This window comes from Enterococcus bulliens, from assembly GCF_053761865.1.
This window is the reverse complement of the sequence record NZ_JBSMXK010000008.1, coordinates 56,278-96,720: the sequence shown is the minus strand read 5'-3', so window position 1 is coordinate 96,720 and position 40,443 is coordinate 56,278. Positions and strand designations below refer to the sequence as shown.

Sequence of the window (40,443 nt, the reverse complement as noted above, 5' to 3'; positions counted from 1 at the left end):
TCGACTTGCATGTATTAGGCACGCCGCCAGCGTTCGTCCTGAGCCAGGATCAAACTCTCATAAAAAAATTTGAAACGATCAACGATCGTTAAGCTCTTAATTGACTTCGCTCGCATTACTGCTTGCTGTTTTGTTTTTGCTTCTATCTAAATAGAAACACCTTACACTATTGGTTCGTTTGCTTGCTTTGTTCAGTTTTCAAAGGTCTACTTGTACGATTTTCTGTTATTTTCTAAATCGACAACTACATAAGTATATACCATGTTTTGTTATTTGTCAAACATTTTTTAATTAAATCATTTGTTAAATCAACGTTTTTCAAATACGTTTTGCAAAACACTTTGTTATAATATCATCAGCTATCGTATAAGTCAACAACTTTATTTCGTGTAATTAAATCGCGTTTCTTCAAAAGAAACAACTTAGCTATCATAGCATCTTATATTCAATAATGCAACTATTTTCTATTCTTTTTCTGAAATAACTTTTAAATCCATTTATAACTAAAAAAGAGTGATCAAATCAATGATCACTCTTTTTATTCTTCTCTTAGCGAGCGATGCGGATCTTGAATCCGTTTGAATAGTTTTTCCATGTCTGCATTGCTAAAATGAATCAACACTGGCCGGCCGTGCGGACAATTAAATGGATTGCTGCATTGAGCCAATTCTTTCAATAAAATACGCGCTTGCTTTTCATCTAGATAATGATTGGCCTTAATTGATTGTTTACAGCTCATCATAATTGCTGTTGCCTCTCGAAACTCTTTGATTGAAATATATCCTAGTTCTAAAAACATTTCTACCAATTCGCGGATCGTTTGCTCTTCTTTCCCTTTTAAAAACCAAGCAGGATGTTCACGTATAACAAAACTGTATCCTCCAAACGGCTCTAGCATTAATCCAATTTGTTCAAAAACGGCTTTCGCTTCTACTATCTTAAGGTATTCATTTGAAGGATATTCGATAACGATTGGAACTAAAAGTGCTTGCCGATCTGTTGTCACATCTCCGATTTGTTCACGGAAGAGTTCATATTTGATTCGTTCTTGCGCTGCATGTTGATCGATAATATATAATCCTTCTTGGCTTTGTGCAAACAAATATGTTCCATGCATCTGACCAAAATATTCTAATACTGGAAACCGCTCTTTAGTGATCGGTTCATCTACTACTCGCTTGATCATTTGCGTTGTCACTTGTGGTGTTTTGTGCAACGAAGAAGACTCTTTATCGTCTGTATCGGCTACTTGATCGTTTATAGACATTGGTTTTTCTGATAGTATCTCACGATTTTTTTCTAATTGAAATTCATTTTCTTCTATTATAGTAGAAAAATCAGCCTTTTGATCTTCTTTGATTGAATTTGGTACATAAAACTCACCAGACCGTGTGTCGTAAGCTAAACGATCTGACATCGGTTTTTGCGGCATTTCTAATTCGATTTGTTCTGTTTCTGGTAGTTTGGGTTTAGCAAATAATTTATTCTCATAAGCGTTAGGAATCAAATTCTCTTCTTTTAACGCGTCGCCAATGCTTTTTTTGAGTAATGTCACCAATTCTGCTTCTTTTGATAAACGTACTTCTTGCTTAGTTGGATGTACATTGACATCAACTAATAAAGGATCCATCTCAATTTCAATAATCGCGATTGGAAAACGCCCTACCATCAATTTCGAACCGTATGCTTGCGTGATCGCTTTATTGAGCACAAAATTTTTAATGTATCGACCATTGATAATCGCTGAAATATAATTGCGGCTAGCTCGAGTCACCTCAGGTAGAGAAATGTACCCATGAATATTAAAATCCAAATCCTTGCCTTGAATTGGGCGCATTTTTTTCGTCGTCTGTAAACCATAAACACCTGCGATCGCCTGTTTTAAGTCTCCATTACCACTAGTACGCAACATTTGATTGCCTTCATGAAATAAACGAAAGGCGATGTTTGGATGACTTAGTGCTAGACGATTGACGATGTCGCCAACATTGGAAAGTTCTGTCTGAATCGTTTTTACATATTTCAAGCGTGCTGGTGTATTAAAAAATAAATGTTCGACCGTAATTTTAGTCCCTTGGCGCATCGCAGCTTTCTCAAATGTTTCTTCTTTTCCACCAACTAATACGAGATAGCTTCCAGATTCTTCACTTGAGAAACTCGTTTCGATCGTGACTTTTGCTACTGAAGCAATACTTGGCAAAGCTTCTCCACGAAACCCAAGTGTCCGAATACGAAATAGGTCTGCTTGATGATAGATCTTACTCGTCGCATGACGTTTAAATGCTTGTTTGACGTCTTCTTGTGCAATCCCTTCACCATTGTCGACAATCTGAATCTTTTTTAACCCTGCTTCTTCTAGATAAATATCAATTTGAGTACTCGCTGCATCGATGGCATTTTCGACTAGTTCTTTCACCACCGAGGCAGGACGTTCAACCACCTCACCAGCCGCAATCTGATTGGCTAACTGTTCGGAAAGTTCTAAAATTTTTGCCATACTTGCCTCTTTTCTTCATGCTATGATTTCTTTAATTGTTGTTGCCATTTCACAACTTGCATCATCACGTCGATCGGTGTCATCATCGATACATTCAGTTGATTTAATTCACTTAACACCGGATTATCTTCTGCAAATAAATCCAATTGCTCAACAGGTTTTATCTCCGTTACAGCAGCTGGTTTCGTAACTGGTTTAGCAACTGGTGTCGTTGTTTCTAAATCAGATAAGATCGTCGTCGCACGTTTTAAAAGTACTTCAGGTAGTCCAGCGATTTTTGCAACGTGGATACCATAACTTTTATCAGCAGGCCCTTCCATCATTTTATGCAAGAACACCACTTCACCATTTTCTTCTAAAGTACCTACATGTTGATTGACGACTTGTGGCAAGGTTTCTGCCAATGCAGTCAATTCATGGTAATGGGTTGAAAACAATGTTTTTGCTTGTACATGTTCGTGAATATACTCAATGATCGCTTGCGCTAGCGCAATTCCGTCATACGTAGCCGTCCCTCGTCCTAATTCGTCAAATAAAATCAGACTATTTTTGGTTGCATATTGTAATGCTTGATTGGCTTCCATCATTTCAACCATAAAGGTACTTTGGCCTGCAATCAAATCATCGCTTGCACCGATTCGAGTGAAGATACGATCAAATATCGGCATCGTAGCCGATTGGGCTGGTACAAAGCACCCGATTTGCGCCAAAATCACCGTTAACGCCAGCTGACGCATGTATGTACTTTTCCCAGACATATTTGGACCGGTAATCAGCGAAATCATCGTATCTTCTTTCATGATCAAATCATTGGGGACATATTCTTGTTTGCCCAGTACTTTTTCAACTACAGGATGGCGCCCATTTCTGATCTCTAATTGATGGGCGTGAGTCAATGTCGGTTTTACGTATTGGTACTGTTCACTCACTGTAGCAAAGCTTTGCAAGACATCTAACGTACTGATCGCTTTAGCTAATTTTTGAATTCTAGCGATCGATGCCTTGATTTGTTCACGCACCTCTAGGAATAAACGATATTCTAACGCGGTTGATTCTTCTTGTGCTTCTAGGATCATTGTCTCGATTTTTTTTAATTCTGGTGTGATAAATCGTTCCGCATTGGACAAAGTTTGCTTACGATCAAAATACTCTGGTGGTGTAAAGGTCACTAAATTCGCTTTTGTGATCTCAATATAATATCCAAATACACGATTATAGCCCACTTTCAAATTTTTGATCCCCGTCGCTGCACGTTCTTTTGCTTCTAGATCAGCTAGCCACTGTTTTCCATTGCGCATCGTATCTCGGTATCGATCAAGTACAGGATCAAATCCTGCTTTAATAACATTGCCTTCTGTGATCTGTAACGGCGCTTCTTCATTAATTGCTTCTTGAATCAAAACAACTAAGTCTTCTAACGGCGATAGTTCTTCTAAAAGTTCATAAAATACTTGTTGGTCTAACGCTTGCACCGTATTGCGAATAGCTGGTACTTGTTCTAGTGAATGGCACAGTTGCAATAAATCACGCGCATTGACATTCCCAAAAGCGACACGCCCAGCTAATCGTTCTAGATCGTACACACCTTTTAGTTGTTCGATCAGTTCGATCCGTTCAAAAAAAGCATTGAGCCATTGCTCAACTTGCAATTGACGACGTTCGATCGCTTGTTGATTAATTAAAGGATAATCGATCCACTGTTTTAACAAACGTCCGCCCATCGCTGTTTTTGTTTCATCTAGCAGCCATAATAACGTTCCTTGTTTTTTACCCGAACGCATCGCTCTGGTCAATTCTAAATTCGCTTTTGAATAATGATCCATCTTCAAAAAATGTTCAGGTTGATACTGTTGTGGGACTTGCAAGTGATCTAGTTGTCTTTTTTGTGTCCGTTCAAGATACCCAAATAATAAAAAGAGCGCTTGTCGCTGTGCGATCGAGTCGATTGCTTCCATCTGTTTTGTGCGCGTTTCTTCAATTGCTTGTTGTGAAAAGACAATCCCTAAACGTTGGTTTAGTTTTGTTTTGATCGCATCTTCTAGATCTGCGATAACCATTTCTTTCGTCTGTAAGGCACTTGTTTCATCTAACAATACAGAAATATCTGTAAAACTAGTGACCTTGATCTCACCCGTACTTAGATCCACATAGGCAAAACCAAATTCATCCTCATATTTCACGCAAGCGGTTAAGAAATTGTTTTCCTTTGAAGACAACCCTTTTCCATCCATGACTGTCCCTGGTGTCACGAGTTGGACAACTTCTCGCTTGACCATCCCTTTAGTCGTTTTAGGATCCTCAACTTGTTCACAAATCGCAACTTTATATCCTTGCTCAACTAAAGTATCGATATAGCCTGCTGCAGCGTGATGTGGCACGCCACACATCGGGATCGGATCGGTTGCATTTTTATTCCGACTGGTTAGTGTCAACTCTAATAGCTGTGCAACAGTTTGTGCATCTTCATAAAAGAGCTCGTAAAAATCACCTAGACGATAAAACAAAAATGCATCAGGATAGTCTTTTTTGATTGAAAAATATTGTTCCATCATTGGAGTATGTTTAGTCTTTTGAGGCATCCAATGGTTCCTCCTCGATTACATGATTTACTTTTTTTTGTAGTGTTGTTGTAACATATTGCAACAATTCATTTGCTTCGTATAATACATCGCGGTAACGAACAACTAACGGATGTTGATCATAAGTAGCTTGTAGTTGCTCGATCTCTTTAATCGCGATTTTTTCCGCTTCTGGTTTATCATAATGTGCATACTGTACTGCATCTTTTTGCGCACGCTTGATTTGTGCTTCTAATTCTTTCAAGACAGTATTGTTTTGCGCACGCAATTGTACTTCTTTAAACTCTCGAATAATTGGATGTGACGCAATCAATTGCTCTAATATTTCTAGCTCTTTTTGGATTGACTCTTCCATCGACTGCCTACTTTCTTATTCCATTAATGGTCGATCTTCGCTAATTTGGAATGCTTCGATTTTTTTAGCTTTCCCTGTTTGCGGATCTAGATCGATCACACAAGCACTCAGTAAAGCACGCCCCGTTTCCACGACTTCAAAACGTCTGGGCAGTGCTGTCATAAATTTTTCGATGACCGCTTCTTTTTTCATCCCCAATACGCCATCATAAGGTCCTGTCATCCCAACATCACTCAAATACGCTGTCCCCTTTGGTAAAATACGCGCGTCATTGGTTTGTACATGTGTATGCGTCCCTACTACAGCTGAAACCCGACCATCTAAAAACCAACCCATTGCTTGTTTTTCACTTGTGGTTTCACCATGAAAATCCACAAAAATAAACGGTGTCCGTTTTTGTGCCTGTGTAACGAGTTCATCGATCACGATAAATGGATCGTCAATTGGTGTCATAAAGGTTCGCGCTTGTAAATTGATTACAGCCAATTCGATTTGATTTACTTTGACATACACCAAACCCGTACCAGGTGTTCCTTTAGGAAAATTGGCTGGACGTAACATTTTTTTAGCAGTCGGGATAAATTCAAAAATATCACGATTATCCCAAGTATGATTTCCTAATGTGATTACATCGATACCATCTTGCAAAAATTTCTTATAGATTTTTTCTGTAATTCCGCGACCACCTGCAGCATTTTCACCGTTGGCGATCGTAACTTGTGGCCGATACTTCTTTTTCAACTTTGGTACATATTCAGAAATCGTATCTCTTCCTAATGATCCTACAACATCTCCAATAAATAATAAACGCAAACTTTAGCCCTCTTCTTTCTAGTTTCCCGATAGTCTTCATCAGCTATTATAAAGCTTTTGAGTATGAAAAAAAAGGATTGCTTCTTTAATGAAAGCAATCCTTATAGTTTAAAGCGATAGCGGGCGTTCATCTAATTCGTGGACGATAGTGCGAAAATCTAAAAAACCAGCGTCCAAGCCACGTAGTAACACCTCAGCAGTTCCGATATTCGTCGCTAGCGGAATCTCATAAACGTCAGATAAGCGGATCAATGCGGTTACGTCTGGTTCATGTGGTTGAGCAGCTAGGGGATCTCGTAAAAAGATGACTAGATCTAAGCGATCCTCAGAAATCATCGCTCCAATTTGCTGATCTCCACCTAAAGGACCCGATTTAAAACGATGGACCGGTAAATTTGTGGCTTCTTGGATTTTTTTACCCGTCGTTCCAGTTGCAAATAATTCATGCTTTTCTAAAATCGGGCGATAAGCAGATACTAATCGAATCATCATCTCTTTTTTGCGGTCATGTGCAATCAAAGCTATTTTCATCTTATACGCTCCTTATCCAATCAAGTTTAACTGTACCAACGCTTGATGAATCCCATCGTTTTCATTGGTATCTGTTACAAAATTAGCACATTTTTTCACTTCTTCTTTCGCATTTCCCATCGCGATGCCGACACCTGCTTGACTAAGCATCTCGATATCATTTAACCCATCCCCAAACGCAATCGTATCTTCTCTAGCAATCCCTAAATGATTGGCTAGAAATAATAACGTTTTTGCTTTGGAACCGTGTTTTGGAATAATATCGACACATTTTGGATGCCAACGAACGAAACTCAATCCTTCAAAAGCCGCTTCATCTAGTGGGTATGCCTCATCATAAAAGGCTAATCCTTGATAAACAGTCTCATTATAGTGGAACTGCTCGTCATATTCAGGTAAATGTGAACCAAAAGAATGCATCGCTTCTTCCATTTTGGCTTCATCAAACGCCGTGATCCGCTTGGTCTCATCTAAACTAACAAATGCAGTATCGATAGCATCTTGATGCAGCTTTTCTAAACAGGGCGCAAGCTGATCGACAGATAGTGGTTGTTCAAATACTATTCGCTCTTTATGTAGTGCGACTGAACCATTACATACGATCGCATACTCAAATCCCAGTGTATCGATTACTTCTTTGGCAAGTAAATGATTACGTCCTGTAGCGATCGTCACAGCATGACCTTGATCTTTTAGTTGTTGGATCGCTTTAATCGTACTTTCAAGCGGTTGTTTTTGTTCATCTAAAAGTGTTCCATCTAAATCAAAAGCAATTAATTTTCGTTTCATCCTGACACTCCCTCCTACACATATCTTCATGATAACGGAATGTAACCGTTATTTCTAGTCAAAAGAAAAAAGAGTGTCATCTGACACCCTTTTAATCCACATAACGAGATTTTGAATTGTTTAACCAAGCATAAACTAGTCCCATGACCAATCCACCACCGATATAGTTTCCTAAAAAGGCGAAAAATAAATTATGAGCCACACTTCCAATTGTCATTGAAGCCATTGTTCCTTTAGAAATAAAGAACGCTAATGAGAACGCTGGGAAGTTGGCGATCACGTGTTCATAGCCTAAGAAAGCGAAAATGAAGATAATAAATACGATAGCCATTACTTTTCCGGCATCATCTTTCATCCGCATGCTTGCTAATACGGCAATATTTACAACGATGTTAGCAAACATCGCTTCTACTAAGATCTGTAAAGTAGACTTATCTAACTTGCTGGCAATCGATTCGATTAAATACTCATTTGCATGCATATCTAAAAATGGTCCTGTCAATGACATCAAATAAGCAAAGATGACACCACCGATTAAGTTGAATAAAATACATGAAAATAAAATCTTGGCTGCATTGCCGATACCGATTCGTTTACGGTAGACACCGACCGTCATATATAACATATTCGACGTTCCAAGTTCTGCATTCATATATAAAATCATCACAAGTGACCAACTGAACATAAATGCGTAGAAGAATTTACCAGATCCTGGAGCGATGTGTTCTGCTTTAATCGCAACAGCAAAGGCGATCCCAGTACCTAATGTTAAAAACAAACACGCTAACATGGCACGAACCGCGTAACGTAAGTAACTGTGCTCGATCAAGTCCATTTTTTTCTCGATCGACAAATCAATTTTCTCAAACAATGGCGAGATTGGATTCATGAGTTTTCCACCTTTATCTTTATACTTTTTGTCTTTCCTTACATTCCTATTCTAATAACCTTTCTCTGATTTGTAAAGTAATTTGTGAAAAAAAACACGAATGATTTTATAATGAATCTTTTCTGTAAGGAAATAGTAATTGACAATATACGCTAAAACACAGTATACTAGTCTTTGTGTAAAATAATGCAGCAGGAAAATAATTATCCATCCCTAGTTTGTTGCCCGCAGAGGTTCAATTGTGTAACCGCGGCTGCAAAGGTGAAGATTGAAGAACAAACTACATGGTAATGAAGTTTTCAACGGATTATTTTACTCCAAACAAATAAAATTTATTGGAGGAAACATTTCATGTCACGTTATACAGGCCCATCTTGGAAAATTTCTCGCCGTTTAGGCATCTCATTATCAGGTTCAGGTAAAGAATTAGCTCGCCGTCCTTACGCACCAGGACAACACGGACCAAACAGTCGTGGTTCTCGTTCAGAATACGGTATGCAATTAACTGAAAAACAAAAACTACGTCACATGTACGGTATGAACGAACGTCAATTCCGTACATTATTCGTAAAAGCTAGCAAAATCAAAGAAGGTAAACACGGGGTTAACTTCATGGTATTACTAGAACAACGTTTAGATAACGTTGTTTACCGTCTAGGTCTTGCGACTACTCGTCGTCAAGCTCGTCAATTAGTAAACCACGGTCACATCACTGTTGATGGCAAACGTGTGGATATCCCTTCATACCACGTTGAAGTTGGTCAAGTGATCGGCGTTCGTGAAAAATCTCAAAACTTAAGCATCATCAAAGAAGCTGTTGAAGCAACTGTTGGTCGTACTGCTTTCGTAAGTTTTGACGATGAAAAATTAGAAGGTTCATTAACTCGCTTACCAGAACGTGACGAACTTTACGCTGAAATCGACGAAGCTCTTATCGTTGAATTCTACAACCAAAAACTTTAATTTTTGGACTTTACCAAAGCGAATTTTCGCTTTGGTTTTTTTATTGTAAAAAAGCTGTGACAAAAGTGGGCAGCTTAAAAAAATAAGCCGGCATGATTCCAATAATAGATTCATCTATTTCAGGAGTCATGCCGGTCTATTTATAAAAGAGCTACTTCTGGAACACCGTTTATTCGATTTTTAGAAGATGTGATAGACTTTGGTCACATCTCACTTGTTTCAGCTAATTCTTGCCATAAAGGATACAATTGCTCGATCGTCTTCAAGATTTCGTCTGTTAGGTTGGGAATTGTCACTACTTCTTCTTTAGTCAACATTCGACCAATTTGATACTCACTTTTCTTGATCGTAACAAAACGCTCTAAAATTGCATGACTTTCTGATAGCGGTGTACAATCAGAAACCAAATGACTCCCGCTGACCACAAAATCAGACGGAAATTTTGCAAGTTCAGCTTTATGTTCGATCAAATATTGGGCCATTTGCGCTTTTGTTTTTGGTTGATCAATCATCGCTAGCCAAATAAACAAACGATCGTCCCATAAACTTAACTGAAAATGGGCTTCCATTTTATAGCCACGCTTACTACGTCCGATTGCTACCCACGTATTCTCTGGGGCATGAACTGTTCGTCTACGGTGTTGGGCAATATGAACATAATACGTTTCGCCTGTTTTTTGTGTTAAATGCTCCGCGATTTCTTGTCCCAGCGTAGCAAATATCGGCTGGACATCTTTTCTAATCGCATCCATCCGTGCATCCAATCCTTCGACTTCAAATACTGCAAAACTTTCTTTGGTAAATCGCTCCATGTTGACCTCTTTTCTAAAACTCAAAATAACTAATCGATCGTTCAAATTCTTGTTGAAAAATATTAGGCTTCACTTTTTGATACGCTTCGTGATGTTGTTGCAATCCTTTTTTGACGGCTGCCATATTCGGCAATGCTTTTTTCGTATACTCTCTTAACCATTTTCTGGTCTCTGGCCATTCATACATATAACCTAGTGGCCGACAGTGATACGTAATGCCTTCGATTGTTTTTGTTTCTAACTTACGGTGAGTATGTCCAAAAACAACTTGCTTTACTTGAGGGTATTTTTTTAAAACCTCGTGGATTTTTTCTGAACCTAAAAAAGCATTCATTTGATCCCATTTTTCATAGGGCGGACGATAATCAGGAACAAAGGTGTGATGCGGGACGAAATGGGTCGCTAAAATAAGCTGATCTTGTGTTTTAAACGTCGCTAGATATTGATCCAAACGCGCAGTGATTTGTGCTAATAACTCAGGATCTGGTAACGCACGTGTGATTTTCCGATCATACCAAACAAGTTGCTTAAAGCGCGAAAAATCTCGTGGGATTTTCGCAAAAGAATAATCGTACCAACCATTCATTCCAATCAGATACCTATTTTTGTTTAACTTGTGGTGAGAAAAATTCAAAAACTGCGGATCAACATATGCTTCGATTTCTTCTTCACCGACTAAATCAGCCATTTCATGATTCCCCCAATGAAAGGTGACCTCAAAAAAGCGGCTAAAATAGTTGACCACATCAAGTGCAATAGCTTTGGTATTGGCACTATCTCCGGCAATATGGACGTGAGTAACCTGTTGATCGCTAAGGTGTGCTACCATTTTAGCGTAGTAGTTGTCATCAAACTGATTGATATCAACATGTAAATCCGAAATAACTGCTAAACGACTCACGCTGTAGGTTCAGCCTTTGAACGGGTCACGAGCTTCACATCAGAAGCTAAAATACCACCATCTGATTTTAACTGAATCCGACCATATGTTGGTTCGATCACCAAACGATTTTCTTGATCGAGTAAACGTGTTGCAGATTCTTTAAATGAGACAGGACCAACTGCCGTTTCGACTGTCAGACTATAATCTTTTAGCTCTTCGTCTGTATAGGAATCATCGACTAAAAACAACTGAAAACTAGGATTTAATTGACAAGAGATCGCATGGTCGACAAAAGGCCCCCGTCCATCTTCATTGTCGAGTAAGATGCGCTCGTTTTCTTGTTTTTTAGCTAAAATTTTAGCTGCAACTTCTGGTTGAATATCTAGTTTTAACATATCCCTCACTCCTTTTAAGTAATTTCATCATACCAAATTTTTTTAAAAGAAGCGATTGGTGTGTTCGTTGTATTTTTCTTGCGTTTCATTTCTTGTTATACTGGTTAAAAAAGGAGGAATATTATGCCTGATGAGTTACAAAAGCACCTTGATAGCGGACGCTACGGTTCTCCAAAGCTCCATCCAGATGAGCAACGTGCATATTTAGGTACTTTTCGTGAACGGTGCTATCTGAAAATGACAATCCCTCAAATGAAAGACTCCACGTGGAGCACGATCTTTTTTGATCATGTCACGGACTATAAAGAAGCGAGTTGTTTGATAAATGATCAAGTTCCTCAAAGTGTCCAAGCACTTTATATCAAACAATTAACGGACAAAAGTATTCCTTTTCGAATTGTTTCTTATGAAGGAGCCCTTAATGAAGATACAGTTGGTCTATTAGTGGTCACTGATCATGCGGTTGATGAACCGATTATCGCGATTGATCAAAAATATGAACCAAAATCGACGACTCCCATTCCTAAAAAGCAATCGTTTTGGAAAAAATGGTTTTAAAAAAATAAAGAGCGCTCTAAAGAAAAGCCGCACCATGGTCAAAATCGATGAAACGATTTTGACCATGGTGCGGCTTTTTTTTTTTAAAAGAGTTACTTTGAATACACTGTTTACTTTATCCAATAGAACATTATCAACCACAGACTAAATAAAAAACTGTCGCCTAAAATCACTTTGATCTGTACTTTTCCTAAATAACATAAAAAGTACAGATCAAGTAAAAAATAGCCAAATACCAGAAAAATGAGAGTTGAAATGGTGGCTTAAACCAAATCAAGAGGATTCAACTTGTGACCAATAGCCCTAAATAAAAAACGTAATATGCTTGCTGCGATGGTTTAAGATAGTATTTATTGATCCACATCATAAGCCCTCCTTTTTTATGTACTTATTTTTTACGATAGCGTATCGTTTGATACACAAAATATAGACTACCTAATAAGAATGAACTCAATATCCATGATATACATGCAGTCAGAAGCATTGTGAATACAATCAGTCCGCTTTTCTTTGTATGGGTAAAGCTAAACGTCACCTCGCCATTTAAAAATAGTAAGGCATACCCTACCATCAAACTGATCACAATCGTCACAAGAGCAAAAGCTTTCAATCCTAAATCGAATCCTCTAGCAAATAATTGAAAATGTCGTTAATTTATCTTAAAAATCTGCCTTTTATAATTATTATACGCTTATATTGTGAAACTTAAAACTAGTAGTGAGATTCTCTAGAAAAAAAATCCCACTAGCACGGACTAGTGGGAACGGGAGAAAGAAATGAACATGTTTGGTTTGTTTGGGTATGACCTCACTTTATACCGATAAGCTTAAATCCAGCTTAATGACCTCTTTCATCATTTACAAGTTCTTCTAATAAATAGTACAATTCGCGCAGTGAAATGACTTCTATCGAGTCTAGATCGTAATGTAATGCACGAGTTAATTTCTTTTTAGGAGAACTCGTAACAGAGTAGATTTTTTTATCTAATGACAATGCAATTCCTAATTCAAAAAAAGTAGTTGAATCAATATTTCCTGATAAATACACTAGACTACTCTTTTTGATTGCTTCAATTGTTTCTTGCGTAGTCGGTAGCATTCCTGTTGTGACGACATCGAGGCCCTGAATCGCAAACTCCATATTTCCTTCATCTGCAATTAAATCTTCAATACTTGTAGTTATTGGATTCGTGGAAATATGATAAATAAGGCATTCATCCATCTCAATTTCCTCCTTTAGCGCCATAACATCAGACTTTTTCTGGAAACAATAAATGCAAGACATCCATCGTCAAACGACGACCTGTACCTGAAAATGGATACGTATGCATATGCATGGCTGGATTGAAGTTTCCTTCAATGATTCCATACGCATTGTTTGCTGTAGCAGACACTTCTTTATCTGGAATGATCAAATCGATTCCACATACGACTGCACCTAATGCTGCAACTGCATCGATAGCGACTTGTTTGTAATCATCTGAAAATGTATCGGTAACATCGATCGAGTCGCCCCCGGTACTGATGTTTGAATTTTCTCTTAAATAGACGATCGTATCTTTTTCTGGGATACTATCGATCGTATACCCTTGTTCTTTTAACATCAATTGTTCTAAAGAACCAAGTTGAATCAATTCCAAAGGCGCACGATGGTGCGTGCCACGCAATGGATCTTGATTTTTTTCTGCTACAAGTTCTGTAATCGTACGCTTACCATCTCCGACTACATTCGCGGGTATGCGCAGTAAAATGGCTTTGACCTGACCATCGATCACAAAGAAACGATATTCTGTACCCGATAAAAATTCTTCGATCAGAATCGATGCATCTTCAGCAAAAGCAATATCTAATGCTGCTGCAAAATCTTCACGAGTAGCCCCTTCTTTAAAAATCGAGATCCCCAACCCATAATTTGTCGATTTAGGTTTTACGACAAAACCTTGGTGTTGATAGCGGGCAAAGTCTGCCAAAGCACGTTCTTTAGTCTCGTATTCGCCACCTGTTGGCACACGAAAACCAGCTTGTGCTAACACTTTTTTTGTGACAGTTTTATTTTCCATCAATAGCGGTACGATATACGAATCTTTTGCAGTCATATTGGCATTTTTGACCCACTCGCGATGTTCGCCTACTGATAACTGTAAGAATTGATCTTGCTCATCTAAAACAGCGACATTGATTCCTTTTTGAATCGCATCAAATAAAAGAATTTGGGTCGACAGTTCCATATCGCGAAAACCGGCTAATTGATAAGGTTTAGCCCAAGCCAGTACAGCATATTCATCTGCTAAAGCAGTCGCAGCTTTGGCTTGTGTACTTTGTTTTGCTTCTTGATACCAACGAGCAGCTAATGTTTGAGTATGATCTTGTTGAACCATTTTCAACCAGTCAGCTAGCTCTGTCGAGATCGGTAGCTTGGCTTGCTCGATAAATACTAAAAATTCAGCAATCAATGCATCGATTTCCTTTTGATAAGCAGATTCACGCAACGGATGTTCTAACGCAATGGCATTATTTTTGAGATCACCTCGTTTTAAGAGGACACTTTCATCTGTTTCTTCTTTGGCTAACATAAACAATAAAAATAAATGTAAACATTCGACTTGTTCTTTCGAGATCCCATACTGAGCATACGGATTCAAGTCGATATTCCGCAGTTCGATATAACGAATACCTGAAGTCGCAAGATCCGCGACTTTTTTACCACCTCGTAAACGAACAGAGGCATAAAATTCTTTTTCCTCAGATAATTTACCTTCTTCAACCATTTGTGTCAAATCAGCTAGATACGATTCGATCGAATCATAACGAACTTTGACATCCTCTTTATTTTTATATCCAAAAGAACTATTACGCAAAGAACGAACGGGCTCTTTAGGACCAACTGCTCCGACGAAAAAGTTTTTTTCACTCATCGGTGAAGCTCCAAACAAATACGTGATCAAAAAGCGATATGCTAAATAATTACGTGTCACTTTTAAGTAAGCATTTGTTTTAAATCGTATAAAGTCTGTTTCTTCTGTTTGGATCGCAAACATACGTTGCAGTAGTTCTTCAGATAATTCGATATTAAAATGAATCCCACTGACCATTTGTTTACGACGTCCATACGTTTTGGCTAAATAGCGACGATACAAGACATCTTCAAAGCGATCTAATTTTGCCAGTGTAATGGCTTCGTCTTTTAATGGTAACGCTGGTGGCATACTTAGTGGCCATAATCGTTCATCGTCTTCTAATGAACGATAAGCAACGTCATGAATCGCCGCTAAATAACGAAACAATTCCTCGACAGAATCGGTTACTGGTGTAATAAGTTCCATTTGTGTCTCAGCAAAATCTGTCTGAATATATGGATGTGAAGAGCGGTTCCCTAATGTTTTAGGATAAGCCGTATCAACTAGTTGACCTGTTTTTGTAATTCGTTGACCTTCACGTTCAATTCCAAAATGTGCACTTAGCGCATAAGGTAAGACTGTTTCATCCATCAATAATGTTTGGTAATCCATGGTTCCCCCGATCTAGAAAGACTAGCTTTCTATCCCTATTCTTCTTTTAATAAACCTTTGAATAGACCGATCACAAAGTCATTTGGATCAAATGGCTCTAAGTCATCGATTTTTTCACCTAATCCTACCAGTTTTACTGGCAAATGTAACTCATTTCGAATCGCTAAGACGATTCCACCTTTAGCTGTACCATCTAGTTTTGTCAAAACTAAACCTGTAACATCAGTCGTTTCTTTGAATTGCTTTGCTTGGACCATCGCATTTTGCCCCGTGGTAGCATCTAAGACAAGCAATACTTCATGTGGTGCATCGGGTTCTTCACGCTGAATGATGCGTTTGATTTTCTCTAACTCATTCATCAAATTGACTTTATTTTGTAGCCGTCCTGCGGTATCGATCAACAGTACGTCAGCTTGTTCAGCTTTTGCACGACGCATTGCATCGAATACGACCGCAGCTGGATCACCATTGGCTTCTCCGCGTACGACTTCAACACCTGCCCGTTCGCCCCATACGACCAACTGATCGATCGCTCCAGCACGAAATGTATCGGCAGCGGCTAATAAGACTTTTTTACCTTCTTGTTTGTATTGATGCGCTAATTTCCCAATACTGGTCGTCTTTCCTACACCATTGACGCCGACGAATAGCATCACGGTCAAGCCTTCTGGTTTTAGGTTCAACGTGTTGATCTCATCGACTCCTTCTGCTTCATAAAGATCGACTAATTTTTCAATAATCGCATTTTGGACTTCAGCCGGTTTTTTCGCATTGCGTAATTTCACTTCTTCACGTAATGCTTCTGAGATTTTGATTGCCGTATCAAAACCAACATCTGCTCCAATTAGCGTTTCTTCTAACTCTTCAAAAAAGTCTTCATCAACCGTTCTAAAATTGGCAAACAATTCATTCATACGTTCCCCAAAAGTTTTACGGGTCTTTTCTAGACCTTTATCATATTTTTCTTGGACTTGTTCTTGTTCGACGCTAACTTCTTCTGATTTTTCTTCACCAGTAAAGGCGCGTTTGATTTTATCAAAAAATCCCATAGACTCACTTCCCTTAGCTTAATTTAGTACAAATTTTTCGATAGCTAATGCTACCCCGTCTTCTTCGTTTGTTTTCGTAATAAAATCAGCTGCTTCTTTGACAGGCAAAACTGCATTTTCCATCGCTACTCCGATTTTAGCATAAGAGACCATCGACAGATCGTTTTCTTCATCTCCGATTGCCATAATTTCAGTTTGTTCAATTCCTAAGTCAGCTGCTAGACGAGCGATCCCAACAGCTTTTGTTACGCCTTTTGGCATAAATTCTAACAGATTATTACGTGTTTTGATGACTTCAAATTTTTCTTTGATAGCATCAGGGATCTTCGTGATCCATTGATCTAAAACCTCTTGGTCATATGCCGTAACTGCTTTATTAAACAGCGTATACTCGGCTAATTCTGCTTCTGTTGCTTCTTTATAAGTCAATAACGGATTAAGCGATGGATAGATCGTTTGATACGTCGATGAAGTCCGAATGCATAACACGATTTCATCTGATAAAATATCCAGTGGCATATCGAGTTCTTTTGCTAGTGCGATCAATTCATCCACATCTGCTTTCGTCAAAGTGACTTTTTCTACGATTGTTCCTGTATCATTTTTTTGAACTAATCCACCATTAAAGGTGATACTGTAATCTCCTGCTTCACGCAAGTTCAACGAATCCAAGTAAGGACGGATCGCCATCAATGGACGACCCGTGCATAACACGATTTTGACTCCTTGTGCCTTCGCTTGAGTAAGCACGTCATGATTGCGGACGGAAACTGTTTTTTTATCGGTCAATAATGTACCATCTAGATCGATTGCGACTAATTTAATCATTTTACTGCTCCTTTTACTTCGATTTGGCCATCGTCTTTTACCTGATCTAATTTTACAGATAAGACTTTAGAGACCCCTGATTCTTCCATAGTAACACCATATAAAGCATCTGCAGCTTCCATTGTTCCTTTGCGATGTGTGACCACAATAAATTGTGCGTGGTTTTGATTTGATTTCAAATAACGACCAAAACGCGACACATTTGCTTCGTCTAAGGCAGCTTCGACTTCATCTAAGATACAAAACGGTACTGGACGAACTTGAATGATCGCAAATAATAATGCGATCGCTGTCAACGAACGTTCCCCACCGGATAGTAAACTTAGACTTTGTAATTTTTTCCCTGGTGGTTGCGCTTCGATCTCGATTCCTGTGTGTAATAAATCATCTGGTTGTGTTAAAACAAGTTCTGCTCGCCCACCACCGAATATGTTAGGAAATACTTGACTAAACTGACGTTTGATCGCATTAAACGTCTCTGAAAAACGTTGTTTCACTTCTTCATCCATTTCAGACATCGTTTCTTCTAATTGTTCTTTTGCTTGGGTAAGATCATCTTTTTGGCTCGTTAAAAATTCATAACGTTCATTCACTTGTTCATACTGCTCAATCGCTTGCAAGTTCACAACCCCTAAAGAGGTGATTTGTTGCTTCAAACGACTGATTTGATTTTTTTGCTCCTCATCAGGTGTGACAAATGGATACAATGCCTTTGCTTGTTCAACTGTTAAATGGTAGTTCTCATCCAAATAACTGATTTGTTGTGCAATTTTGGTTTGAACACGGTCTTCTTGTAACGCATATTGATTGTGTAGTGCTAATCCTTCTTTTTGTTGACGATAAATCAATGCTAATGCATCGTCTTCTTTACGGATTTGCTCATGACAAGCATATCGTTTTTCACGGATCATTTGTAATTGTTCTTCTAGATCCAGTTTTTTTGTTTGTGTCGTTGCAATCAATTCACTTAACGACTCTACTGTTTCTTCTTGATGTTCATCTGATGAAGCCAATGCTGCCAATTGACGCTCTAATGTCGCTTGTTTTTGTTCAACTTGCATCAGTGAGGTATTGGTTTGTGTAAAGCGTTCTTTCAAATGTGTGACTTTTTCTTTTGCCACAGCTTCTTTAGCTTGCAACTGGCTGATTTCATCGCGTAGTACTTGTCGGCGCTTTTCGATACCATCTTCTTCTTTAGTCAATGTATCCATCTCTTGTTGGATTTTCGTCAGCCGTTCGGTGATTTGTGCTTGTTCGCTAGTCAATTGCTGGTGTTGCTCTGTATAATCGGTAACAAATCGTTGCCATTCGCGTAGTTCAAATGCATAGATTTGTTGATCTTTTTCTAGACGTTCGATCGTACTTTGTAACACTTGCGCTTTCGAGGCAAAGTCTTGCGTTTGCACTTGATCATCTTGATATTGCATACGTAATACGTCTAAGCGTTCTCTAGTGGTGCTATCTAGTTCTTGCAATTCTTTAACCTGACGTTCGGTCAATTGTAATTGTGCCTCTAAACGTTGTGCCGTTTGGGTCAATTCTTGTAATTGAGCGCCTTGTGTAAACATACTCGATTGGCTATTGCGTTTTGAAGCTCCACCAGTCATCGATCCACCAGCATTCATCACATCACCTTCTAGTGACACGACACGATAGCGAAATTGAAGTGCTCTTGCGATTTGGTTTGCCGCAGCTAGATCTGTCGCTATCAACACCGTCCCCAATAGATTCTCAATGATCGTCTGGACACGTTCTTCGTATTGAACTAACTGACTGGCCACACCTACAAAACCAGTAATTTCTTGCACTTGCGCGAGTACTGATGGTGGTAGGGTACGTGGTTTGATTGCCGTCAACGGTAAAAAAGTCGCACGTCCAGCTTGGCGTTTTTTCAAAAACGTAATCGCGGCTCTGGCGTCCGCTTCATTTTCCATTACGACATGCTGTGATGCTCCACCTAACGCGGTTTCGATCCCTAATGTATAGTCTTCAGGGACCTCGATCAATTCAGCTACTGCTCCTATGATCTGTAAATCTTCCCGATGTTTCAATGCTTCGCGTACACCTTGATAATAACCAGTATAATTTTCTTTGATTTCTTGCAAGCTTTTTTGACGAGCTTTGACTTGTTGAACTTCACGCATTAAGTCATACATTTTCGCTTGTGCTTTTTCAATACGTCCTTTAGTCGTTTCAACTAAACTTTGAAGCTCACTTACTTGTTTCGTGTGTTCAATTTGTTGTGCTTTTTCTTTAGATAAAGAACTTTGGATTGCTTCTAACTCTGCTTTTTGTTGCGCCAGTTGCTCTGAGACTTCCGCTTGTTTTTTTAGTGTTTGCTCATTACGCATGCGTTCTTGTTCGTGTTGACGCTCCAGGTATTTGTGCTCATTGCTTACACTTGCTTGTTGTTGCATCACGTCTACATATTCTGCTCGTAATTCTTCGACTAATTCTTTCGTCGATTTTTCATAATTTTTCATTTCTTTCATCGCTTGAGCGATTTGCTTTTCAACTTGTTGCAATTCACCGTTTTGTAACGACAATTGCGCGATCACATGCGCTTTTTCATCTTCTAAGCGTTCAATCATATCCATGACTTCAACCAGTGACTCTTGATATTCTTGGCTACTTTTTAGCGTATGTTTTGAACGTTCTTTTAATACATCCAACTGTCCTTCTGCTTGTTTCAATCGTTCTACTAACGACAAAAGTGTTTGGTTTTCTGCTTCGATCGTGGTATCAAATTGTTCACGTTGCGCACGCAATTGTTGTAAAAGATGTTCTTTATCCGTAAGATTCGTTTGGATTGTATCAAGTTCTTGTTTTGCTAGTCGCGCTTTTTCAACGATCTGTTGTTGTGTCGCCTCATGTTGGGCTAAACTGCTGATCGTATATGTGACGTCGAGTTGTGTCAACTCTTCTTTTAATTCCACATATTTCGTTGCCGTTTCTTTTTGCTGACGTAACGGACTAAGCTGTTCGTCTAATTCGTAGATGATATCATTTAAACGACTTAGATTTTCTTTAGTCTCAGAAAGTTTTGATTCCGCTTGTTTTTTACGTGACTTGTATTTTAAAACTCCTGCGGCTTCTTCAAAGATACCGCGTCGTTCTTCTGGTTTACTACTAAAAATCGCTTCGACTTTTCCTTGCGAAATAATAGAAAAGGACTCTTTTCCTAAGCCAGAGTCCATAAACAATTCTTGTATGTCTTTTAGGCGGCAAGCTTGTTTATTTAAGAAAAAATCACTCTCGCCAGTTCTACGTAATCTTCTTGTTACACTTACTTCGACAAATTCTACTGGAAGATAATGGTCTTCATTGTCGAGCACTAGCGTGACTTCAGCGATATTTAGCGGTTTGCGTGACTCTGATCCGGCAAAGATGATATCTGGCATCTTGCCACCACGTAAACTTTTAGCCGAAGACTCTCCTAAAACCCAACGAATCGCTTCTGTGATATTACTTTTACCACTTCCATTTGGTCCTACGATCGCTGTTACTTGATTTTCAAATTCGATCGTAGTGCGATTGGCAAAAGATTTGAATCCTGCCACTTCAATACGTTTTAAATACACATGACTTCCCCACTTATTCTTCTAATTCTTCCAATGCATTTTGAGCTGCAGCTTGCTCAGCTCCTTTTTTTGAACGACCTGTTCCTTGACCAATCAATTTGCCATCACAATAGACATCTGTCCAAAATACCCGTTCGTGTGCTGGTCCTTCTTCTTTGATCAAACGGTAATCGATAAACACGTCGCCGCCACGTTGCAATACTTCTTGTAACTTTGTTTTATGATCCATCTCATGTGAAAAAGCACCCGCTTCAACTTTAGGGAAAATTACAGTTTTTAAAAAGCCATGAACTGCTTCTAATCCTTGATCTAAATACAATGCACCTAAAAATGATTCGAATAAATCACATAACAGTGCTGCACGTTGACGTCCACCAGAGTTTTCCTCGCCTTTTCCAAGACGGATAAATTGATCAAAAGCACATTCTCGAGCAAATTCAGCAAGTGAATCTTCTCGTACGATCGAGGCACGTAGCTTTGTTAATTTTCCTTCTGGCATTTCTGGAAATTGACGGTATAAATATTGTGATACCAATAGCTCTAATACCGCATCTCCTAAAAATTCTAAACGTTCGTTGTCGCATAAGTGTAGATTTCGATGCTCATTCACATAAGATGAATGGGTAAACGCTTGGTCTAGTAACCCCATTTCCTCAAAAACAATTTGGTAGTTTTCTTTTATTTTTGTTACTAACTGGTTATCCATGAAATCCATTCCTTTTTTGTTTTTTTACAACTTAAAGTTGTAAGTGACATCTTCTCGTATTATACCAAATGCCGCCCCGACTGTTAACTATTCTTACTGGATTCTTTTAAGGATTACTTAAGCTAGACGATGTATACTTTATTCGTACCTAAACCAATTTTATGTTTACTTTCTTCCTCCCAATATAGAGAGTAAAAAAAGGCTGTGACAGAAGTCCATCACGCCCCCTAAAATAAGCCGAATCATTACCAAAATAGGAGATCCTATTATCGGAATGATTCGGCTTATTTATTCGAGCTGACTTCTTTGACAGTCTCTTTTTTATAATAAAATTTGTCCCGCAATCGGTACGACGACCGTTACGATCACCCCAACAACCACAAGGGCGATACTGGCCATGGATGTTTCCACAGCTCCCATTCCTTGAGCGGCTGAAACGCCCAATGAATGACCGGATGTACCTAGTGCCAACCCTCTAGCAATTGGATCTTTGATTTTAAATAGATCCACTAGTGGTCGAGCTAAAGCGTAGATAATTACACCATTTAGAATACAGGCTAGGGAAGTTAATTCACCCGAACCGCCCATGGCAATCGATGTAGGCATCGCAATCGCGGTCGTTGCTGCTTGCGGTAACATCGATGCTGTAACGACTTTTCCTAATTCAAAGAGATTGGATACTGCATAGATACCATAGATCGCCACAATACTTCCTAATGTGATCCCACCTAAAATCTGCGCCCAATATTTTTTTAGCACGTCGCGTTTTTTATATAAAGGAATCGCAAAACAAATGGTTGCCGGTTCTAAAAAGAAGCTGATGATCTGGCCGCCTTTATTGTATTCTGGAAATGAGATCCCTATTGCCATCAAGGTAAAAATTCCCAAAATCATCGCCACAAATAAGGGAGCAAATAAGAAAAATCCATTGGTTTTTTTGAATAATACTTGACCGATATAAAATGCGCCTAGTGAAAGCAATACGCCAAAAACCGGAGTTTGTTTAAATAATTCGATGATCATACTCATTTATCTCACCTCTTGTGCTTTTTTGATTGCAGCTAATTTGGGGAAAACTGGAACTTTTTTGGCTGCTTTTTTACTTCTAATTCCTAATAAGATCTGCGTCATCCAACCGGTTCCCACTAGTAAAAATAATGTCGAGAAGAAAATCAAGGCCATCGTTAACAAAAAGTGCCCTTTCAATAGATCAAGTGAATTGATCACTGAAATTCCTGCTGGCACGAAAAACAATCCAATATTATCCACCAATGCATTTCCAACTGTTTCGACTTGCTCTAAACGCACGACTTTCGTACATAACGCTACAAATAACAACACTAAGCCGATAACTGAAGATGGCATCGCAAATGGTAAAATTGCTTCAACAAATTTTGAGAGCATCATGACCACCCCAATGACCACACCTTGATAAATTACGGAATATTGTTTCTTCATTTTGTTTTCCTCCTTGATTTCTCTGTTTTTCTTGTCTTTACTATATAAAAAAAACCACTTTAAAAGTGGTTTTTTGCGCTATTTACTGAAATTAAGGTATAACTTACTGGCTACGCTTCCTAAAATGCTACAAGCCGATTGCTTGTTTGAAGGATTTAACGTACGAACGGCTTACTGGCACTTTTTCTTGATTGCTCATCGTCACTTGATAGGTTTGATTAAACCACGGTTGGATCTCGGCGATTTTTGCCGTATTGATGATATAACTGCGGTGGACTTTTAAGAAATTCGGACTTGGTACCTGTTGTTCTAAAGCAGCTAATGTTAAGTTGGTAATAAATTGCCGCTCGACTGTATGGATCGTTGTTTGTTTTCCTTGGACTTCTGCATATAAAATCTCATCAAACGGGACAAGAAAAATCCGTTCATCCGTTTCGATCGTCAAACGAGGATTGACTGGTGTAGTCGTCTGTTTGACTAGCGTTTGTTGGGACTTGGCGACCGCTTTTTTGATCCGCTCTTGTTCAAACGGTTTTAAAATATAGTCTAACGCATTTAATTCGAAAGCTTCCACTGCATGATTATCATACGCTGTAGCAAAGATGATCAATGGCGGATGCGGAACTTGCTGGATTTTTTTGGCTAGATCTAACCCACTCTCATCGGTCAGATGAATATCTAAAAACAAGAGATCGATCGTTTCATGTAATAGTAAAGCAAAGGCTTCTTCAATCGATTCTCCTTCATAGATGTTCTCGACACCTTCAACTTGTTGCAGTAAATAATGTAGCTCCATTCGTGCTAAACGTTCATCATCGATAATTGCGATGTTCATCGACTCACTCCTTTTCTAAAACCGGAATCGTAAAGGAAAAACAACTTCCATTTGGTGTAGATTCAATGACTAAATGTGCCTCTTGTCCAAATAAGCTGACCAAACGGCGATTGATATTTTCTAGTGCCGAACCGGTACCACTTTTCGATTCAACGACTTCTCGTCCAAGACGTGCTTGTTTAACTGGATCAATTCCCTGACCATTATCTTTTACACTAATGGTGACGGTCGTTTCATTTTTTTGTGCGGTCACAAAGACTTGATTGCCCGTTTTACGTCCAATAAACGCATGCTTCAACGCATTTTCCACTAAAATTTGAATAACAAATGGTGGGATCTGGATCGTATGCAAGACGGGATCGATCGCAAAGTGTATCGTATAGCGCTCAGGAAAACGTGCTTGTTCGATTGCTAAATAGGCTTCCACATGGGCTAACTCTTCTGATACCGGGATCAGATTATTTCGGTGTCCATTTAAATTGGCGCGAAAATAATGCCCCAGTTGCAGTAATAAGTGCCGAGCCTGTTCACTATCAAAACGCATCAAAGCCGAAATCGTATTGATCGCATTAAATAAAAAGTGCGGATTTACTTGCGCTTGTAGCGATTTGATCTCGGCATCTTTTAATAGTCGTTGCGCGTTGTCCATTTCGCCCAGTTCAATTTGTGAAGAAAAAATCTCACCTAATCCTTTAGCTAATTGCTCCTCGACATACGTCAACTCACTTGCATCAGTAAAGTACAATTTAAATGTTCCAATGACTTTTGCTTGCACCATCAACGGCACGACGATCGCCGCTTCTAGTGGACAATCGGGATGACTACATCCGATCTCACGTTTCGTGCGGACAACATGGAGTTCTCCAGTTTTGAGTACTTCTTTTGAGAGGTCCGTAATAATCGCTTCTTTAGCGATATGATGATCACTCGCTTTGCCGACATGTGCTAAAATCTCCGTTTGATTGGTCACACTGACCGCTGAAACACGCATAAATTTCTTGATCTGCTCAGCTGTTTGATAGGCTGATTCTGCCGTCAATCCTTGTCGAAAATAGGGTAATGTCGTATTGGCTAATTCCAAAACATCATGGGTTTGGATCGCGCGTGTGCTTTCTTCTTGCTTTAACGTCGACAAAATAATCGACAAGAACAATCCGGTTCCTAAAGCGTTGACGAACATCATCGGCAATGCGATCGTTTGAATCAATAAGATCGCTTGCTCGCGGCTAGGTAAAAATAAGAAAATACAACTCATTTGGATCACTTCCATCAACGCTCCACAAATTGCGCCTTGAACAATACTCGGATAGCTTTGTTTTCTTAAACTAAAGTACCCGAAAAGCCCTGATGCTCCGCCGATGACGATCGACGAAATAAAATAAGTATAGGGTGCTGTTCCTCCTTGCATGAAACGCACGGTTCCTGAGATCAACCCAACAAAAAGACCGACGATAGGACCACCGATCAAGCCAGACATCCCGATCGTAAGCGTCCTTGTGTTGGCGATCGAAGCATGACTCGCTAAATTGACAAAGGCGGATGAATCGATCTGCCTCGCATCCGTCACCAAAACCCCAGTAAAGTTACTAATAATGGCAAATACACTAAACGTTGCAATCAAAATAATTTGTGCAAATCGTTCTTGGCGATGATACATCAATTTTTTATAATACGGGCTATTCATGAGTAGATTGGCTAATAAAATAATCAATCCCACTCGTTCTAATAATGGCAGTACTAACGCAAACATAATTTTCACTCCCTTAGTGTCAGTATAACAAAAAAATAGACTACGCGAGGGCGTAGTCTATTTACTGATCAATTATTTTGCTTCAGTCACACCTAAAGTCGTGAATGTGTTGTAATCTAGATCACGTGTGATATCGTAACCTGTTACACGATCGCTAACTGGTGTTACTCGATAAGAGTAAGTCGTTGGAATTACAAATGCTTCTTCATTTGCATATTCTTGCCAATCTTTGTAGATTTTCGCTGCTTTATCTTCATCTAGAGCATCTTTTGATGACATTTGATCCAATAATTTGGTGTTTTCATCTGATACAAAACGAGTGAAGTTAAATTGTGCATCTTTTCCGTAAAGACCAGCTTGGTTTGGATCAAATCCAGTTGACCAACCTGCTTGATACATATCGATTCCTGGATCATCTGCTTGTAATTTATCATAGAAACTATTTACTTCGATTAAACGTCCAGTTGCTAGTTCAACATTCAAACCAACTTCTTTCCAAGCTTGGATGTAGTATTCAGATAATGACTTCGCAGTCGTTCCGCCATCACGGAAGGCAAAGTTGATTGTTAATTTTTTGCCGTCTTTATCTTCACGTAAGCCGTCGCCATCGACATCTTTATAGCCCGCATCATCTAATAATTTTTTCGCTTTATCGACATCTTGTTTGTAGCCAGCAAGATCTTTGTCATAAAGTGATGCAAAGCCAGGTACGACTAATGAGTTCGCTGCTGTCTGCAAGCCATTGTATAATTTCTCTGCAATTGCTGCGTTGTCGACTGCATAGCCAATTGCTTGACGTAATGATTTATCTGCCATTTTAGCATTAGCATCCATTACGTTTTCACCTTTATCGGCATCCCATTTACCTAGTTTGAATCCAATGTAGTTATAAGCTAGTTCTTGTTGCCCTAATAGCTCATAACCATCTAAATCTTTCCAAGATGTGTATTCTGAGTTTGGCATGCCATCATAGATATCATATTCTTTAGATTTCATTGACGCTACAGCTGAAGAAGTCGGGATACTCTTCATCGTTAATTTAGATAGTTTTGGTTTGTCACCATAGTAGTATTCATTTGGTAAGAATTCTACAGACTCACCTGTTGTAATTTTACTGATGTAGTAAGGTCCAAAAGTAATTGGGTTTTTACGAACTGGGTCAGAGGCTGCCATATCTTTGACTGCGATTCCGTCAAACGCATGTTTTGGCATTGCGTAAGATAATACGCCGCCTCCACCTTGTAAGATAGATGGTGCAAATTCTTTGTATGAGATTACGATTTCTTTGTCATTCACTTTTTTGATTCCTGAAATACTATCTGATTTTCCATCATGATAGTCTTCGATTCCAACGATGTTTTTCATTGTAGAATCATAACGTACACCAGTATAATCTTTATCTGCAATTACTTGATATGGGAAGATCAAATCGTCGGCTGTAACGTCTTTGCCGTCACTCCATTTTAATTTATCATTTAAAGTAATCGTAGCCGTTTTCGCATCTTCATCGAATTTAATTTTCGCTGCGCCACCATCTTTGATCTTTAAATCTTTGTCATAGTAGAACAATGGTTCATTTGCTGGTGCAAAATACGTTGAATCTAAAGACATTTCTGAGAACGCATCTGAGAAGATCCCAGTAAATGCTGTATCGGTTACTTCGGCAATTTCTAAGGTGCCATCTTTCATCGCTTCTTTATCGTTTGAGGTTTTGACTTTGAAATTTGCAGTATCGGTTGCTGTATCGCTAGATCCTTTACTGCTATTGTCTTTACTTCCATTGCCACAAGCAGCTAAAGTTAAGCTTAACCCTGCCACTGTTACTAAACCCAATAATGCTTTTTTCTTCATTCCTTTTCCCCCGTTTCTGATTATCCTAAACGTTGACGCGCATCTGCGGAACGTTTAAAGGCTTGACCGACATAATTTATACTTAACATCAAGACTAAAATTAGTAGTGATGCTGGTATCCATACCCATGGTTTCGATGTGATGACTTCTGAGTTGTTCGCATACGAGATCAAGGTTCCTAAACTTGGTGTTTTGATTGGTAACCCAAAGCCTAAGAACGTCAAACTTGTTTCGATCCCGATATTTGCGGCGAAGTTCATCGTTAAATTGGTGATAATCAATGAACTTAAGTTTGGCATCACTTCAAAAAACATGATTTTAAAATTCGATGTCCCTAACGTTTTGGACGCACTCACATAGTCGCGACGACTTTCAGAGAGCGTTTTAGCACGAAATAGCCGTGCTTTTCCGACCCAATAAAAGGCCGACATAATCCAAACTAAACTTAACGCATTGTATTTTGGTACAATCGTTACCAATACGATAATGATCAATAAAATTGGTAAGATCATGATAAAATCGACGATCCGCATCAAAACCGTATCAATCACGCCGCCGTAATATCCTGAGATGATCCCAACCGCTACCCCGATAATCGAGGTAATGATCGTGATCAAAAAGCCAATCATGATCGAATTACGGGCTCCAATGACTAATAACCCAAAGATGTCACGACCACCTTCATCAGCACCCAATAAGTAATACCGACCATCGACTGCCGTCGATCCTGGTGTAGCATAACGATCAAAAATACTGACTTTATTGACCGTGTCTGCATCTAAAACAAAACTGCCAATAAAGGCAAATAGTAAGACAAAAATCAATAGACCAAGCGAAAACATCGCTAATTTATCTTTTTTGAATTCTCGTGCGATCACTCTGATTCCCATAGGGGGTGTCGACACGGTTTCTACTGTAGCTGTTTCTTTTTTTGCCATTGTGTACACTCCTCCTATGTTATTGGATTCGAATTCGTGGATCCACGATACTCATAATGATATCGGATAATAACGTTCCTACTAAAGTCGCTACCCCAAAGATCAAGGTCAATGCAGTGATGACTGAATAGTCACGTTGGCCGATACTTGTAATAAACAAGTTTCCGATCCCTGGATAATTAAAGATTATCTCGATCATCACCGACCCTGAAATCAAACCAGTGATCTCATAACCTAAAGTCGATGCAATCGGTAGTGAAGCATTTCTAAAAATGTGACGATTGAAAACTGTACTTGTCGGAACACCTTTAGAGCGCGCAGTACGAATGTAATCCATTTTCTTCGCATCGATTACTTCACTACGTAAATACTGGATCGTGACGGCTGTTCCTAATAATGCTTGCACGATCGATGGCAAGAGAACATGATACAATTGACTCATAAAATAGCCAATCGTTCCAGGCGTCGCATCTGTTGCAACACTGCCACTTGTTGGGAACCAATGCAAGGTATACCCAAAGAAATAGATCATCAATAAAGCCAAGACAAAAACTGGAATCGCAAAACTAATAAAGTTATAGCCCACAACAAATTTATCTAACCAAGAGTTTTCATAACGACCAGCATATAATCCTAATGGGATCGCTAAAGCATACGTTAAGATCACTGATACAATCGCTAAACGAACGGTATTGCCGATTCGTTGACCAATAACGGTCGCGACATCATATTTATACGTATAACTTTTCCCAAAATCACCATGTAAGGCATTGGTGATCCAATTATAGTATTGTCGATACCATGGATCATAAAAACCAGAAGCTTTTTTTAATTCTTCGATTCGCGCAGGATCCGTATTGGGATTGATCAATCCTGTAAATGGATCACCCGGCATCATTTTTGCTAGAATAAAGATCAGTAAACTTAAAATAATGATTTGGGGAATCATTAAGATCACGCGACGTAAAATCGTTTTCCACATTTAGCTTTTCCCCCCATCTTTTAATGCGACTTGATGTGTCGGTGAAATGCTCGTTAAGTCATACACACGACCCGTTTCGTCGTAGTAATTTTTTTGATTATTGACATACTCCGCTTCCACTAAGCGTCGTGTTTCTTTATGGGCATCACGATTTTTAACATCGATCTGAGGAATTGCTGATAATAAACGTTTCGTATAGATATGCTGTGGATTCGTATAAATATCTTGTTTTGTTCCAATCTCAACAAAGCGGCCTTTATACATGATCGCGATATTGTCACACATATGTTTTACGACTCCAAGGTCATGCGAGATAAATAAGAAACTTAACCCATATTCTTCTTGAATCCGTTTCATAAAGTTCAATACTTGTGCTTGTACCGATAAATCGAGTGCAGAAACTGGCTCATCGGCTACGATCAATTTAGGATTTGATGCTACTGCACGGGCTACCCCGATACGTTGCCGTTGTCCACCTGAAAACTCATGCGGATACTTATATAGTGCATCTTCTGGCATGCCAACGATATCAAGCAATTCCTTCACGCGTTTTTTCTCTTCTTGATCACTCAAACGCTCAAAATTGCGTAAAGGTTCCGCAATGATATCAATTACACGACGTTTCGGATTCAAACTAGACATTGAATCTTGAAAAATCATTTGGACATCTTTATTGTATTGCATTTTTCTTCGTACCGATGATTTGGTCACGTCTTGACCTTCGTAAATAATGCCACCAGCAGTTACTTTTTCTAGTCCGACGATCGCTTTTCCAGTCGTCGATTTCCCAGAACCTGATTCACCAACTAATCCATACGTTTGGCCTTTTTCAATCACGAAATCGACCCCGTCTACAGCGTAAACATAGTCGGTCACACGATTCAAAAATCCACTACGAATCGGATAGTGAACTTTTAGGTCTTTAATTGTAATCAATTCTGACATCTACACTACTCCTTTTCGTCTCTAAAATGAAAGTTCTGATAGCACGTGCAACGGACTAAATGGCCAGGAGATACTTCATGAAGGGTCGGATTTTCTTCATGTGCTGACGCTGGAATCCAGGGAATCCGTGGTGCAAAACGGCAGCCATCACGTACCATATTTTTTAAAGAAGGGACGACACCTTCGATCACGTGTAAATCACCTTCTTGATCTTCTTGAGGAATCGAGTTCAGTAAAGAGCGGGTGTACGGATGTTTAGGGTTATTAAATAACTCTTCAGCTGTTGCTACTTCCACAAACTGTCCACCATACATTACCGCTACTCGATCGGCCATTTCAGCTACGACACCAAGGTCATGCGTGATCAAGATGATCCCTGCTTCAGTTTCACGTTGTAGATCAGTCAATAAATCTAAAATTTGTGCTTGAATTGTTACGTCAAGAGCTGTTGTCGGTTCATCTGCAATGATGATTGGTGGCTTACAAGCAATAGCGATTGCAATAATTACCCGTTGGCGCATCCCACCAGACAATTCATGCGGATATTGGCGGCCGATTCGCTCTGGATTTGGAATCCCAACTTGTGTCAACAGTTCAATCGCGCGTTGTTGTCTTTGTTCGCTGGTCATTTTTGTATGGTACGATAGTCCCTCTTTGATCTGGTCTTCGATACGCATCAAAGGGTTTAGGGCTGATAAAGGATCTTGGAAAATCATTCCAATATCATTTCCTCGAATCTTGTTATAAAGTGTCTCGTTTAGATTGGCTAGGTTTAAATCCTTGTACATGATCTCACCAGTGATTTTTGTGTTTGCCAAGTCTTGTAATCCCATGATGGTCGTAGCTAATGTACTCTTTCCACAACCTGATTCACCTACGATCGCTAAGATTTCGTTACGATTTAGTGTAAATGAAACATCATCTACGGCATCGTAAAAATCATCTTTGATCCGAAAGCTAGTATGTAAATGTTGCACGTCTAATAACTGTTTTGCATTTGCCAACGAAAAGCCTCCTTCAATAGTATCGATACTCAGTTTGATAGTGCTTATTTTTTATTCTAATAGAAATATCATATTTTTTTAATAATTATATAGAATATGTCAAAAAAATACAAGACCAAAAAAATAGGTATCCGGATATTTACTTATAATAGCATAGTTTTCAGTCGGTTCAAGGGTAATAAAAGAAAAAGTGCTATAAAATATAACCGTTTTTCAACTTATTCTAAAAATAAAGCAAATTCTTAGTAGATTTTCACTTAATATAATTAATCTTTTGTTTGAAAACAAAAAAAGTTTGAAGGAAATTCCTTCAAACTTTTTTGTTATGCGATATTATTGGTAATATAATCCACTGCAGCACCTACAGTTTCAATTTTTTCCGCATCTTCATCTGAGATTTCGGTACCGAATTCTTCTTCTAATTCAAGAACAAATTCCATTACACTAATTGAGTCCGCGTTTAGATCGTCTTTGATGTTCATTGCTTCGGTTACATTCTCTGCATTTACTTCAAAGTGATTGGCGATCACTACGGCTACTTTTTGAAATACTTCATCGTGTGTCAACTGTTTTCACCTCCACCTTAGTGACGAGACAGTAAAATAACTAAGCCCATTCTAACGAGTTCTCGCTTATTTGTCTACCTTTTTTTGTAGCTTCTCATTAATCGAGAAAGTACCTTCTTGTTTTTTCTTTTCGTCAAATTGCGTGACTAATTCTTCGACCATTTTGGTTTCTAGCATGGTATGGATTTGACGAATCGTTTGTGCCACTGCTTCTGGACCGGTTGCTCCATGTGTTTTGATCACAGGAGCTTTTAATCCAAATAAAACTGCGCCTCCATATTTAGCGTAGTCCATTTTACCTTTTAATCCACGTAGACTATCTTTTAACAACAATGCGCCGAGTTTACCTTTAATTCCTGCGTCTAAAATTGATTCCTTTAAAACAGCCATCAGATTCAAAGCTGTTCCTTCGATCGTTTTCAAGACTGCATTCCCAGTAAAACCATCCGTCACGACGACATCTGCTACACCATTTAATAACTCGCGCGCTTCGACATTTCCAATAAAATTGATGCCTGGTTCTGCTTGTAGTAATTCATATGTTTTTTTCGTTAGCTCGCTACCCTTAGTTTCTTCCGTTCCATTATTTAACAGACCCACACGAGGTGTAGTGATCCCACGAACATGTGACGCATAAAAAGAGCCTAAAATCGCATATTGAACTAAATGCTCAGGCTTGTTTTCGGCATTAGCACCTAAATCTAACATATCAAATCCGGCATCGCTTGTCATCACAGGTAAAGTCGACATTAAACCAGGTCGATCGACCCCTTTGATGCGTCCGATAATAAATAACCCTGCTGCAAGTAATGCACCGGTATTGCCTGCACTAAAGATCGCGTCTGCACGCCCTTCTTTAACTGCCTGTGCCGCTAAGACCATTGATGCCTGTTTTTTCTTGCGAATCGCTTTTACCGGTTCGTCTTCACTATAAATTTTTTCATCAGTATGAATGATCGTAACATTTGTTTCATCTGTTACATATTTACGGATTTCCGCTTCTTTTCCATAAAGTTGGAATTCAATCATCGGAAAATCTTTTTTTGCTAGCATTACGCCTTCAACGATTGCTTGTGGCGCATGATCGCCACCCATCGCATCGACAGCAATTCTCATGTCTGATGCACTCCTTTCTTTTGAACTCATCTAGTATAGCATAATTTATTAATCAAATGAGCCATTTTGCTGCTGATTTTGTTGCAAATACGCTTGAAGAGCCGCGTATTCAGGCAAGAGTTGCCAATTGGTTTGTTTGAAAATCGCACTGGCTTCTTGTTGGGCAACTTCTAATATATGCGCATGTTCGACTAAGTCAGCGATCATAAATTCAGGTAAGCCAGATTGCCGATTTCCAAATACCTCTCCTGGTCCACGTAATGCAAGATCACGTTCACTCACGATAAATCCATTAGTCGTTTCTGTCATGATCTTCATTCGTTCTTTTCCGACATCATTTTTTGGTTGGGCAACTAAGATACAATAAGAAGCTGTTTGACCCCGTCCAACTCGACCACGCAATTGGTGCAACTGTGCTAAACCAAAACGATCAGCATCCATAATGACCATCACTGAAGCATTCGGGACGTTGACACCGACTTCAATCACTGTTGTTGAAACTAAAATTTGCGTTTGGTTGTCTTTAAATTCCTCCATGATTTGATCTTTTTCACTAGGACGCATTTTCCCATGCAAAAGACCTACAGTAAACTCAGGAAACGTTTGACATAGATCTTCATAGATTGCCTGAGCATTTTTAACATCTAAAGTTTCTGATTCTTCAATCAACGGACAAATCACATACATTTGATGTCCTTTTTGCAATTGTTGACGTGCAAAATCCAAAACATCTATCAGCTGTGGCGGTTTGATCCATCTCGTTTCAATCGGGATCCTTCCTTTAGGCAACTCATCGATGATCGACACATCCATCTCACCGTAAGCCGTTATCGCTAATGTTCGCGGGATCGGTGTTGCCGTCATAAATAGGACATCTGGTTTTAAGCCTTTTTCACGTAAAATCTTGCGCTGATTGACGCCAAAACGATGTTGTTCATCGGTGATCACTAGGCCAAGATGCGAAAAGACGACATCTTCTTGAATCAACGCATGTGTCCCGATAACGATATCGATCATACCTTTTGCTAAACCAGCTAAAATCTCTCGTCGTTCTTTTGTTTTAGTCGAGCCTGTTAGTAAAGCTACGGTAAGTTCTGTGTGCGCAAACAGTCCGCTTAAACTTTCCATATGTTGCTGTGCCAGTATCTCCGTTGGGACCATTAAAGCACCTTGAAATCCTGCTGTTTTGGCTGCAAATAATGCAATGGCCGCAACGATCGTTTTACCACTTCCTACATCCCCTTGCAATAAGCGTTGCATATGCTTAGGACTCTTTAAGTCTGCACAGATCTCATTGGTTACTTTTTTTTGTGCTTGTGTAAGTTCAAACGGTAACGTATTGATAAATCCTTTAAGTGCTTGAGGATCGTAATCGATCGCTAACCCGACCGTAGCATCACGCGCTTTTTGTTTTAACCCTTGGATCGTCATTTGGAATAAGAAAAATTCTTCAAAAATCACTCGCCGTTTTGCTTGTTCGTACTCTTGACGTGATTGTGGGATGTGCATGGCGCGTACCGCTTGGTTACGTGCCATCAGACGATATTTGTCAATCAAACTTTGTGGCAGATTTTCTTCGATCTGTTCTTGATAAGTGCTCAGTGCTTTGAAGATCAAGTCTTGTAGCGTTTTTTGACGAATCGTTTTATTTACGTGATACACGGGTGCAAAATCGGATTGCTGCTTACTACCTAAAATCTTCATTCCCGCTAAAGATGCCCGATCAGCATCCCATTTACCGTATACTACCAATTCTTCAAATGGTACGACTTTGTCTTTTAAATAGGCTTGATTAAAAAAAGAAACTTGAAACACATCATCATTTTGTTTCATTTTAAATTGTAGTCGATTTTTTTTATACCCAAAGCGACTAACAACTGGCGGCGTCACTACAATTCCTTTTAGTGTTACTTTTTCTTGATCTAAAATTTCTGAGAGTTGTCTTTCTTGTACATCTTCATAGCGAAAAGGATAGTAAGTAATCAACTCTTCGATTGTAAAAATCCCTAAACTTGCTAATGTTTCGGCGCGTTTTGCGCCTACACCTGAAAGTGTCGTGACCGACTGAGTAAACATCATATCCTCCTCATGAAAAAAAGCTTAGACGAGCCTTTGACTAGTCCAAGCTTTTTTTTATTCTGCTGCAAACAAATAAGGGTAAACCGGTTGTTGCCCTTCATGAATCTCAACTTCTACATCTGCAAACTTCGCTTGCATCGCTTCAGCCATTTTTTCTGCTTCTTTCATCGATCCATCTTCACCGATGATCAACGTTAAAATTTCAGTTTCATCTGTTGCCATACGCGTCATCGTTTCGATGCATGTTGTATACATATCTGGATTTGAAACCACGATTTTACCATCGATCATTCCCAATACGTCTCCGTCTTGAATCGTGATGCCATCGATTTGTGTATCGCGAATCGCATGCGTCACAGAACCACTTACGATCTCTTTAGCTGCTTGAGTCATTACTCTTTGATTTTCTTCTAAAGTACTTGCTTCATTAAACGCTAGCATCGCAGCCATCCCTTGAGGAATCGTTTGTGTCGGTACAACGACAACAGGCAATTCTGCAACTTCTGCTGCTTGATCTGCAGCCATAAAGATATTTTTATTGTTTGGCAATAAAATCACTTTATCTGCATTGACTTCATCGATAGCTTTTAAGATATCTTCCGTACTAGGGTTCATCGTTTGACCACCACTGATGACATAGCGTACACCTAAACTAGTGAACAATTCTTTGACACCATCTCCTGCTGCAATCGCGATCACTGCGTAAGGCGTACGTGGTGCTTTTGCTTTTGGTACTTCTTCTTGTTCTAAAATCGTTTCGTGTTGGACACGCATATTGTCGACTTTGATTTTGATCAATGAACCAAATTTTTGACCATAGTTCATTACTTCACCAGGGTGTTCTGTATGAACGTGAACTTTGATGATTTCATCATCATTGACCACAAGTAATGAGTCCCCTAATTCATTTAAATAACTACGAAACGTATCGTAGTCAAATTTATCTGTTACTGTAGGACCTTCACCGATTTTCACCATGATTTCCGTACAATAACCAAATGTAATGTCTTCAGTCGCCATATGACCTTGCACACTGCGATGGTGTTCGGCATTGACCATTTCATCCATTACTGCTGGTGATTTTTCAACAGCTTCTGCTTTAAATTCGCCCGTTAATGCGCCTAAAAAGCCTTCGTAAATAAATAAAAGTCCTTGACCACCACTATCGACAACACCGACTTCTTTTAAAACAGGAAGTAAATCTGGTGTTTTTTCTAATGCCTTTGTGGCACCAGTTACTACAGCTTGCATGACTGCTACACAGTCATCGGTTTCTTTGGCTTTTTTCTCACCAAATTCTGCAGCAACACGCGCTACTGTCAAAATTGTCCCCTCAACTGGTTTCATCACCGCTTTATACGCTGTCTCGACCCCACGAGTAAATGCTTTAGCCAATTCAGGTGCAGTCAACGTACTTACCATCGGGATCTCTTTTGCAAATCCACGGAATAATTGAGATAAAATCACCCCAGAGTTCCCTCTAGCGCCCATCAATAATCCTTTAGATAATCGTTTTGCTAGTTCTCCAACTTCTTCTGAAACAGAATCACTAACGGCCTTTGCCCCACTCGTCATCGACAAATTCATATTGGTTCCTGTATCTCCATCTGGTACAGGGAACACGTTTAATGAATTGACATATTCTGCATTCGCATGTAGACGATTGGCGCCGGCTTGTACCATTTCTTGGAACTGACCTGCGCTAATATTCGTTACTTTCACTGTAATAAATCCTCCTTAAGATCGACAACTACTCTACTAGTCTGGTAATACGCGCACACCTTGAACAAAAACATTAACTGAATTTGCGCGTACTCCTAACATGGTTTCCAAATTGTATTTCACTTTTTCTTGCACATTGCGTGACACTTCAGAAATTTTCGTGCCATAGCTGACGATCGTGTAGACGTCTACTGCAATTCCATTTTCTTGTTGGCGTACCACGACACCGCGTGAATAGTTTTCTTTACGTAAAATTTCATTGATGTTATCTTTAATTTGATTTTTGCTTGCCATACCGACAATCCCAAAAACATCTGTTGCAGCTCCGCCGACAACCGTTGCGATGACTTCATTTGAGATTTCAATAATTCCTGATGCAGTTTTAATTTTAACAGCCATTAGATAGCCTCCTTAACAGGTTTTTCGCCTATTTCTACTATAGTATTTTACCATAGTTGTACCCCAAATAAAAGAACGATACCCAAGTTCAGGTTTAACCGTATTTGAAAAACAAACAACTGCTTAAATTTACAACGTTTTCAGGAAAAAGTCAATCTAGACTCAGTTTTTTCTTGCAAAGAAGTGTAAATTGTGGTAAATTCATTTAGTATGAGCCGAATTATAGCGCTCCACAACAAGGCAAAAGGAGGAAATAAACACATGGCTAAAGTTTGCTACTTTACAGGACGTAAGACTAAAAGTGGAAACAACCGTTCTCACGCAATGAACGCGACAAAACGCACAGTAAAACCTAACTTACAAAAAGTTCGCGTGATGATCGACGGAACACCTAAAAAAGTTTGGGTGTCAACTCGTGCTTTGAAATCTGGAAAAGTTGAGCGCGTTTAATCTAATCCACATGAACTAACAACCGTTCGCTTATGGACGGTTTTTTTCTTTGCTCTAAATTCAGTGCTTTTTGAATTTCCTTCTTATGGTACACTACATTTAACGAATTTGTTATTGGAGGTTTTTTATGACAACACGCGCGTATCTTCGTTACAATTGGCGCTATCTAGTAGCTAGTTTCTTTCTCCCTTTAGTGATCATGGCTTTGATTTATTTGAGTATTGGCATTTATCCTGGGAGTAGCCGAAGCATTTTAGCTAGCGATGCATTTGCCCAGTTTTCAAATTTCCATGCTAGTTTTCGCAATATGTTGCTTGGTAAGCAAAGTCTTTTTTACACGTGGAGCGGTTCACTCGGGTTGAATTACCTTTCGTTGATCTCTTATTATCTAGGCGGATTTTTCACACCACTTGTGATTTTCTTTCCAAACCAATTGATGCCAGATGCTTTATACGTGATCACATTACTTAAAATCGGTAGTGCTGGCCTGTGCTTTTGGTTATTTGCGAATCACACCTTCCAGCTTAACCGTTGGAACCAGCTCATTTTGTCTCTTTGCTATGCGTTGATGTCGTTTGCTATCGCCCACTCTGAGATTATTATGTGGCTAGATACCTTCACTTTTTTACCCTTAATCATTTGGGGGATCTATCGCTTAGTGTATCTACATAAACCTCGCCTTTTATTTTACAGCTATCTTTGTTTATTTATCAGTAATTTTTATATGGGATTTATGGTCGCTCTATTTTCGGGACTGTACTATCTAGCTCTTTTATTCTCAGAATGGCCAAATAGTAAAAAAACCGTGATCCCTTATAGCATCACAGCCCTTTTAGCTAGTGGTGCCTCATTGATCATGGTTTTACCAGCGATTTTGGACCTGCGTACAAATGGAGAAGAATTTACAAAAATCACTTCATTAAAAACGGAAGCGACAGGTGTCTTTGATTTCTTTATCAAGAACATGGTCGGCGTCTACGATACAACTAAGTATGGATCGATTCCTTTTATTTATATCGGATTATTCCCTTTAACCTTAGCTGTCTTCTTCTTTTTGACGCGAGTGATTACTAAACGACAAAAAATCAGTTTTGGTGCGATTGCATTATTATTGATGATCAGTTTTTATTTCCAACCATTCAACTTATTTTGGCAAGGGATGCATGCTCCAAATATGTTCTTATTCCGCTTTGCTTATTTATTTTCCTTTTTAGTGATCGTTTTGGCTGGTTTTGGTTGGGAACGTTTAACAAAACACGAATTACCCACTTACTTGTTTAGTATCTTACTACTTTTACTTGGTTTCACCTTAGCTTATGGAGCTGTCGATAAAACGACGCATGCGTATCTTACGATCACTTCATTTGCATTGACGATTATTTTCTTGTTGATTTATTTCGTTTGTATGAGCGGCAACTCACTCAAACTGTTATCACGAAAACAGCTCTCCCTTTTATTATTGCTAACGATCGGTGTGGAAATGAGTTTAAATGCGAATGCCATGGTACATGGTATCTTAGAAGATTGGAACTATGCCTCACGTAGTTTATATACCGATCCACAACCTTCGCTACAAGCGTTGGTAAACCAAACGAAAAAAGAAAATCAAACATTCTACCGTTTAGAAAATCTTGATCCAGTTTCGTCTAACGATAGCTTTGCCTATAATTACGCGGGTATCAATATGTTTTCGTCGATTCGCAATCGACACTCATCGACCTATCTAAATGATTTAGGATTTCGTTCACGCGGAACGAATTTAAACATTCGTTACAACAACAACACGTTACTTATGGATGCTTTTACAAGTATCAAATACAATATTGCATCTACTGGTTTTGATAAATTCGGATTTGAAAAAATAGCGCAAAAAGGTGCGTATTCACTTTATGAAAATACGAATGCACTCCCTTTAGGCTTTACGATCCCTACAACTAGAACCGAGCCAAAGATCATTGCCAATGACAACTTGCAAAACCAAACGAACCTGATGAATTATCTATCGGGACTGGAACAAACCTATTTTGCATTTGAACCGATCCAAATGATCGATTCAAAAAATACGGAGATCACCACAGTCGGACAACAAGTTACATATAAAGAGATCACACTGAATACTGCAAAGGAATTGACATATGAAGTGACGGTTCCTGCACATACACAGGCGTATCTAAGCCTATTTCCAACTGACTTTAATCAATTGCAAAGCTCTTCTGCTTCGATTACAGTCAATGGCCAACAACGAAAAACACAGATCAATATCAATGGTCAATATTATGATTTAGGCTATTACGATCAAACACAAACGGTAACGTTCACACTGAGTCTTTACGGTACCGATCAAGTCAGTTTCCAAGAACCCAAAGTGGTCACACTAGATACTGATGCTTATCAAAATGCGATAACGGCTATTAAACGTGATGGTGTTGACTTTAAAACTGGAAATAGAAGTGCAACTGCAAGCTTCACGACAAAAGAAGCAACGACCTTGGTCACAACGATTCCTTATGATAAAGGCTGGAGTGCGACTTTAGATGGAAAAAAAGTTCCCATCACTGAATTTGAAGATGGTCTGATCAGCTTAACTATTCCTAAAGGAAAACATACCTTAG

At 39.1% G+C, this 40,443-nt stretch carries 35 protein-coding genes and 1 rRNA gene (1 of these 36 only partly in view); 4 read left to right on the top strand and 32 right to left on the bottom strand.

Annotation, left to right across the window (positions count from 1 at the left end):
• From ACWOEC_RS05960 to ACWOEC_RS05925, 8 genes are all read right to left on the bottom strand, one after another.
• Positions 1 to 65: ribosomal RNA gene (locus ACWOEC_RS05960) — 16S ribosomal RNA — on the bottom strand; the annotation flags it as partial.
• A gap of 473 nt (positions 66 to 538) precedes the next feature.
• Complete coding sequence (gene mutL / locus ACWOEC_RS05955; RefSeq protein ID WP_455306655.1) at positions 539 to 2,497, bottom strand: DNA mismatch repair endonuclease MutL; 1,959 nt, start codon at positions 2,495 to 2,497, stop codon at positions 539 to 541.
• 20 nt (positions 2,498 to 2,517) lie between these two features.
• Entirely contained in the window at positions 2,518 to 5,076 is a 2,559-nt protein-coding gene (gene mutS / locus ACWOEC_RS05950) for a DNA mismatch repair protein MutS (protein WP_455306654.1), read from the bottom strand.
• Positions 5,060 to 5,431 (bottom strand): YlbF family regulator, encoded by a 372-nt coding sequence (locus ACWOEC_RS05945; RefSeq protein WP_455306653.1) that lies wholly within the window; start codon positions 5,429 to 5,431, stop codon positions 5,060 to 5,062. The genes mutS and ACWOEC_RS05945 overlap by 17 nt, the downstream gene beginning before the upstream one ends.
• Before the next feature lie 15 nt (positions 5,432 to 5,446).
• Positions 5,447 to 6,244 (bottom strand): TIGR00282 family metallophosphoesterase, encoded by a 798-nt coding sequence (locus ACWOEC_RS05940; RefSeq protein ID WP_297074421.1) that lies wholly within the window; start codon positions 6,242 to 6,244, stop codon positions 5,447 to 5,449.
• 108 nt (positions 6,245 to 6,352) lie between these two features.
• Entirely contained in the window at positions 6,353 to 6,775 is a 423-nt protein-coding gene (mgsA, locus tag ACWOEC_RS05935) for a methylglyoxal synthase (protein WP_297074420.1), read from the bottom strand.
• A gap of 12 nt (positions 6,776 to 6,787) precedes the next feature.
• Positions 6,788 to 7,564: an HAD family hydrolase gene (locus tag ACWOEC_RS05930; protein ID WP_297074419.1), complete on the bottom strand. Its 777-nt coding sequence runs from the start codon at positions 7,562 to 7,564 to the stop codon at positions 6,788 to 6,790.
• 91 nt (positions 7,565 to 7,655) lie between these two features.
• A complete protein-coding gene (locus ACWOEC_RS05925; protein ID WP_297074417.1) occupies positions 7,656 to 8,453 on the bottom strand; it encodes a formate/nitrite transporter family protein in 798 nt (265 codons plus the stop codon).
• A gap of 351 nt (positions 8,454 to 8,804) precedes the next feature.
• Here ACWOEC_RS05925 and rpsD point away from each other — a divergent pair, with 351 nt between their 5' ends.
• The gene (gene rpsD, locus ACWOEC_RS05920; RefSeq protein WP_297077932.1) at positions 8,805 to 9,416 is read left to right on the top strand and encodes a 30S ribosomal protein S4; all 612 of its coding nucleotides are present in this window, start codon (positions 8,805 to 8,807) and stop codon (positions 9,414 to 9,416) included.
• A gap of 203 nt (positions 9,417 to 9,619) precedes the next feature.
• On the opposite strand, the gene ACWOEC_RS05915 is transcribed toward rpsD, so the two are convergent.
• Genes ACWOEC_RS05915 through ACWOEC_RS05905 form a run of 3 tightly spaced genes read right to left on the bottom strand, consistent with a single transcriptional unit; the run spans position 9,620 to position 11,506 of the window.
• Positions 9,620 to 10,228, bottom strand: a complete 609-nt coding sequence (locus ACWOEC_RS05915; protein ID WP_455306652.1) for a DUF1054 domain-containing protein — start codon at positions 10,226 to 10,228, stop codon at positions 9,620 to 9,622.
• A gap of 13 nt (positions 10,229 to 10,241) precedes the next feature.
• Positions 10,242 to 11,129 carry a metallophosphoesterase gene (locus ACWOEC_RS05910; protein WP_455306651.1) on the bottom strand — a complete coding sequence of 296 codons (888 nt, stop codon included), beginning with the start codon at positions 11,127 to 11,129 and terminating at the stop codon, positions 10,242 to 10,244.
• Positions 11,126 to 11,506, bottom strand: a complete 381-nt coding sequence (locus ACWOEC_RS05905; RefSeq protein ID WP_455306650.1) for an iron-sulfur cluster biosynthesis family protein — start codon at positions 11,504 to 11,506, stop codon at positions 11,126 to 11,128. The genes ACWOEC_RS05910 and ACWOEC_RS05905 overlap by 4 nt, the downstream gene beginning before the upstream one ends.
• Before the next feature lie 123 nt (positions 11,507 to 11,629).
• Between ACWOEC_RS05905 and ACWOEC_RS05900 the strand changes: the two genes are divergently transcribed.
• Positions 11,630 to 12,064, top strand: a complete 435-nt coding sequence (locus ACWOEC_RS05900; RefSeq protein ID WP_455306649.1) for a YueI family protein — start codon at positions 11,630 to 11,632, stop codon at positions 12,062 to 12,064.
• A gap of 388 nt (positions 12,065 to 12,452) precedes the next feature.
• Here ACWOEC_RS05900 and ACWOEC_RS05895 read toward each other — a convergent pair whose 3' ends face one another.
• The 21 genes from ACWOEC_RS05895 to ACWOEC_RS05795 form a co-directional block, all read right to left on the bottom strand.
• Entirely contained in the window at positions 12,453 to 12,674 is a 222-nt protein-coding gene (locus ACWOEC_RS05895) for a hypothetical protein (RefSeq protein ID WP_455306648.1), read from the bottom strand.
• Positions 12,675 to 12,901: 227 nt separating this feature from the next.
• Complete coding sequence (locus ACWOEC_RS05890; RefSeq protein WP_455306647.1) at positions 12,902 to 13,285, bottom strand: hypothetical protein; 384 nt, start codon at positions 13,283 to 13,285, stop codon at positions 12,902 to 12,904.
• A 28-nt stretch (positions 13,286 to 13,313) separates the two neighbouring features.
• Positions 13,314 to 15,572, bottom strand: coding sequence for a bifunctional glutamate--cysteine ligase GshA/glutathione synthetase GshB (gene gshAB, locus ACWOEC_RS05885; protein ID WP_455306646.1), 2,259 nt, complete (start codon positions 15,570 to 15,572; stop codon positions 13,314 to 13,316).
• A gap of 35 nt (positions 15,573 to 15,607) precedes the next feature.
• On the bottom strand, positions 15,608 to 16,621 hold the full coding sequence (gene ftsY, locus ACWOEC_RS05880; RefSeq protein WP_455306645.1) for a signal recognition particle-docking protein FtsY: 1,014 nt from the start codon (positions 16,619 to 16,621) through the stop codon (positions 15,608 to 15,610).
• An 18-nt stretch (positions 16,622 to 16,639) separates the two neighbouring features.
• Positions 16,640 to 17,449, bottom strand: a complete 810-nt coding sequence (locus tag ACWOEC_RS05875; protein WP_455306644.1) for a Cof-type HAD-IIB family hydrolase — start codon at positions 17,447 to 17,449, stop codon at positions 16,640 to 16,642.
• Complete coding sequence (gene smc, locus ACWOEC_RS05870) at positions 17,446 to 21,030, bottom strand: chromosome segregation protein SMC (RefSeq protein ID WP_455306643.1); 3,585 nt, start codon at positions 21,028 to 21,030, stop codon at positions 17,446 to 17,448. The genes ACWOEC_RS05875 and smc overlap by 4 nt, the downstream gene beginning before the upstream one ends.
• 13 nt (positions 21,031 to 21,043) lie before the next feature.
• Positions 21,044 to 21,736, bottom strand: a complete 693-nt coding sequence (rnc, locus tag ACWOEC_RS05865; protein ID WP_455306642.1) for a ribonuclease III — start codon at positions 21,734 to 21,736, stop codon at positions 21,044 to 21,046.
• Between the two features lie 321 nt (positions 21,737 to 22,057).
• Positions 22,058 to 22,765 carry an antiholin-like protein LrgB gene (gene lrgB / locus ACWOEC_RS05860; protein ID WP_455306641.1) on the bottom strand — a complete coding sequence of 236 codons (708 nt, stop codon included), beginning with the start codon at positions 22,763 to 22,765 and terminating at the stop codon, positions 22,058 to 22,060.
• On the bottom strand, positions 22,766 to 23,194 hold the full coding sequence (lrgA, locus tag ACWOEC_RS05855; RefSeq protein WP_455306640.1) for an antiholin-like murein hydrolase modulator LrgA: 429 nt from the start codon (positions 23,192 to 23,194) through the stop codon (positions 22,766 to 22,768).
• A gap of 127 nt (positions 23,195 to 23,321) precedes the next feature.
• A complete protein-coding gene (locus tag ACWOEC_RS05850) occupies positions 23,322 to 24,029 on the bottom strand; it encodes a LytR/AlgR family response regulator transcription factor (RefSeq protein ID WP_455306639.1) in 708 nt (235 codons plus the stop codon).
• A gap of 4 nt (positions 24,030 to 24,033) precedes the next feature.
• Positions 24,034 to 25,779: a LytS/YhcK type 5TM receptor domain-containing protein gene (locus tag ACWOEC_RS05845; protein ID WP_455306638.1), complete on the bottom strand. Its 1,746-nt coding sequence runs from the start codon at positions 25,777 to 25,779 to the stop codon at positions 24,034 to 24,036.
• A 72-nt stretch (positions 25,780 to 25,851) separates the two neighbouring features.
• Entirely contained in the window at positions 25,852 to 27,630 is a 1,779-nt protein-coding gene (locus ACWOEC_RS05840) for an oligopeptide ABC transporter substrate-binding protein (protein ID WP_455306637.1), read from the bottom strand.
• A 20-nt stretch (positions 27,631 to 27,650) separates the two neighbouring features.
• A complete protein-coding gene (locus tag ACWOEC_RS05835) occupies positions 27,651 to 28,568 on the bottom strand; it encodes an ABC transporter permease (RefSeq protein WP_455306636.1) in 918 nt (305 codons plus the stop codon).
• 19 nt (positions 28,569 to 28,587) lie between these two features.
• Positions 28,588 to 29,550, bottom strand: coding sequence for an oligopeptide ABC transporter permease (gene opp4B / locus ACWOEC_RS05830; RefSeq protein WP_455306635.1), 963 nt, complete (start codon positions 29,548 to 29,550; stop codon positions 28,588 to 28,590).
• Positions 29,551 to 30,495 (bottom strand): ABC transporter ATP-binding protein, encoded by a 945-nt coding sequence (locus ACWOEC_RS05825; protein WP_455306634.1) that lies wholly within the window; start codon positions 30,493 to 30,495, stop codon positions 29,551 to 29,553. It abuts the gene before it with no gap.
• A 5-nt stretch (positions 30,496 to 30,500) separates the two neighbouring features.
• Positions 30,501 to 31,499 (bottom strand): ABC transporter ATP-binding protein, encoded by a 999-nt coding sequence (locus tag ACWOEC_RS05820; protein WP_455306633.1) that lies wholly within the window; start codon positions 31,497 to 31,499, stop codon positions 30,501 to 30,503.
• 323 nt (positions 31,500 to 31,822) lie between these two features.
• On the bottom strand, positions 31,823 to 32,065 hold the full coding sequence (gene acpP / locus ACWOEC_RS05815) for an acyl carrier protein (RefSeq protein ID WP_297077973.1): 243 nt from the start codon (positions 32,063 to 32,065) through the stop codon (positions 31,823 to 31,825).
• 66 nt (positions 32,066 to 32,131) lie between these two features.
• Positions 32,132 to 33,181: a phosphate acyltransferase PlsX gene (gene plsX, locus ACWOEC_RS05810; protein ID WP_297077975.1), complete on the bottom strand. Its 1,050-nt coding sequence runs from the start codon at positions 33,179 to 33,181 to the stop codon at positions 32,132 to 32,134.
• Positions 33,182 to 33,229: 48 nt separating this feature from the next.
• The gene (recG, locus tag ACWOEC_RS05805; protein WP_455306632.1) at positions 33,230 to 35,257 is read right to left on the bottom strand and encodes an ATP-dependent DNA helicase RecG; all 2,028 of its coding nucleotides are present in this window, start codon (positions 35,255 to 35,257) and stop codon (positions 33,230 to 33,232) included.
• Between the two features lie 57 nt (positions 35,258 to 35,314).
• Positions 35,315 to 36,982, bottom strand: coding sequence for a DAK2 domain-containing protein (locus ACWOEC_RS05800; protein WP_455306631.1), 1,668 nt, complete (start codon positions 36,980 to 36,982; stop codon positions 35,315 to 35,317).
• 36 nt (positions 36,983 to 37,018) lie between these two features.
• Positions 37,019 to 37,381 (bottom strand): Asp23/Gls24 family envelope stress response protein, encoded by a 363-nt coding sequence (locus ACWOEC_RS05795; RefSeq protein ID WP_016185968.1) that lies wholly within the window; start codon positions 37,379 to 37,381, stop codon positions 37,019 to 37,021.
• Positions 37,382 to 37,642: 261 nt separating this feature from the next.
• Between ACWOEC_RS05795 and rpmB the strand changes: the two genes are divergently transcribed.
• Positions 37,643 to 37,831 (top strand): 50S ribosomal protein L28, encoded by a 189-nt coding sequence (gene rpmB / locus ACWOEC_RS05790; RefSeq protein WP_016185969.1) that lies wholly within the window; start codon positions 37,643 to 37,645, stop codon positions 37,829 to 37,831.
• Positions 37,832 to 37,958: 127 nt separating this feature from the next.
• Positions 37,959 to 40,443: the 5' portion of a YfhO family protein gene (locus ACWOEC_RS05785; RefSeq protein WP_455306630.1), read on the top strand. Its footprint extends 107 nt past the window's final position; 2,485 of the gene's 2,592 nt are visible here — the first part of the coding sequence; its start codon is at positions 37,959 to 37,961; its stop codon lies off the right edge, out of view.

Bases quoted from the DNA above. Each gene is read 5' to 3' on its own strand.
- mutL (WP_455306655.1), bottom strand. From the start codon at position 2,497: ATGGCAAAAATTTTAGAACTTTCCGAACAGTTAGCCAATCAGATTGCG.
- mutS (WP_455306654.1), bottom strand. From the start codon at position 5,076: ATGCCTCAAAAGACTAAACATACTCCAATGATGGAACAATATTTTTCA.
- ACWOEC_RS05945 (WP_455306653.1), bottom strand. From the start codon at position 5,431: ATGGAAGAGTCAATCCAAAAAGAGCTAGAAATATTAGAGCAATTGATT.
- mgsA (WP_297074420.1), bottom strand. From the start codon at position 6,775: ATGAAAATAGCTTTGATTGCACATGACCGCAAAAAAGAGATGATGATT.
- ACWOEC_RS05930 (WP_297074419.1), bottom strand. From the start codon at position 7,564: ATGAAACGAAAATTAATTGCTTTTGATTTAGATGGAACACTTTTAGAT.
- ACWOEC_RS05925 (WP_297074417.1), bottom strand. From the start codon at position 8,453: ATGAATCCAATCTCGCCATTGTTTGAGAAAATTGATTTGTCGATCGAG.
- rpsD (WP_297077932.1), top strand. From the start codon at position 8,805: ATGTCACGTTATACAGGCCCATCTTGGAAAATTTCTCGCCGTTTAGGC.
- ACWOEC_RS05915 (WP_455306652.1), bottom strand. From the start codon at position 10,228: ATGGAGCGATTTACCAAAGAAAGTTTTGCAGTATTTGAAGTCGAAGGA.
- ACWOEC_RS05905 (WP_455306650.1), bottom strand. From the start codon at position 11,506: ATGTTAAAACTAGATATTCAACCAGAAGTTGCAGCTAAAATTTTAGCT.
- ACWOEC_RS05900 (WP_455306649.1), top strand. From the start codon at position 11,630: ATGCCTGATGAGTTACAAAAGCACCTTGATAGCGGACGCTACGGTTCT.
- ACWOEC_RS05890 (WP_455306647.1), bottom strand. From the start codon at position 13,285: ATGGATGAATGCCTTATTTATCATATTTCCACGAATCCAATAACTACA.
- gshAB (WP_455306646.1), bottom strand. From the start codon at position 15,572: ATGGATTACCAAACATTATTGATGGATGAAACAGTCTTACCTTATGCG.
- ftsY (WP_455306645.1), bottom strand. From the start codon at position 16,621: ATGGGATTTTTTGATAAAATCAAACGCGCCTTTACTGGTGAAGAAAAA.
- ACWOEC_RS05875 (WP_455306644.1), bottom strand. From the start codon at position 17,449: ATGATTAAATTAGTCGCAATCGATCTAGATGGTACATTATTGACCGAT.
- rnc (WP_455306642.1), bottom strand. From the start codon at position 21,736: ATGGATAACCAGTTAGTAACAAAAATAAAAGAAAACTACCAAATTGTT.
- lrgB (WP_455306641.1), bottom strand. From the start codon at position 22,765: ATGAGTATGATCATCGAATTATTTAAACAAACTCCGGTTTTTGGCGTA.
- lrgA (WP_455306640.1), bottom strand. From the start codon at position 23,194: ATGAAGAAACAATATTCCGTAATTTATCAAGGTGTGGTCATTGGGGTG.
- ACWOEC_RS05850 (WP_455306639.1), bottom strand. From the start codon at position 24,029: ATGAACATCGCAATTATCGATGATGAACGTTTAGCACGAATGGAGCTA.
- ACWOEC_RS05845 (WP_455306638.1), bottom strand. From the start codon at position 25,779: ATGTTTGCGTTAGTACTGCCATTATTAGAACGAGTGGGATTGATTATT.
- ACWOEC_RS05840 (WP_455306637.1), bottom strand. From the start codon at position 27,630: ATGAAGAAAAAAGCATTATTGGGTTTAGTAACAGTGGCAGGGTTAAGC.
- ACWOEC_RS05835 (WP_455306636.1), bottom strand. From the start codon at position 28,568: ATGGCAAAAAAAGAAACAGCTACAGTAGAAACCGTGTCGACACCCCCT.
- opp4B (WP_455306635.1), bottom strand. From the start codon at position 29,550: ATGTGGAAAACGATTTTACGTCGCGTGATCTTAATGATTCCCCAAATC.
- ACWOEC_RS05825 (WP_455306634.1), bottom strand. From the start codon at position 30,495: ATGTCAGAATTGATTACAATTAAAGACCTAAAAGTTCACTATCCGATT.
- plsX (WP_297077975.1), bottom strand. From the start codon at position 33,181: ATGAGAATTGCTGTCGATGCGATGGGTGGCGATCATGCGCCACAAGCA.
- recG (WP_455306632.1), bottom strand. From the start codon at position 35,257: ATGTTTACTCAGTCGGTCACGACACTTTCAGGTGTAGGCGCAAAACGC.
- ACWOEC_RS05795 (WP_016185968.1), bottom strand. From the start codon at position 37,381: ATGGCTGTTAAAATTAAAACTGCATCAGGAATTATTGAAATCTCAAAT.
- rpmB (WP_016185969.1), top strand. From the start codon at position 37,643: ATGGCTAAAGTTTGCTACTTTACAGGACGTAAGACTAAAAGTGGAAAC.